Source organism: Pelovirga sp. C15f (assembly GCF_057178085.1).
In genome coordinates, this window is sequence record NZ_JBXUCV010000002.1 from 56,267 (window position 1) to 112,851 (window position 56,585).

At 54.6% G+C, this 56,585-nt stretch carries 56 protein-coding genes (2 of these 56 running past the window's edge); 35 read left to right on the forward strand and 21 right to left on the reverse strand.

Annotation, left to right across the window (positions count from 1 at the left end; translation table 11 throughout):
* From tatC to AC1931_RS05460, 8 genes are all read left to right on the forward strand, one after another.
* Positions 1–727, forward strand: the 3' portion of a protein-coding gene (tatC, locus tag AC1931_RS05425; protein ID WP_483876227.1) for a twin-arginine translocase subunit TatC. Its footprint begins 41 nt before the window's first position; only the last 727 of its 768 coding nucleotides appear in the window; its start codon lies beyond the left edge, outside the window; the stop codon is at positions 725–727.
* A gap of 118 nt (positions 728–845) precedes the next feature.
* Positions 846–2,324 carry a sensor histidine kinase gene (locus AC1931_RS05430; protein WP_483876228.1) on the forward strand — a complete coding sequence of 493 codons (1,479 nt, stop codon included), beginning with the start codon at positions 846–848 and terminating at the stop codon, positions 2,322–2,324.
* Entirely contained in the window at positions 2,321–3,688 is a 1,368-nt protein-coding gene (locus AC1931_RS05435) for a sigma-54-dependent transcriptional regulator (RefSeq protein WP_483876229.1), read from the forward strand. The genes AC1931_RS05430 and AC1931_RS05435 overlap by 4 nt, the downstream gene beginning before the upstream one ends.
* Before the next feature lie 212 nt (positions 3,689–3,900).
* Positions 3,901–4,323: a response regulator gene (locus AC1931_RS05440; RefSeq protein ID WP_483876230.1), complete on the forward strand. Its 423-nt coding sequence runs from the start codon at positions 3,901–3,903 to the stop codon at positions 4,321–4,323.
* Positions 4,310–5,767 carry a DegQ family serine endoprotease gene (locus AC1931_RS05445; protein WP_483876231.1) on the forward strand — a complete coding sequence of 486 codons (1,458 nt, stop codon included), beginning with the start codon at positions 4,310–4,312 and terminating at the stop codon, positions 5,765–5,767. Before AC1931_RS05440 ends, AC1931_RS05445 begins: the two co-directional genes overlap by 14 nt.
* 225 nt (positions 5,768–5,992) lie before the next feature.
* The gene (locus AC1931_RS05450) at positions 5,993–6,370 is read left to right on the forward strand and encodes a LapA family protein (RefSeq protein ID WP_483876232.1); all 378 of its coding nucleotides are present in this window, start codon (positions 5,993–5,995) and stop codon (positions 6,368–6,370) included.
* The gene (locus tag AC1931_RS05455; RefSeq protein ID WP_483876233.1) at positions 6,324–7,064 is read left to right on the forward strand and encodes an SDR family oxidoreductase; all 741 of its coding nucleotides are present in this window, start codon (positions 6,324–6,326) and stop codon (positions 7,062–7,064) included. The genes AC1931_RS05450 and AC1931_RS05455 overlap by 47 nt, the downstream gene beginning before the upstream one ends.
* A gap of 112 nt (positions 7,065–7,176) precedes the next feature.
* Positions 7,177–7,902: a hypothetical protein gene (locus tag AC1931_RS05460; protein ID WP_483876234.1), complete on the forward strand. Its 726-nt coding sequence runs from the start codon at positions 7,177–7,179 to the stop codon at positions 7,900–7,902.
* 13 nt (positions 7,903–7,915) lie between these two features.
* Here the strand turns inward: AC1931_RS05460 and AC1931_RS05465 are convergent, their stop codons facing one another.
* The 3 genes from AC1931_RS05465 to AC1931_RS05475 all read right to left on the reverse strand — a co-directional run bounded on the left by AC1931_RS05465 (position 7,916) and on the right by AC1931_RS05475 (position 12,482).
* The gene (locus tag AC1931_RS05465; RefSeq protein WP_483876235.1) at positions 7,916–9,202 is read right to left on the reverse strand and encodes a DUF945 family protein; all 1,287 of its coding nucleotides are present in this window, start codon (positions 9,200–9,202) and stop codon (positions 7,916–7,918) included.
* A 71-nt stretch (positions 9,203–9,273) separates the two neighbouring features.
* Entirely contained in the window at positions 9,274–11,796 is a 2,523-nt protein-coding gene (locus AC1931_RS05470; protein ID WP_483876236.1) for an ABC transporter permease, read from the reverse strand.
* A complete protein-coding gene (locus AC1931_RS05475) occupies positions 11,793–12,482 on the reverse strand; it encodes an ABC transporter ATP-binding protein (protein ID WP_483876237.1) in 690 nt (229 codons plus the stop codon). Before AC1931_RS05475 ends, AC1931_RS05470 begins: the two co-directional genes overlap by 4 nt.
* Here AC1931_RS05475 and AC1931_RS05480 point away from each other — a divergent pair.
* Positions 12,481–13,101 carry an arylesterase gene (locus AC1931_RS05480; protein WP_483876238.1) on the forward strand — a complete coding sequence of 207 codons (621 nt, stop codon included), beginning with the start codon at positions 12,481–12,483 and terminating at the stop codon, positions 13,099–13,101. The two genes, AC1931_RS05475 and AC1931_RS05480, sit on opposite strands and share 2 nt — an antisense overlap.
* 112 nt (positions 13,102–13,213) lie before the next feature.
* The gene (locus AC1931_RS05485) at positions 13,214–13,450 is read left to right on the forward strand and encodes a hypothetical protein (RefSeq protein WP_483876239.1); all 237 of its coding nucleotides are present in this window, start codon (positions 13,214–13,216) and stop codon (positions 13,448–13,450) included.
* Positions 13,451–13,598: 148 nt separating this feature from the next.
* Here AC1931_RS05485 and gcvPB read toward each other — a convergent pair whose 3' ends face one another.
* From gcvPB to gcvT, 4 genes are all read right to left on the reverse strand, one after another.
* Positions 13,599–15,056 carry an aminomethyl-transferring glycine dehydrogenase subunit GcvPB gene (gene gcvPB / locus AC1931_RS05490; protein ID WP_483876240.1) on the reverse strand — a complete coding sequence of 486 codons (1,458 nt, stop codon included), beginning with the start codon at positions 15,054–15,056 and terminating at the stop codon, positions 13,599–13,601.
* On the reverse strand, positions 15,053–16,399 hold the full coding sequence (gcvPA, locus tag AC1931_RS05495; RefSeq protein ID WP_483876241.1) for an aminomethyl-transferring glycine dehydrogenase subunit GcvPA: 1,347 nt from the start codon (positions 16,397–16,399) through the stop codon (positions 15,053–15,055). The genes gcvPB and gcvPA overlap by 4 nt, the downstream gene beginning before the upstream one ends.
* A gap of 58 nt (positions 16,400–16,457) precedes the next feature.
* Positions 16,458–16,841: a glycine cleavage system protein GcvH gene (gene gcvH, locus AC1931_RS05500; RefSeq protein ID WP_483876242.1), complete on the reverse strand. Its 384-nt coding sequence runs from the start codon at positions 16,839–16,841 to the stop codon at positions 16,458–16,460.
* A gap of 150 nt (positions 16,842–16,991) precedes the next feature.
* Positions 16,992–18,077, reverse strand: a complete 1,086-nt coding sequence (gene gcvT, locus AC1931_RS05505; RefSeq protein ID WP_483876243.1) for a glycine cleavage system aminomethyltransferase GcvT — start codon at positions 18,075–18,077, stop codon at positions 16,992–16,994.
* Positions 18,078–18,424: 347 nt separating this feature from the next.
* On the opposite strand from gcvT, the gene AC1931_RS05510 reads away from it, so the two are divergent.
* From AC1931_RS05510 to AC1931_RS05545, 8 genes are all read left to right on the forward strand, one after another.
* The gene (locus tag AC1931_RS05510; protein ID WP_483876244.1) at positions 18,425–19,612 is read left to right on the forward strand and encodes a pyridoxal-phosphate-dependent aminotransferase family protein; all 1,188 of its coding nucleotides are present in this window, start codon (positions 18,425–18,427) and stop codon (positions 19,610–19,612) included.
* Positions 19,613–19,838: 226 nt separating this feature from the next.
* The gene (gene def / locus AC1931_RS05515) at positions 19,839–20,363 is read left to right on the forward strand and encodes a peptide deformylase (protein WP_483876245.1); all 525 of its coding nucleotides are present in this window, start codon (positions 19,839–19,841) and stop codon (positions 20,361–20,363) included.
* The gene (gene fmt, locus AC1931_RS05520; RefSeq protein WP_483876246.1) at positions 20,353–21,327 is read left to right on the forward strand and encodes a methionyl-tRNA formyltransferase; all 975 of its coding nucleotides are present in this window, start codon (positions 20,353–20,355) and stop codon (positions 21,325–21,327) included. The genes def and fmt overlap by 11 nt, the downstream gene beginning before the upstream one ends.
* 8 nt (positions 21,328–21,335) lie before the next feature.
* The gene (gene rsmB / locus AC1931_RS05525) at positions 21,336–22,694 is read left to right on the forward strand and encodes a 16S rRNA (cytosine(967)-C(5))-methyltransferase RsmB (protein WP_483876247.1); all 1,359 of its coding nucleotides are present in this window, start codon (positions 21,336–21,338) and stop codon (positions 22,692–22,694) included.
* 18 nt (positions 22,695–22,712) lie between these two features.
* A complete protein-coding gene (gene rpe / locus AC1931_RS05530) occupies positions 22,713–23,378 on the forward strand; it encodes a ribulose-phosphate 3-epimerase (RefSeq protein ID WP_483876248.1) in 666 nt (221 codons plus the stop codon).
* A gap of 33 nt (positions 23,379–23,411) precedes the next feature.
* Positions 23,412–23,837 (forward strand): hypothetical protein, encoded by a 426-nt coding sequence (locus AC1931_RS05535; protein ID WP_483876249.1) that lies wholly within the window; start codon positions 23,412–23,414, stop codon positions 23,835–23,837.
* 231 nt (positions 23,838–24,068) lie between these two features.
* Positions 24,069–26,096 carry an FAD-dependent oxidoreductase gene (locus AC1931_RS05540; protein ID WP_483876250.1) on the forward strand — a complete coding sequence of 676 codons (2,028 nt, stop codon included), beginning with the start codon at positions 24,069–24,071 and terminating at the stop codon, positions 26,094–26,096.
* A gap of 49 nt (positions 26,097–26,145) precedes the next feature.
* Positions 26,146–28,728 carry a molybdopterin-dependent oxidoreductase gene (locus AC1931_RS05545; RefSeq protein ID WP_483876251.1) on the forward strand — a complete coding sequence of 861 codons (2,583 nt, stop codon included), beginning with the start codon at positions 26,146–26,148 and terminating at the stop codon, positions 28,726–28,728.
* A 71-nt stretch (positions 28,729–28,799) separates the two neighbouring features.
* Here AC1931_RS05545 and mltG read toward each other — a convergent pair whose 3' ends face one another.
* The 4 genes from mltG to AC1931_RS05565 form a co-directional block, all read right to left on the reverse strand.
* Complete coding sequence (mltG, locus tag AC1931_RS05550; protein WP_483876252.1) at positions 28,800–29,795, reverse strand: endolytic transglycosylase MltG; 996 nt, start codon at positions 29,793–29,795, stop codon at positions 28,800–28,802.
* Positions 29,796–29,805: 10 nt separating this feature from the next.
* Positions 29,806–30,390 (reverse strand): glycerol-3-phosphate 1-O-acyltransferase PlsY, encoded by a 585-nt coding sequence (plsY, locus tag AC1931_RS05555; RefSeq protein WP_483876253.1) that lies wholly within the window; start codon positions 30,388–30,390, stop codon positions 29,806–29,808.
* 31 nt (positions 30,391–30,421) lie between these two features.
* Positions 30,422–30,817, reverse strand: coding sequence for an iron-sulfur cluster assembly scaffold protein (locus tag AC1931_RS05560; RefSeq protein ID WP_483876254.1), 396 nt, complete (start codon positions 30,815–30,817; stop codon positions 30,422–30,424).
* Positions 30,818–31,075: 258 nt separating this feature from the next.
* Positions 31,076–31,285: a hypothetical protein gene (locus AC1931_RS05565; RefSeq protein ID WP_483876255.1), complete on the reverse strand. Its 210-nt coding sequence runs from the start codon at positions 31,283–31,285 to the stop codon at positions 31,076–31,078.
* Between the two features lie 246 nt (positions 31,286–31,531).
* On the opposite strand from AC1931_RS05565, the gene AC1931_RS05570 reads away from it, so the two are divergent.
* The 3 genes from AC1931_RS05570 (at position 31,532) to AC1931_RS05580 (ending at position 34,219) form a co-directional block, all read left to right on the forward strand.
* Positions 31,532–33,166: an ABC-F family ATP-binding cassette domain-containing protein gene (locus AC1931_RS05570; RefSeq protein WP_483876256.1), complete on the forward strand. Its 1,635-nt coding sequence runs from the start codon at positions 31,532–31,534 to the stop codon at positions 33,164–33,166.
* Positions 33,167–33,309: 143 nt separating this feature from the next.
* Positions 33,310–33,978 carry a spermidine synthase gene (locus AC1931_RS05575; RefSeq protein WP_483876257.1) on the forward strand — a complete coding sequence of 223 codons (669 nt, stop codon included), beginning with the start codon at positions 33,310–33,312 and terminating at the stop codon, positions 33,976–33,978.
* 4 nt (positions 33,979–33,982) lie between these two features.
* On the forward strand, positions 33,983–34,219 hold the full coding sequence (locus tag AC1931_RS05580; protein WP_483876258.1) for an RNA-binding S4 domain-containing protein: 237 nt from the start codon (positions 33,983–33,985) through the stop codon (positions 34,217–34,219).
* Here the strand turns inward: AC1931_RS05580 and msrB are convergent.
* Positions 34,185–34,757 carry a peptide-methionine (R)-S-oxide reductase MsrB gene (msrB, locus tag AC1931_RS05585; protein WP_483876259.1) on the reverse strand — a complete coding sequence of 191 codons (573 nt, stop codon included), beginning with the start codon at positions 34,755–34,757 and terminating at the stop codon, positions 34,185–34,187. The genes AC1931_RS05580 and msrB overlap by 35 nt on opposite strands.
* A gap of 176 nt (positions 34,758–34,933) precedes the next feature.
* Between msrB and AC1931_RS05590 the strand changes: the two genes are divergently transcribed.
* From AC1931_RS05590 to AC1931_RS05610, 5 genes are all read left to right on the forward strand, one after another.
* Complete coding sequence (locus tag AC1931_RS05590) at positions 34,934–35,722, forward strand: porin family protein (RefSeq protein WP_483876260.1); 789 nt, start codon at positions 34,934–34,936, stop codon at positions 35,720–35,722.
* A gap of 147 nt (positions 35,723–35,869) precedes the next feature.
* Entirely contained in the window at positions 35,870–36,226 is a 357-nt protein-coding gene (locus AC1931_RS05595; RefSeq protein WP_483876261.1) for a hypothetical protein, read from the forward strand.
* A 47-nt stretch (positions 36,227–36,273) separates the two neighbouring features.
* Positions 36,274–37,665: a dihydrolipoyl dehydrogenase family protein gene (locus tag AC1931_RS05600; RefSeq protein WP_483876262.1), complete on the forward strand. Its 1,392-nt coding sequence runs from the start codon at positions 36,274–36,276 to the stop codon at positions 37,663–37,665.
* 234 nt (positions 37,666–37,899) lie between these two features.
* Complete coding sequence (locus AC1931_RS05605) at positions 37,900–39,867, forward strand: sensor histidine kinase (RefSeq protein ID WP_483876263.1); 1,968 nt, start codon at positions 37,900–37,902, stop codon at positions 39,865–39,867.
* Positions 39,868–39,891: 24 nt separating this feature from the next.
* On the forward strand, positions 39,892–41,268 hold the full coding sequence (locus AC1931_RS05610; protein WP_483876264.1) for a sigma-54-dependent transcriptional regulator: 1,377 nt from the start codon (positions 39,892–39,894) through the stop codon (positions 41,266–41,268).
* Between the two features lie 8 nt (positions 41,269–41,276).
* On the opposite strand, the gene AC1931_RS05615 is transcribed toward AC1931_RS05610, so the two are convergent.
* From AC1931_RS05615 to AC1931_RS05625, 3 genes are all read right to left on the reverse strand, one after another.
* Positions 41,277–41,615, reverse strand: a complete 339-nt coding sequence (locus AC1931_RS05615; RefSeq protein ID WP_483876265.1) for a hypothetical protein — start codon at positions 41,613–41,615, stop codon at positions 41,277–41,279.
* Between the two features lie 105 nt (positions 41,616–41,720).
* Positions 41,721–42,323 (reverse strand): acetate uptake transporter, encoded by a 603-nt coding sequence (locus AC1931_RS05620; RefSeq protein WP_483876266.1) that lies wholly within the window; start codon positions 42,321–42,323, stop codon positions 41,721–41,723.
* A 72-nt stretch (positions 42,324–42,395) separates the two neighbouring features.
* A complete protein-coding gene (locus AC1931_RS05625; RefSeq protein WP_483876267.1) occupies positions 42,396–44,051 on the reverse strand; it encodes an L-lactate MFS transporter in 1,656 nt (551 codons plus the stop codon).
* Positions 44,052–44,463: 412 nt separating this feature from the next.
* On the opposite strand from AC1931_RS05625, the gene AC1931_RS05630 reads away from it, so the two are divergent.
* Genes AC1931_RS05630 through rsgA form a run of 5 tightly spaced genes read left to right on the forward strand, consistent with a single transcriptional unit; the run spans position 44,464 to position 48,188 of the window.
* Positions 44,464–45,030, forward strand: a complete 567-nt coding sequence (locus tag AC1931_RS05630; protein ID WP_483876268.1) for a cob(I)yrinic acid a,c-diamide adenosyltransferase — start codon at positions 44,464–44,466, stop codon at positions 45,028–45,030.
* On the forward strand, positions 45,027–45,539 hold the full coding sequence (locus AC1931_RS05635; protein ID WP_483876269.1) for a Pycsar system effector family protein: 513 nt from the start codon (positions 45,027–45,029) through the stop codon (positions 45,537–45,539). Before AC1931_RS05630 ends, AC1931_RS05635 begins: the two co-directional genes overlap by 4 nt.
* Positions 45,536–46,246, forward strand: coding sequence for a 16S rRNA (uracil(1498)-N(3))-methyltransferase (locus AC1931_RS05640; protein ID WP_483876270.1), 711 nt, complete (start codon positions 45,536–45,538; stop codon positions 46,244–46,246). Before AC1931_RS05635 ends, AC1931_RS05640 begins: the two co-directional genes overlap by 4 nt.
* 2 nt (positions 46,247–46,248) lie before the next feature.
* Positions 46,249–47,178, forward strand: a complete 930-nt coding sequence (locus AC1931_RS05645; RefSeq protein WP_483876271.1) for a DMT family transporter — start codon at positions 46,249–46,251, stop codon at positions 47,176–47,178.
* A complete protein-coding gene (gene rsgA / locus AC1931_RS05650) occupies positions 47,175–48,188 on the forward strand; it encodes a ribosome small subunit-dependent GTPase A (protein ID WP_483876272.1) in 1,014 nt (337 codons plus the stop codon). Before AC1931_RS05645 ends, rsgA begins: the two co-directional genes overlap by 4 nt.
* A 25-nt stretch (positions 48,189–48,213) precedes the next feature.
* On the opposite strand, the gene AC1931_RS05655 is transcribed toward rsgA, so the two are convergent.
* A complete protein-coding gene (locus AC1931_RS05655; RefSeq protein ID WP_483876273.1) occupies positions 48,214–48,519 on the reverse strand; it encodes an MTH1187 family thiamine-binding protein in 306 nt (101 codons plus the stop codon).
* Positions 48,520–48,741: 222 nt separating this feature from the next.
* On the opposite strand from AC1931_RS05655, the gene hflK reads away from it, so the two are divergent.
* The 3 genes from hflK to AC1931_RS05670 all read left to right on the forward strand — a co-directional run bounded on the left by hflK (position 48,742) and on the right by AC1931_RS05670 (position 51,712).
* A complete protein-coding gene (hflK, locus tag AC1931_RS05660) occupies positions 48,742–49,782 on the forward strand; it encodes an FtsH protease activity modulator HflK (protein ID WP_483876274.1) in 1,041 nt (346 codons plus the stop codon).
* A complete protein-coding gene (hflC, locus tag AC1931_RS05665; RefSeq protein WP_483876275.1) occupies positions 49,779–50,711 on the forward strand; it encodes a protease modulator HflC in 933 nt (310 codons plus the stop codon). Before hflK ends, hflC begins: the two co-directional genes overlap by 4 nt.
* 140 nt (positions 50,712–50,851) lie before the next feature.
* Positions 50,852–51,712: an RluA family pseudouridine synthase gene (locus AC1931_RS05670; RefSeq protein ID WP_483876276.1), complete on the forward strand. Its 861-nt coding sequence runs from the start codon at positions 50,852–50,854 to the stop codon at positions 51,710–51,712.
* On the opposite strand, the gene AC1931_RS05675 is transcribed toward AC1931_RS05670, so the two are convergent.
* From AC1931_RS05675 to trxB, 5 genes are all read right to left on the reverse strand, one after another.
* Positions 51,705–52,337 carry a carbonic anhydrase gene (locus AC1931_RS05675; protein WP_483876277.1) on the reverse strand — a complete coding sequence of 211 codons (633 nt, stop codon included), beginning with the start codon at positions 52,335–52,337 and terminating at the stop codon, positions 51,705–51,707. The two genes, AC1931_RS05670 and AC1931_RS05675, sit on opposite strands and share 8 nt — an antisense overlap.
* A gap of 167 nt (positions 52,338–52,504) precedes the next feature.
* Positions 52,505–53,038 carry a 5-(carboxyamino)imidazole ribonucleotide mutase gene (purE, locus tag AC1931_RS05680; RefSeq protein WP_483876278.1) on the reverse strand — a complete coding sequence of 178 codons (534 nt, stop codon included), beginning with the start codon at positions 53,036–53,038 and terminating at the stop codon, positions 52,505–52,507.
* Between the two features lie 301 nt (positions 53,039–53,339).
* Positions 53,340–53,723 carry a Na-translocating system protein MpsC family protein gene (locus AC1931_RS05685; protein ID WP_483876279.1) on the reverse strand — a complete coding sequence of 128 codons (384 nt, stop codon included), beginning with the start codon at positions 53,721–53,723 and terminating at the stop codon, positions 53,340–53,342.
* 77 nt (positions 53,724–53,800) lie between these two features.
* Entirely contained in the window at positions 53,801–55,330 is a 1,530-nt protein-coding gene (locus AC1931_RS05690; protein ID WP_483876280.1) for a YifB family Mg chelatase-like AAA ATPase, read from the reverse strand.
* 57 nt (positions 55,331–55,387) lie between these two features.
* Positions 55,388–56,326, reverse strand: a complete 939-nt coding sequence (trxB, locus tag AC1931_RS05695) for a thioredoxin-disulfide reductase (protein ID WP_483876281.1) — start codon at positions 56,324–56,326, stop codon at positions 55,388–55,390.
* Positions 56,327–56,487: 161 nt separating this feature from the next.
* On the opposite strand from trxB, the gene AC1931_RS05700 reads away from it, so the two are divergent.
* Positions 56,488–56,585 carry the 5' portion of a hypothetical protein gene (locus AC1931_RS05700; RefSeq protein ID WP_483876282.1) on the forward strand. It continues 238 nt past the right edge of the window, so only the first 98 of its 336 coding nucleotides appear in the window; it begins with the start codon at positions 56,488–56,490; the stop codon falls past the right edge of the window.

Sequence of the window (56,585 nt, forward strand, 5' to 3'; positions counted from 1 at the left end):
GCGAAAGCGCTTGATGTATGCGGCTATTTCCTGGCTGGTGGCGTTTCTTGGCTGTTACGCCTTTGGCGAGCGGATTTTTGAGGAAATTGCCCAGCCGGTTCGTGCTGCTCTGCCGGAAGGAAGCTCATTGGTTTTTATAAGTGCTACCGAGCCCTTTTTCACTATCCTCAAAGTATCCGCCCTGGCCGGGCTGGTGGTGGCGTTCCCGGTGATTATCTGGCAGGTGTGGATGTTTGTTGCGCCGGGACTCTATGGCCATGAAAAGCGCTTTGCCATTCCTTTTGTGGTGGCCAGTTCCTTGTGTTTCGGAACCGGTACCTATTTCGGCTTCACCCTGGTTTTTCCGACGGTGTTTTCCTTTCTGGTTAACTATGGTACCTCCGTCAGCGGGGTTGAGGCGATGCTCTCCATGGGGGCTTATCTGACCCTGGCAACGCGTCTGTTGATCGCCTTCGGGCTGGTTTTTGAGTTGCCTATTGTCATTTTCTTTCTCGCTCGGATGGGGGTTGTCGACCACGTCTGGCTGGCAAAAAATCGCAAATACGCACTCCTGGTGGCCTTTATTGTCGGCGCCACCCTGACCCCGCCTGATGTGATTTCCCAGGCCTCCATCGCTATCCCCTTCATTATTTTGTACGAAGTCGGGATTGTTATTGCCCGTCTGTTCGGCAAGAAAAAAGAGGCCGATGAAACCCTTGATGATGAGGTGGCTACTGAAGCGGACTAGATTGGTGGTTGCAAAGATCTTTTTTCCACCAAGACTTCAAGCAGATCGAGAAGAGCGGAAAATATTTTTCTTTTTGCCGTGCCATCGGCCCATGAACCTGTTACAGGGATAATCCGCGATGCGTCTGACCATCAAAATAACCCTCGCCATTCTTCTCGGTGTGGTGCTGATCTTTTCCGTTTACAGCTACCTTTCCATCCAGCGCGAACGGGAGCAGCTCAAGCGAAATTTGAGTCGCGAGGCTCGCCATATCGGTGAAAGCCTGCGTGTCATGGTGACAGAACTGTGGCAGCAGCATGGTGAGGAAGAAGCCCTGGGGTTTCTCTTGCGCGCCAATCAGGGCTACTCCGAAACCCTGGTTCGCTGGGTGTGGGTCAGTAACGATGTGCCTACGTCTTATCAACCCCGCGTCCCAGTTGCCCATCTTGACAGATTGCGTCTTGAGGAAACCGTCACCCTGATGGCGGCTTCGGATGAGGGGCATGATTTTTTGCTGACCTATCTGCCGGTACTACTCCCTGGTGAACGCATAGGAGCCATCGAATTAACGGAATCGATGGAAGAAATGCATGATTATGTTCAGGAGAGCTTGCGCCGCTCGGCTATCGTTGTCGGCGCCCTGGTGGTGTCGGGACTCTTATTGATGACCGTGCTGGGGAGCATCTGGGTCGGACGACCAATGCGCAAGCTGCGCGCCCAGGCTGAGCGGATTGGTACCGGAGACTTTTCCACCAGTGTCAACCTTTCCGGCAGTGATGAACTGGCCGAATTGTCAAATACGATTGAGCGCATGCGTGGCCAGCTGGCCCAGGCGCGCGATGCCGAGCAGGCGGCTCATGCGGCTAAATTTGAGGCGCTGGAAAAGTTGCGCCATACCGAGCGGCTGGCAACCCTCGGGCAACTGTCGGCGGGGATGGCGCACGAGTTGGGGACGCCCCTCAATGTGATTGCCGGCCGTGCCAAATTGATTACCCGGGAAGGAATGGCAGCCGAGGATATTACTCGTTCAGCGACGATCATTCACGAACAGGCGCAGCGCATGACCGGCATTATGCGACAGCTGTTGAGCTTTGCCCGGCGCGGCGAAGCCCGCAAACAGCGGGTTGATCTCAATCTGGTGATGTGTGCGGTGTTGCCGTTGCTGGAGCCGACCCTCAATAAGCAGCAGGTCGAACTCGGTGTCGAAGAAACTCCTTCGGAACTGCTGGTATGTGCTGACTCGGCGCAGTTACAACAGGTACTGCTAAACCTGATTCTCAACGGTATTCACGCCATGCCCGAAGGCGGCAAGATCAGCCTTTCCAGTTATCCGGCTTCTGCCGTCAGCGTTCCCGATGGAATCGAAAATCCTGATCAGTCCTGGGCCTGTCTGCAGGTAAGTGACCAGGGCAGCGGTATTGAGCCTGAGGTTCAAAAACAGATGTTTGATCCTTTCTTTACGACCAAGGAAGTTGGTGAAGGAACCGGGTTGGGACTGTCCATTGCCTACGGAATTGTTCAGGAACACGGGGGCTGGATCGCCGTCGACAGCGTTCCCGGCAAAGGCAGCACGTTCCGGGTCTATTTGCCGGTGGATTGCCGCGGGGAGCTGGTATGAGCAAGGCCGACCTGCCAGGGGGCATTCTGGTGATCGATGATGATCGTGCGCTGTGTGAGCTGCTGCATGAGGATCTGCAGCAGCGCGGACATCAGGTGTGGAAAGCCCTGAAAGCGGCACAGGCACGCACGTTGTTGGACCAGCACCAGATCGATATTGTTCTGACCGATCTGAATATGCCGGAAATTAATGGTATCGATTTTTGTGCCGAACTGCATCAGCGTCGTCCCGATCTGCCGGTCATCATCATGACTGCCTTTGGCAGTCTCGAAACAGCAATTGCCGCATTGCGGGCGGGGGCATACGATTTTGTCACCAAACCGGTGGATCTTGATCTGCTGAGTATTTCCCTCGACCGGGGTTTGCAGCATCGCCACCTGCAGGAGACCGTTCGCCGTTTGCAGGATCAGGTTCGCCGTCAGCAACCGGACGATGACCTCCTGGGGGAAAGCCCGCCGATGGTTAAGCTTAAACAACAGATCGCCCGCATTGCCGGACTGGATACGTCGGTGCTGCTGGCGGGAGAAAGCGGGACCGGCAAGGAACTGGTTGCGCGTTCGCTGCATCGCCAGAGTCAGCGCAGTAGCGGCCCCTTCGTCGCCCTTAACTGTGCTGCGCTGCCGGAGAATCTGCTTGAAAGCGAGCTCTTCGGGCATGTCCGGGGTGCCTTTACCGATGCCCGCGAAGCGCGCAAGGGGCTGTTTGTAGAGGCTTCCGGTGGCACTCTGCTGCTTGACGAAATTGCCGAATTGCCTTTATCGCTGCAGCCCAAGCTGTTGCGGGTACTTGAAGATCATCGTGTAAGGCCGCTGGGTGGGAGCAGTGAAATCGCCTGTGATGTCCGGGTTATTGCCGCCAGCCACCGTGATCTGGGCGAGGCGGTAGCCGCTGGGCTGTTTCGCAGTGACCTCTTTTACCGACTTAACGTGATCCAGCTGGAGTTGCCAGCTTTGCGTCAGCGTGGTGACGATATTCTGCTGCTGGCGATGAAATTCCTTCAGCAGCTCAGCCGGCGATTTGGAAAGTCAGTGGTTGGCCTGGCGCAACCGGCGGCAGCCTGCCTGCTGGCTTACTCCTGGCCCGGCAATGTGCGTGAACTGCGCAATACCATTGAGCGCGCAGTCGCCCTGACCCTCCATGACACCATTACCGTCGATGATCTGCCTGATGCCATCCGTCACCCTGGTGACAGTGCGCCGTTACCGGCCAACCTGCACGACGGGCAGACGATTATCCCGTTGGAAGAGATGGAGCAGCGCTATATTCAGCAGGTGCTTGAAAAGCTGGATGGCAACCGCACCCTGGCCGCACGTTTGCTTGGGGTTGACCGTAAAACCCTCTATCGCAAACTCAAGGAGACATGATTTTCATCCCCCCCATCTCCCAACAGCTCGGGGCAATTTGCCCCACTGAGTCATTATGCCCCACCTTGTTTCCGTTTAACTAGCTGAAAAAGCGATTATTGTCTTTGGCATGTCTTGTGCTTAAATCAGGGGATATCAGCATGCCGAGGTTACCGATACTGCTATCGGCAGCATCTGTTTAATCTGTTTTCGGAGATAATTGTTGAACGACAATGGAAGCTGTTTGTATTGACCTGACCCAGCGTGTCCTTATTGCCGAAGATGATAAGGAACTGCGTGAACTGCTTGCCCTGGTCCTGGAAAATGCCGGATTCCGGGTCTTTCAGTGTAGCAACGGTGAGCAGCTGCTGACCAGGCTGACAGAATCGCAATCGTTCGATTTGGTGATCAGTGATATCCGTATGCCTGGATTAAATGGCCTTGAGGTTCTGGCTCGGCGCAATCGGAATATGCCGCAGATCCCCTTTATCTGTATGACGGCTTTCGGTGATGAGCAAATCCATCGCCAGGCGCGACAACTTGGCGCCGCCGCAGTCATTGATAAGCCCTTCGATCTGGATGAGATGATGACATTGATCGCGCATGTTTGTCTCCGCAACGATCGCATTAAAGGAGTCGATCATGAGAGTAACTAGGTTTTTAGGGATTCTGGGGTTGCTGGTGCTGACACTGCTGGTTTCTTCCGTGTCGGCACAGGAAAGTGGACTGGAAAACCTGCGTGAAACCGGTAAGGCTTTTCGCAGTGTGGCCCGCGACATTTCACCAGCGGTTGTTTACATTCAGGTAGAGCAGGAAGTTCAGGTACGCACTCGCGATCCCTTGATGAACCCCTTTGAAGGCAGCCCCTTTGGTGAAGAATTTTTCCGCCGTTTCTTTGGTGAGCCGCCACGAGGCGAGGCACCGGATCGCCCCCAGCGCCGAACCACCGGCCAGGGCTCAGGCTTTCTGATCTCCGCCGATGGTTACATCATGACCAACAACCACGTGGTCGGAGAAGCCGATAAAATTACCGTCCAGTTTCAGGACGGACGTGAATTTGATGCTGAACTGGTCGGTGCCGACCCTCCCACCGATGTGGCGTTGATCCGCATCAATACCAAGGAAGACCTTCCCTACATCAAACTGGGAAATTCGGATCAGCTCGAAGTAGGTGACTGGGTGCTGGCTTTTGGCAACCCCTTTGGTCTTTCTCATACCATGACCGCCGGGATTGTCAGCGCCAAGGGGCGCAGTGGTATCGGCCTGACCGATTACGAAAATTTTATCCAGACCGATGCTGCTATCAATCCGGGCAACTCCGGCGGCCCGCTGGTTAACCTGGATGGTGAAGCGGTCGGAATGAACACAGCGATTTTTAGTCGCAGTGGCGGCTATATGGGGATTGGCTTTGCTATCCCCATCAACATGGCGACGAATATCTATTTACAATTAGCCGAACACGGCAAGGTCACCCGTGGCAGGATCGGTGTTTATATTCAGGATTTGACCAGAGAGCTGGCGGAGTCCTTTGATATCGATCAACGTCAGGGCATTCTGGTATCACAGGTGATGGAAGATTCAGCGGCAGAAAAAGGTGGCCTTGAGCAGGGGGACGTAATCCTCAAGCTCAATGGAACCACCGTTGAAAGTGTTGCTGCATTTCGCAATCAGGTAGCTTTGACCCGTCCCGGTACCACCATTGAACTGGAGGTTCTGCGCAAGGGCAACGTACGTAAACACAAGATCATCGTAGATGCCCTGGAAGTTGAAACAGCCGCAAGCGCTGACCCTCCAGCCGCTGAGGCCGGTACCGATGTTCTGCCCCAGATTGGTTTGCGTTTACAGAAGTTGACCAGGGAATTGGCCGAACAGTTCGGCTACGAGGAAAATCGCGGGGTATTGGTTGCTGCCGTTGAGCCCGGATCGGCTGCGGCCCGTGCCGGCATTGAGGCTGGTGCTTTGATTGAAGAGGTCAATCGGGTCGACGTCGATGATCCTCAAGAAGTGGTTTCGCTGGTTGAACAGAGTAAAAGGGATACGGTTCTGCTGCTGATTCGCCAAGGCAGTAGCAGTCGTTATATTGCATTGAGATATAGATAGGAACGCAGGTCAACCGGCGCTCTGCTCAGCTCCGGAAGGCCATCACATACTTTTATTGAACGTTACCTCCTACGTTCATTTCGGGGAATCAGCAGGGTTCCCCTTTTTTTTATCCAAAATCTGCGCTAAAAACAGTTAAACTGTTGCTTGTCGTCATGATGCAGCGACAAAAGAGTTTATCCACCGACCCTTGGCGTACGGTTCGCAAGTGACAGGAGCCAATCGATGAAATTCAAATTGTTTGTGTTTGTCGTTTTACTGGCCGTGGTGATGGCTTTTGTTTATCAGAACAGTATTCCGGTAACGGTACGTTTTTTCAATTGGGAATATGCACTGTCTTTTGCCTTGTTGCTGATGACGGTGCTTGCCGTCGGCGTGTTGCTGGGAATGGTGCTGGTATTGCGGCGCCAGTCTTACAATAAAAAGAAAAAGGCTGCCAAAGAAGCAACGCAGCAACAGGGGACGGCTTTGAAAGCGGACGCTGCCGGTGACAACGATGAAAATTCGCCGGGCGAACCACAGCAGCAGGAAACAATCATTGCAACAGGAGAAGATCATGAGTCAAACAATACTGATTACCGGAGCGACATCAGGATTCGGTAGCGCGTGTGCCCGTCTTTTTGCCCGTCACGGCTGGCAACTGATCCTTACCGGTCGCCGTACCGAGCGTTTACAGGCGTTGCACCAGGAACTGGGCGACGCAGTCAGTGCTTCTGTTACCCTTGATGTGCGTGACCGTGAGGCCGTCTTTCATCAGCTTGCCGATTTGCCGGTGGTGGATGTTTTGCTCAATAATGCCGGGCTGGCTCTGGGGCTGGAACCGGCGTGGGATGTGGATATCAACGACTGGGATACGATGATCGACACCAACATCAAGGGCCTGACCTACTGTACCAGGGTGTTATTGCCGGAGATGGTCAAGCGCAACCGCGGTCATGTTGTCAATATTGGTTCAACCGCCGGCAGTTGGCCCTATCCAGGGGGCAATGTTTACGGCGCTACCAAGGCTTTTGTCGAACAGTTCAGCCGTAATTTGCGGGCTGATCTGCATGGTACTGCGGTACGGGTTACCTATATTGCCCCCGGGATGGCGGAAAGCGAGTTTTCTGAAGTGCGATTCAAGGGAGATGCGGACAAGGCTGCCCAGGTGTATCGTGGCACTAAACCGCTGCGCCCCGAAGATATTGCCGAAACCGTGTACTGGGCAGTGAACCGGCCCCCCCATGTCAACATCAATGCGATTGAACTGATGCCGGTTCAGCAGAGCTGGAATGCCCTGGCGGTACATCGCGAATAGAAAAATGTCTAAAGGGTGGGCCGGAAGCTGTCGACAGGTGATTGGAATGGTGATTTTTTGGATTTTTCAGCAGGTTGTCATTACCATATAACCCAACGAAAGATGGAAGGCGATGGCCGACTTACGTGTCACTGACACTCAAGGCTACCTGCTCTACCGTGAAGTGGAGCCGGTGCAGCCCTACCCGCGTATCGATCCACAGCAACCTCACGATGAAAAGCCCCGTGGTCAGGATCAGCCGCGGGAAAAAAAGGGCGGGCAGCCGCGTCGGCGCTTTGTTGCCATGCGTCAGCTGATCGATCGATTGAAAGAGATTGGCCACCTTGAGCGGATCAACTATGCGGTTCTGGTAAAAGATCTGGGAACCATCGGCATTGCTTATGCCGACAAGGAACTGTTTGACCTGCTGCAGGCTCATCAGGTAACGATGGCGGGGCTTGATCACCTGGCGGCGCAGATTCGCTCCCTGATGTCGAACCCCGATGTCGGTTTTGGCCCGCCTCTCGATGCTGAACACAATTTTCTTCCCTATTTCAGCAGAGGTTTGGCGGTGGTGCAGCTGCGCTATCTTCGTCTTGAGCTGTTGCCGGGACAGGAAGGGCCGGTGTTGGTCGATGCCGTTGCCCGCGATGGATCCTTTCGTTGTGCCACCAGGTATTTACAGGTGGATTTTCAACCCCAAGTCAAGGCTCAGTACGATTCCGCCCTCGAAGTTGACATCCGTATTATGGTCGCCGCAGGCGAAATGGATGAGGAAAATCGTCGCGCCATCCTATTTGAACGGACCCCCGGAGTTTTTGCCCTCTATACCGACAAGCAGATCAGCCTGTCGATATGAGCGCATTTATTAATTAGAATAACCGGAACGGTTGGTCGTTGAGTTTGATCTCGCCTTTATTATATGCAACCCGCAAACGAAATCGCTCCCCTTCCAGGTGACTCAAAAACCCCAGCTGTACTAGCCCGCCGAAAATCATCTGTAATTCTTCCTCGTTTCTGGTGATATTTCCGGCCTTCCCCTGAATTTGTTCCGCCAGTTGGTTGAGGCGGGCGAGGATAACCACATCAAAGTCGAGTTGCAGTTCCGAATCGATCTGTTCAAGCCATTCGCCGGGAGCGGTATCCGCTGTTTCCGGTTTCAGGCTGGCGCGCCCGGCACCAGAAAGTTGCCCGCCCGTTGTCGCCAGGGAAAGGTTTTCCAGCACCAGGGTTGCGCCCGATTCTAGCAGGGCGTGGTAAACCGGCAGCATCACTTCATCGATCAAAGGATCATCAACGTTATTAGAGTAACTGATATGGTGACGCAACCTGTTTCTTGCCGTCATTAAGGACTCAATCAGCCGGGTATCGAGTTCGTTTAATCTGAGAGCCAGACGACCCTCCGCAAACGTGCTCTCACCCGCCTGCATGCTGGTAAATGATATGTCAGAAAGGGTTTCATAGCGCTGCTTGGGATCTAAGAGGTTTGCCCACTCAATATTCATCCCATTGATAACAAAGGGGCGACCATCAGCGGTTTCCAGCGCCAGACTGTTAATGCGGGTACGACTGTGGCCGAGGGGAAATTGATCGAGATTCTCCATTTCGGCAGAACTGTTTATTCCGGCAATGACAAGATGATTATGCTTATCCAAAACAATCCGGATCTGCTCGAGGCTGATATTCCAGGATCCTTGAGTGCCTGTGGCATTGATGTGCCCCTCGCCGGCAATACGATCGATGGTGACCGTCGTTCCGATATCGGTGTCAACCGTCAATTGTGGCAGCGACAACCTGCTGCGCGCTGCTCCGGTGGGACCGACATCGGTGACAATACGCAGTCCTTCAAGCAACGAAGAGGTACCTGATTCTGCCACCGGAGTGGTGATTATCGTAGCGCCCCAGGCATAGTGGCGGATCAGATGGTGAAAGTCGTAACGACCCAGATCGGCGATATCAACCGTGGTAATCGCTTCAGCGGTGAAAAATCCCCGTTCATAGCTCACCAGCTCACTAGTGGTACTGACAGGAGCATAGTGGTTGGAACGTTCCACCCACAGGGCAAAATATTCTTCCGCCTTGATGCTGCAATACCAGGTCAGGGTGAAGAGGGTCACAAGGGTGATGATCAGGGTCGGAGTCAGCAGTTTTTTCCACATGAATGAATCCTTGTCGGTACTGTTCAGTATTGGGATCGGGGCCCATTGTTCTTATGATGCGGTGCAGATATTCAGCGGCGCAGATAGCTGGAGGCCTTTTGCCCCAGGGCCTTCCAGGTACCGAGCAGCCCCAGTATCATGGTCATGGCAATTCCCGTCAACAGGGTAAAGAATACCGCAGCCCCCTGAAGCTGAAAGTCACTGTTCAGGGGCCCCTCGAGAACGGCAAAGGCCGCCAGGGTGCCGATGAACAGACTGACTCCGCCGGTAATTATGCCAAGCAGAAGAAATTCAGCTGCAAAAACGCGCAGAATATCCTGGCGGGTTGATCCGCACACCTTGTAGATGACGGCATCACGAATGCGTCGATGCTGATCAGCAGAGATGGCGCCAACCAGTACCAGCAGCCCGGTCAGCAGGGTCACCGCCGCCATTCCTTTGAAGACCCAGCCGATATGGTTGAGGGTGCGCGCGACATTGGCAAGGATTTCGCGCACGGATACTGCTGTGACGTTGGGAAAAGTTGTGGTGATCAAGCGGTAGAGTTCCTCTTCCTGGTCCGGCGGCAGATGGGCAGCTGCGAGAAAACTGTGGGGTGCCTGTTCCAGAGTGCCCGGAGCAAAGATCAGGGCAAAGTTGAGCTCCAGGGATGACCAGTCGACAACCCGTAGATTGGCGATTTCGGCGGTGATGGTGCGACCGAGGATACTGACGCTGATGGTATCGCCGATGCCGACGCCAAATCCTTCGGCGAGATCACTGGTGATGGAGAGCAGCGCCGGCCCCTGATAATCGTCGGGCCACCAGTCACCGGCGGCGATCTCAGTGCCGGCAGGCATGGCGGCGGCATAGCTGAAAAAGCGGTCGCCTCGAATCGCCCAGCGAACTGACGGATCAATGGCTCGCTCCGTCACGGGAATGCCGGCAATCGTGGTGATACGTCCACGCAGGGTCGGTGAGGCGTTAAAGGTGACGTCCTGGGAATAGTCGGCAAGCAATGCGCGAAAGGGCTCAATCTGCTGGGGTTGCAGATCAAAAAAGAAGAAGGTCGGTGCCTTTTCCGGCAGGGTAGCGGTGACCAGGCTGTTGAGGTTTCCCTGGATCTGGACGATCAGCACCAGCACGGTCAAGCCGATACCTAAAGAAAAGACGATACTACCGGCCGGTGAGCCGGGACTCTTCAGGCTGGTCAGGGCCAGGCGCAGCAACGGGTGTGAGGGTCGGGGCGCCATCCGGGTCAGCTTGATGACCAGCGCAGCAAGTAGATGGAACAGCACAAAACAGACAGCGGCACCGCAGACAAACCACAAGGCCAGGCGCCGGTCAGCACTGCTGAACAGGGCAACGGCGATAAGCATGATTGCGGTGATGACCATGGTCATCCGCACCCCGGCTCCAATGGTTTTTTTGCGGGTTTCGACGTAGCCGCGAAATAATAAGGCCGGTGGGATGCGACAGGCCGTCCCGATTTCTTTGAGAGAAAACAGCAGCGCCGTTAACAAACCGAAACTGGCGGCGACAAGCCAGACCTTGGGAAAAAAATCAACAGCCAGCGGGAATGGCAACAAACCGCCCAAGGCAGTACTGAGCACCCAGGGGATAGCGGCGCCACCGGCCAGCCCGACGAGGGTCGCAAGAGCGCCAAGAGAGAGAACCTGCAACAGGTAGGTGGTAAAAATCAGGTTCCGGGAAGCGCCCAGAGATTTCATGGTGGCAATGTGGTTGACCTTGCCACCGAGATAACCGCGCACCGCACCGGTAACCCCCAGGCCGCCCAACAGCAGGGCACAAAGGCCCAGCAGGGTAAGGTTGGTTTCCATCCGATCAAGAAAATCACTGATTCGCGGGGAGGCCTGCCGCCAGGTACGAATACGCCAACCGGCGTCGGGAAAGCGACGATCCAGTTCCTGTCTGAAGGTGTCGGCAAGTTCGCGGTCGGAAAGTTTCAGGCGATAGTTGTAATCGACCAGACTGCCTGGTTGCACCAATCCGGTTTGCATCAGGGCGGCCTGATCTATCATGACACGTGGTCCGAGGGTAAAAGCACCAAAACTCCGGTCCGGTTCGTTGATCAGGCGGGCGCGGATTTGAAATCGGGTTGATCCGAGCTGGATAAGGTCGCCGACGGCCAGGTCAAAGCGGTCGAGGAAAGCCGATTCAACCAGGGCGCCAGGCAGGTTATGGTGTTCGGCGAACGCCTCCGCAAGCGGTTGTGGAGGATCGAGGAGGAGCTGACCATAGAGGGGGTAGTGATCATCCACCGCTTTGAGTTCGACCAGTCTGCGCTGTCCGGATGCAACTGCCAGGGCCATGGTGCGCAGCTGAAGCGTACTGGATACCGTTGCGTTCTGTTGTAAAAAATCGATTTGGGCGCTCTCTGCAGGGCGATGGGCAAGGCGCAACTCCAGGTCGCCACCCAGCAAGGCACCGGCATCATCGAGGAGACCGGAGCGAGCTGCGGCACTGAAATTGCCGATCGCGGAAACAGCAAAGACTCCGAGAAACAGGCAGGTGACAAACACGCCGAAACCCCGCAGGCCGTTGCGCAGTTCCCGCCGCATTAACCGCAGAGATTGGGGCAGGAGGTTCATCATGATGCCTGCTCGGCAGGCGCTTCTAGTCTGCCATCGGCAATATGAATCGTGCGGCTGCAGCGCTCAGCAAGATTGGTATCGTGTGTAATCAATACCAGCGACGTCCCTTTTTCCTGTTGCAGTGAAAACAGCAGGTTCATCACCATCAGACCGGTATCCTGATCGAGATTCCCGGTCGGCTCATCAGCAAGAATAAGCGCCGGTTCGGTGACAAACGCGCGCGCCAGAGCGACACGCTGCTGTTCTCCGCCCGACAGTTCACCGGGAAAGTGGCCGCTGCGTTGTGCCAGTCCGGTGGCTTTCAGTGCCGCTGCCGCCCGTTCGAGGGCTGCATCGTCACCGGCAAACTCCAGTGGCAGGGCGACATTCTCAAGCGCCGTCATGGTCGGGATCAGGTGAAATGACTGAAAGACGATGCCGACATGGGCCCGACGAAAACGGGCCAGGGCATCTTCGTCCAGGCCATTAAGGGTTGTGCCGGCAACCCTGATGGAGCCGCTGGTTGCCGGCTCCAGGCCGGCCAGGGCCATCAACAGGGTGGTTTTTCCGGCGCCTGACGGACCGACAATGCTGATGGTTTCTCCCGCATCGACGCAAAGATCAATACCGCGCAGGATATTGACCGGGCCGGCGCCGCCGACTAGACTCAAGTGAAGATCATTAATTTCAATAATAGGATCAGGCATGAAAACTCCTGTTTGCTGGTTATTGGTGGTGCTGCTAACAGCACCTTTTAGTTTAGCTGCTGCTGGGACGGTCACCATTCTGGTGCTGGGCGACAGTCTCACGGCCGGATACGGGCTGGCCGAAGAGGAGGCTTTTCCAGCACAGCTGGAACGGTCTTTGGTGGCACAGGGTCACTCTGTCCGCGTCATCAACGCCGGAATTTCCGGGGATACCAGCGCCGGTGGCGCCGCACGGCTGGAATGGAGCCTGGCTGACAACCCCGATCTGGTGGTCCTCGCCCTGGGTGCCAACGATGCCCTGCGCGGTTTAAGTCCGGATCAGACCCGCGCCAACCTAGCTTCCATCATCACCCGCCTGCAAGAACGGCAGACCAGTGTATTATTGGCCGGGATGCTGGCACCGCGCAATATGGGCGAGGCCTATTATAACAGTTTTGATAAAATCTATCCGGAATTGGCGCAGGAATTCAGCGTTTCTCTCTATCCGTTTTTTCTGGAAGGGGTGGCCGGCAAGCCGGAACTTAATCTCGCTGATGGGATACATCCTAATGTGGAAGGGATACAGGTGATGGTCGAAGGGATCTTGCCGCTGGTGGTAAAAGAGCTCTCTTCGCTCTGATCCGGCCGGATTGAAGGTTTCAGTTGACAGAGGTCAATATGACTGTCAATTTTCAGGCGCTGATGATTGACCGCCATTATTTTTTTCATGACTATTGACCAGGAGAGTTCCCATGCACATTTTTACCGATGGATTTACCAGCGTATCCCTTTCTAACGGCAACCTGCGCGTCAAGCTGGCGCAGAATGGTCCCGATAATGAGCCGGTTGAAGTGGCAACCTTGATCGTTCCGGCGGCATCAGCTCCGAGCTTTGTCAACGGTCTGAACAACGCCCTGCAACAGCTCGAAGAGCAGATCAAGGCCAAGCAGGCAGGGGTGGTGGTTGACGGGTCGGCAAAGCCCAATTGATCGGAAGTACCCTTTTAGGTCCACGGAAAACACGAACAAAACCATAAAGATAAACAACTTCATGGTTTAACCGGTTTGGTGATGGATGTTTTTACTATAATAACAGCTTGCCTTCCGTGTCTTTTGGTGTTTTCCGTGGATAACTGCTTTAAGGCTGCCAACGTAGCCGCGGTTTGCGGGCCGCCGTTGCTTCGTCGAGGCGGCGACGACGGGCGCGGGTTGGAGCCTGTTTGAGTTTGTCCGGAGCCTGTTTGGCTTCGGTGGCGATGGCGAGCATGGCGTCACAGAAATCATCAATCATCTGTTTGCTTTCGGTCTCCGTCGGTTCGACCATCAGGGCCCCGGCGACCACCAGGGGGAAGTAGATGGTCGGCGGATGAAAACCGTAATCGATCAGGCGCTTGGCGACGTCGAGGGTACGGCAGCCACCCCCCAGGTTCTCCTCCGAAAATACCACCTCATGCAGCGAGCGTTCCTTGTAGGGCAGGGCGTAAACACCTTCCAGTCGGGCGCGGATGTAGTTGGCGTTGAGAACTGCCAGTTCCGTCGCTTTTTTCAGTCCGTCGCCGCCCATGGCAAGAATATAGCTGTAGGCGCGCACCAGGATACCGAAATGACCATAGAATGATTTTACCCGGCCAATCGACTGGGGACGCTCATAGTCGAAACAATAATTCTCATTTTTTTTGAGGATGACGGGCAGGGGTAAATAGGGAATCAATTTTTCATCAACACCGATGGGGCCGGCGCCGGGTCCGCCGCCACCATGGGGAGTGGAAAAGGTTTTGTGCAGGTTAAAGTGCATGACATCGATACCGAGATCTCCGGGACGGCTGATTCCCATCAGGGCATTCAAGTTGGCCCCGTCACAATAGACCAAACCCCCGCGCTCATGAACCAGATCACAAATGGCCCGGATATCCGCCTCGAACAGCCCCAGAGTGTTGGGGTTGGTGATCATCAGGGCGGCCACCGCGTCGGACATGACGGCGGCGACAGCGTCGCGGTTGAGGATGCCGGCGGATGTTACCGGCACGACCTCGTAACCGCAGAGCGCCGCCGTGGCGGGATTGGTGCCGTGGGCGGTATCGGGGATAATGACCTTGGTACGCTTGCTTCCTCGCGCGTCATGCCAGGCGCGGATCATCAGCATCCCGGTCAGTTCCCCCTGGGCTCCGGCTGCCGGCTGCAGGCAGATGGCGGGAAAACCGGAGACTTCAGCCAACGCCTTTTCGAGCCGGTACATGAGTTCCAGCGCCCCCTGATTCAGGGCCTCCGGCGTCTGGGGGTGGATTTCTGCGAAACCGGGCAACCGCGCCGCGACCTCGTTGATCTTGGGATTGTACTTCATGGTGCAACTGCCCAGGGGGTAAAAACCGCTGTCAACACCGTAGTTCCAGGTTGAAAGACGCGTATAGTGACGGATAACATCGACTTCCGACAACTCAGGGAAGCCGGCGATCTCATCACGCAGCAGTTCGGCGCCAGGCAACACCGGCGCGACATCAGCATCGGGAAGGCTGTAGCCAATGCGTCCCGGCTGCGACTGTTCGAACAACAGGGGCTCGTCGAGAACCAGACCACGGGAATCGGTTGATATCATCATTTTCCTCCTGCCAGGGCGGTTACCAGTTGTTCCATCTGTTGCTTGCTGTTCTGTTCAGTGACGCAGATCAATAGCCCGTTTTCGAAGTCGGGGTAATCGCGGCCAATGGCCACCCCGGCAAGAATCTTCTGTTGTTCCAGGCGTTTTTTGAGGTCGGCAACCGGCTCCGGGCAGGTGATGACGAACTCGTTGAACATCGGCGCGTTAAAAGGCAGGGAAAAACCATCAAGATGGGCGATCTGTTCACGCAGCCAATTGCTACGGGCGTAATTGATTTCAGCCAGCTTGCGTAGTCCCTGCTTGCCGTGGAGCGCCAGGTAGATGGAAACCATCAGGGCGCACATGCCCTGATTGGAGCAGATGTTTGAAGTGGCCTTTTCACGGCGGATATGTTGCTCACGGGTGGCCAGGGTCAGCACAAAACTACGCTTGCCGTCGAGATCAAGGGTCTCTCCTACCAGACGTCCGGGGAGCAGGCGCATATCCTTTTCGCCCACGGCAAAGAAACCGATGCCCGGGCCACCGTAGGACAGGGGGAGTCCGAAGCTCTGCCCCTCGCCGACAACAATATCGGCGCCCAGTTCGCCGGGGGATTTGTACAGAGCCAGGGCGAGGGGTTCGGCAACGGCGGTAATCAGTCGGGCATCAACGGCATGGACGCCGGCAGCCAGCTCGGAAAGCGGTTCCATGCAGCCGAAATAGTTAGGGTAGCCGACTACCAGGGCGGCGACGCGCTCATCAAGGAGCGGTGCGATCTGCGCCAGCGGCGTCACCCCGTTAACGGTTCCGACATCGATCAACTCGACGTCGAGATAGCGACAGTAGGTGGCAATGGTCTGCCGGTAGTGGGGATGCAAAGCTGAAGAGATCAGCACGCGACTGCGTTTTTTTGCCGCCCTGACCGCCAGCAGCACTGCTTCGGCACAGGCCGAGGCGCCGTCGTACATGGAGGCGTTAGCCATATCCATGCCGGTCAACTGGCAGATCATGGTCTGGAATTCAAAGATCCCCTGCAGGGTTCCCTGGCTGATTTCCGGCTGATAGGGAGTGTAGGCGGTATAGAATTCACTGCGGCTGATCAGGTGGTCGACCACTGCCGGAATGAAATGATTGTAAGCTCCGCCCCCCAAAAAGGAGTTCCAGTCGGCGACCTGGGCGTTTTTCGCCGCCAGTCGGCGTAATTCCTTTAATATATCGGTCTCCGCCAGCCCCGGCGGCAGCTCCATGGGGCCGGACAGCCGACAGGCGGCCGGGATGCCGGAAAAAAGGGCATCCGTATCGGCAACGCCGATCGTGGCCAGCATCTGTTTTATATCAGCATCGGTATGGGGCAAATAACGCATAACACTCCTTGTGGCCGGCACTGCGGGGATTTTGTGGCGGCTGACAGGATACGAGACATCACTCGTCAGCAACCAACTCCTGGTAGGCGGCGACATCCAGCAGGTCATCCAGCTCCTGCGGATCACTCAGGCGGATCTTGATCAGCCAGCCGTCTTCGTAGGGCGAGGTGTTGAGGGTTTCCGGGGCATCGGGTAATTCCTCATTGATTTCAACGACCTCACCACTTAGCGGGGAATAGACATCGGAGACGGCCTTGACCGACTCGACGACCCCAAAGGGTTTGCCGGCCTCGAGTTCGTCACCAACTTCCGGCAATTCGACGAAGACCACATCCCCTAGCTGGCTCTGGGCAAAGTCGCTGATGCCGATGGTGGCGATGTCCTCTTCAATGGCGACCCACTCATGCTCTTCGGTGTATTTCAATTCCTCGGGAAAATCCATTATCTCCTCCTTGGGTGAAATCAGTCCCTGACGGGATATCTGATTGTTGCTCTGGTCGACTTCCATTATATCCGTATGTTCTGTTTCAGGTAACTATTCAGCTTAATTCTTGTCACAGGATCACCGATCCGGCGCTGAACAGATGCTTATTTACACAAAAGGCAAGGAAACCTTTTCGGCATCCTTGGCGCTCCGGCGAATCTCAATCTGCCACGACTTTCCACTTGCCACAGCCTTGCGGTCGACCAGAGCAAGAGCGATTCCTTGCTTTAATGTCGGCGAACTGGTACCGCTGGTGACGTGTCCGACCGGGCGACCGTCACATACCACCGGATACCCCTGGCGCGGAACGCCGGGCACGGTCAGCTTAAGACCGATCAACTGACGCGGGATGCCGAGTTGGCGGGCCTTAAGCAGTGCCGACCGGCCGACAAAATCCCCTTTTTCGAGTTTGGTGATCCACCCCAGACGCGCTTCCAGGGGTAAAATATCTTCAGATATTTCATGGCCGTAAAGGGCATAGGCTTTTTCCAGCCGCAGGGTATCGCGGGCACCGAGTCCGCAGGGGAGCAGTCCGAGGGGGGTGCCGACTCGCAACAGTTCTTGCCAAAGTTTCTCGGTAGAATCTGCCGGGCAATAGAGCTCAAAGCCGTCTTCTCCGGTATAGCCGGTACGAGAAATCAGCAGGTCGATGCCGGCAACCGTTCCCGGCCTGAAGTAATAATAAGCCAACCCATCAAGGTTTACTGAGGTCAGTAAGGCGAGAATCGGCTGGGCAAGCGGCCCCTGCAGGGCCAGCAGTCCATAGTTGTCGCTGCAGTCGGAGAGGGTCAGGTCTGTGTAGTGGCCCGTAGCGGCCAGGGATTGCAGCCAGGCCAGATCTTTGTTGATGTTGGCAGCGTTGACACAGAGCATAAAGTGCTCCGAAGAGATGCGATAGAGGGTCAGATCATCGACCACCCCCCCATGTTCATAGCACAGGGCGTTGTACTGCACCTGGCCGTTGGTGAGTTTGGTCAGATCGTTGATGGTGACATCCTGAAGAAACTCCTGGGCGCTGCTCCCTCTGACGTCGATCTCCCCCATGTGCGACACATCAAACAGCCCCGCCGTCGATCTGACTGCCTGATGCTCGGCGATCACTCCGCTGTATTGAACCGGCATCTCCCAGCCACCAAAATCGACCATCCGTGCCTTTAGTTGGTGGTGCTGAGAATTCAGGGGGGTTTTTTTCATAATTGTCTCCTTTGATCACTTGAAAGTTCTCTTTTAGCAAAAGTAGCCCCACAAGTATATGGCAGAACCTGCGGTGCAGAAAATATGGAGATTTTTAACGCCATTGATAACCTTTGACTTGTAGCAAGCAACTGGATCAGTATAGGCTCCGGTTAATCCATTTGGACTTTTACTCTATGAATCCAAGGCTTTCAGTTGTGGCCTGATGGCTGAGCGGACGAGTGCGGCAAGCGGCTCCCGCGATGAGCGCATGCGGGTTAATCGATATCTGCCTGTGGCCGGCTGACGTAGTTTTTTTGGATTGATTTTAGCTGTTGGCTGTCAGCTTTTGTGAAAAAGGAGAGCATATGCATATCACAACCTTTTATCCCCCCCAGCGAACCCTCATGGGCCCCGGTCCCTCCGATGTCAGTCCGCGAGTTCTTGAGGCTTTGGCGCGGCCGACCATTGGTCATCTTGATCCTCGCTTTATTGATCTGATGGATGAGCTCAAAGAACTCATCCAGTATGTTTTCAAAACCGAAAATGCCTTGACCATGCCGGTTTCTGCTCCGGGTTCAGCGGGGATGGAATGCTGCTTCGTCAACCTGGTTGAGCCCGGTGACAAGGTGATCGTCTGTCAGAACGGGGTGTTTGGCGGCAGGATGAAAGAGAACGTCGTTCGTGCCGGCGGGACAGTTATCGCGGTTGACGACGAATGGGGAAAAGCGGTTGATGCCAACAAGCTTGAGGCGGCCCTCAAAGCCAACCCAGATGCCGGGATTGTTGCCTTCGTCCAGGCCGAAACCTCTACCGGAGTGCTTTCCGATGCGTCGACCCTGACCGCCCTGGCACGTCAACACGGCTGCCTGACCATCGTCGATACGGTGACGGCCCTGGGGGGTGTTCCGGTGCTGGTCGATGAATGGGGCATTGATGCGGTTTACTCCGGGTCGCAAAAGTGTCTTTCCTGCGTTCCCGGTCTTTCACCGGTGAGTTTCAGTGTCGCCGCGCAGGAAAAAATCACCCGCCGCAAGCAGCCGGTACAAAGCTGGTTCCTTGATCTCAGCCTGGTGATGGGTTACTGGGGACAAGGGACAAAACGCGCTTACCATCACACTGCACCGGTCAATGCCCTCTACAGTCTCCACGAGGCCCTGCTGATCCTGCGTGAAGAGGGAATTGAACATGCCTGGCAACGTCATCAGTATCACCACCAGGCACTGCGAGCCGGGTTTGAAGCCATGGGCCTGGACTTTCTGGTTGCAGAAAATGAACGATTGCCGCAATTGAACGCGGTAGCCCTTCCAGCCGGTGCGGATGATGCCGCCGTCAGGACCAGATTATTGCAGGAATATCAGCTGGAAATCGGTGCCGGTCTGGGTGTCCTGGCCGGTAAGGTCTGGCGGATCGGGCTGATGGGGCATGGCTGCAATCAGAAAAATGTTCTTTACTGTCTGGGGGCAATGGATGCAGTTCTCGGCTATATGGGAGCTGATATCAATCAAGGCGCCGGAATCAAAGCGGCGATGGACTACTATTCAACCCGTCCCTGAGTTTTTTATTGCAGGTCAGTCATTTCACACGGGCGGCAGGAAAAATTCTGCCGCCCGTGATCTTTTACAGGCGGCAATCACTAACACTTGTGTCTTGCTGCCATTGCTGTTGACCCCGCCGCCACATGTCTCTAGAATCAGAGGTTATGCAAGGGCCGTGGCAAGTTAAGCAACGCGGCATACGAATCAACAACTTCCGGCATCTGTGCCGGATGGAGGAACAACGATGGCAATTCGCGAGATACTTCATTATCCCGAACCCCTGCTGAAAAAAAAATCAGCGCCGGTCACGGTTTTTGATCAGCGGTTGGCACAGCTGGCACAGGACATGGTCGAAACCATGTACGACGCCCCCGGTGTTGGGCTGGCGGCGCCCCAGGTCGGGGAACTGCTGCGCCTGGTTGTGCTGGACTGCTCCGGCTCCGACGAGCCGGCCGATCTGATAGTAGCCGCCAATCCGGAAATTATCGCTGCCGCAGGGGAATCATATGAAGAAGAAGGGTGTCTGTCGGTTCCCGGTTTCTGTACTGCGGTTAAACGTCATCAGGAGGTGACCCTGCGTTACCAGGACCCGACCGGGCAGGTTCATGAGCGTCATGCTGATGGGCTGCTGGCGGTTGGGATTCAACACGAAATCGATCATCTGGACGGTATCCTTTTTGTCGACCGCTTGTCACCACTGAAGCGCTCGATTTTCAAGAAAAAATATCTGAAGATGCTCCAGGAGCGGGAAGTCGAGCATGAAGCCTGAGCAGATTCGTACCGTTTTCATGGGAACCCCGGAATTTGCCCTGCCGACGTTGCAGGGGCTGCTGGACGCCGGCGTCAATCTGATCGCGGTTTATACTCAGCCCGATCGCCCCAAAGGGCGAGGCCGGAAACTTGCGGCATCGCCGGTCAAGGAACTTGCCCTGGCGCATCAGTTGCCGATTTTTCAGCCCGAGCGTCTGCGCAAACCCGAGGCGGTGGAGGAATTGCGCCGGCTGGCCCCTGATCTGATTGTCGTCGTCGCTTATGGTCAGATTCTGCCCAGGTCGGTACTCGAAATTCCGCGTTTTAAGTGCATCAATGTGCACGCCTCGCTGTTGCCCAAATATCGAGGTGCCGCGCCGATCAATAAGGCGATTGTCGATGGTGAAAGTGAGACCGGGGTGACCACCATGCTGATGGATGTGGGGCTGGATACCGGTGCCATGCTGGTCAAACGCAGTACGCCCATTGGTCCTGATGAAACTGCCGGGGAGGTCCATGACCGCCTCGCCCTTCTCGGGCGTGAGGCGCTGGCAGAAACCCTGCAACTGATTTGTTCCGGTCAGTTGGTCCCGCAACAGCAGGACGATGCATTAAGTACCTACGCACCGATGATGAGCAAGGAAGATGGCCTCATCGACTGGCGCCGCAGTGCCCGCCAGATTCACAACCAGGTGCGCGGCCTCGATCCCTGGCCCGGTGCCTATAGCTATATGGGTGGTCAGCTCCTCAAAATTGCCGCTACCTGGGTAGATGAAGAGGCAGAAGGTTCGCCGGGCGAGATTTTAAGTGCTGATGGTGGTGGAGTTCGGGTTGCCTGCGGACAGGGCGCGCTGTTGATTGGTGAATTGCAGTTGCCGGGGAAAAAACGCCTGGCGGCGCGTGAGTTCCTCAGTGGCTGTCCGTTGCCGGTCGGTACCCGTCTGGAGTCACCGGCCCCTGCCGTTGATGACACTGAAGGATAACCCTCCCCTTGATACCTATCACTCAACAGGACGCCCGTCATCTGGCCTATACCGTATTGCTGCGCGTAGCCGATGGTGCCTACTCGGATCTTGCCCTTGATAGTGAGCTGAGGCGCTGTGCTCTTGACCAGCGCGACCGGCGTTTTGTCACCGAGCTGGTGTATGGCGTATTGCGTTTACGTGGACGCATCGATTTTGCCCTCGGTTGTTTCTGTAACCAGCCCTTGCCGCGCTTGCAGCTTGAAGCCCAGTGGTTGTTGCGGATCGGTGCGTATCAGTTGCTGGAGATGGACCGGGTGCCATCCCATGCGGCAGTAGATGCCACCGTTGAGCTGGCGCGCAAGCTTGGACTGGCCGGTCTCACCGGCATCATCAATGGCGTGCTGCGCGCCCTTGATCGTGGCCGCGACGACATCCCCTGGCCTCAGCCACAACAAATTCGTCCCTACCTGGAGCGGGTCTGCAGCCTGCCGACCTGGCTGGCAAAAGAGGTGATGCGGCTCTTGCCCAATGAGCAGGCGCGCGCCCTCGGTGAAACCCTGGCCCAACCACCGCGCCAGAGCGTCCGCGTCAATACCCTCAAAACCGACCGCGACCGTTTTCTCGACCTGCTCGGCGCTGCCGGTCACGAGGCGAGTCCCTGCCCCTTTGCGCCGGAAGGGGTGGTGCTGGAGCGCCGCGGTGAACAGCGACTGCCGGGGGACAACGAGGGGCTCTATCAGGTTCAGGATGAAGCCAGTATGCTGATAGCCCACCTGCTCGCTGTCCGCCCCGGTCAGCGCATTCTCGATGTCTGTGCCGCGCCCGGTGGCAAAACCACCCATCTGGCAGCACTGACGGGGAATCAGGCGGAGATTGTCGCCATCGATAAATCGCCGCAGCGGGTCGAACTGATTGAGCAGGGGGCGCAGCGCCTAGGGTGCAGTCATATCAGTACTCACGCCTGGGACATGACCGCCCCGGCTGATTTTCTCATGCCGGAAAGCTTTGATCGCGTGCTTCTCGATGCTCCCTGCAGTGGTATTGGCGTGCTGCGCCGCAACCCGGAAGGGCGCTGGAACAAGACGGCTGCCGATTTGCGCCAACTGGCTGCGTTGCAGCAGCGCCTGCTCGCCCGGACTGCCAGGTTGGTACGACCCGGTGGTCTGTTGCTGTATTCGGTCTGCAGTTTCAGCCAGACAGAGTCCGATGGTGTGATCGATCAGTTTCTCGCTGAACACCCGACCTTCATCCTCGACCCGTTGACTGAACAGTCGCCGCCGCACTGGGCTTCCCTGTTCACTCCGGCCGGAACAATGCGCACCTACCCCCATCGTCATGGGGGGATGGATGCTTTTTTTGCCGCGCGTTTGCGCCGTATAGAGTAATATAACAAGGATGGTGCCATGATGAAAATTGCCCCCTCGATCCTGTCTGCCGACTTTTCCCGCCTTGGTGATGAAATCCGTGCTATTGACCAGGCGGGTGCCGATTATGTTCACATCGATGTTATGGATGGTCATTTTGTCCCCAATATCACCATCGGTCCGCTGGTGGTCGACGCGGTACGGCGGGTTACCGACCTGCCCCTTGATGTCCATCTGATGATTGAGCATCCGGATCGCTATGTCGGTGACTTTGCCGGGGCCGGCGCCGACCTGATCGTGGTGCACGTCGAAGCGACGACCCATCTGCACCGCACCATCCAATTGATCCGCTCACTGGGCAAAAAAGCGGGGGTCTCACTCAATCCTGCGACTTCCCTGACAACCATCGATATGATTCTGCCGGATCTTGATCTGGTGCTGCTGATGACGGTTAATCCAGGCTTTGGCGGTCAGTCGTTTATAGAGAGCTGTCTGCCGAAGATTGAGCAACTGCGCCAACGCATCGATCAGCTGGGCAAGCCGATTGAGCTTGAGGTTGATGGCGGTGTCAAGATCGATAACATCGAACGTATTGCTGCCGCCGGCGCGGATGTTTTCGTCGCCGGCAGCGCGGTTTTTGGTGCCAGTGACTACGCCGCAACGATTCAGCAGTTACGTTCCAACGCCTGCGCCGCACGGGGCTGATCTAATCTGTTGAAATATCAATGGGAGTCCCTCATGCGCCAGTTGTTGCTGTTGATATTCACTCTTGCTTGTCTCTTGTTGTCCGGTTGTGCGGTCCTGACCGGCGGCGAGACGGCCAACCTGCCGCAGACCGCTGAGCGTTTCACTGAAGCCATGCGCTGGAAGGACTGGTACGGGGCCGCCATGTATGTCGCGGCACAGCAGCGCCCGGCGTTTCTCGAGCAGTTCAAGGAAGATCCTGATCTGTTCGTGGTGGACAACCAGGTCCGGAATATCCATCCCGGGTCGATCGATGGTGATGCCGAGGTCGTCTATCAGCTGGAATATTATCGCCTCCCTTCAAGCCGGGTTGAGCGCTGGACCTGGGTACAACAGTGGCAGAAGCAGCCGGGTCGTTTTGCTGCTGAAGCGGTGTGGTTGATCAGCAACCCGCCACCACTGTTGCCGTGGAACCGGTAGGCCTTCATCGTCAATTCCAACAATCTGTTTTTGTTTGTCTTTGTGCTGGTTTCCCTGCCTTTTTCCGGGAAAATTGGCTTGATTTAAAACCCTGGTTTGTGTTATCTACCTGCATACTGTATACGATCCAGTGCGTTAAAAATTGCCAGAAATTCTGGCTTTTCTCCCTATTTACGGGGTTCTCGGCTTTCCTTCTTTGCGGAAGGTCGAAGCAGGTCAAAGGAGGCCGGTTTGTCGAAAGTTGCATTTTCCAGCTGGGGGAGACAGGTTGTTGATAATCGCCAGGGCGGCGATGCCGAAGTACCGGTCGCCAAAAAGAAACTTCCGGTAACCTTTGATGGCCAGAAAGAAATTGCCGCCTTTATGGGCTGGGACGGCTTGATTCTCAATGACCCTGGCGTTGATGTTGTCGCCATGGCGGCAGAATATGCCCGCCGGGTGCAGGAAGATTTCTGCTGTGCCAAGTGCTCACCCGGTAAAAAAGGGACCCGCGTGATGCAGGACACCATGGCGCGGATTGTTTCAGGCAAAGGGCAGGAAAGTGATCTGGAAACCATCGAGCAGATTGCCGAACTGTTGCAGAACTGCAAATGTACCCTGTGCCCCAGCTCAGCCGTTCCCATTGTTGATACGGTCAAGCATTTCCGCGAAGATTATCTCGCTTACATCAATGGCACCCCGCGTACAGCAGCGGCGGTTGATTACAAAGTCAAACTGACGGCACCCTGTCAGGACAAGTGTCCGGCTCACATCGACATCCCTGCCTATATTGAAGCGATCAAGGATCGCCAGTTCGGCGAAGCCCTCGAGGTGATTCGTGAGAGCATGCCCCTGCCGGCAGTCTGTGGGCGCGTCTGTCCCCACCCTTGCGAAACCGCTTGTCGTCGAGCCAATGTCGATAACCCGGTCAATATCATGGTGCTCAAGCGCACGGCATCTGATTATGAATGGCAACACAACCAGCAGCCATCGATGCAGCCTAAACCACGTAAAAGTAAAAAGATTGCTATTGTCGGTGCCGGTCCGGCCGGTCTTGCTGCTGCCTATTATCTGGCCATGGAAGGTTATCCCTGCACCATCTACGAATCCCTGCCCGAAGGTTTTGGTGGCGGCATGATTGCCGTCGGGATCCCGGCTTACCGGATGCCGCGCCACATCCTCCAGCGCGATATCGATATTATCTGCTCTATGGGTGTGCAGATCATCTACGATACCCATGTCGGCCGCGACATCAGCCTGATGGAACTTAAAGAAAAGTTCGACGCGGTGTTACTGGCTCCCGGCGCCCACAAATCAAAACCGATGGGTGTTGAAGGGGAAAAAGAAGGCTATCAGGGCTTTCTGGCCGGCGGTATTGAATTTCTGCGTGAAGCTTATATGGGCAAACCGACGGGCATGGGGAAGAAGGTCTGTGTTGTCGGTGGCGGCAACACTGCGATTGACTGCGTCCGGGTGGCCCTGCGCGAGGGTGCGGATGATGCCATTCTTCTTTACCGCCGGACGCGTAAAGAAATGCCCGCCGATTCATGGGAGATTGATGGCGCCGAGGAAGAAGGGGTGCAGTTTGAGTTTCTGATCCTGCCGAAAAAGATCGTTGTTGATGATCAGCGCAAGGTCATCGGGGTTGAATGTGTACGCATGGAGCTGGGAGAGCCGGATGACTCCGGACGCCGGCGCCCGCAGCCGATTGAAGGCAGCGAGTTTGTTGTTGAATGCGACACCCTGATCCCGGCTATTGGCCAGGATCCTGAGCTTTCATTTATCACCGATGACACCGGTATCGGCATCACCAAGTGGAACACCGTGGTGACCAAGTATGTTCCTCTGAAAAATGCTGAAGGTCGTGATTTGAACGATCCCATGGGCAACCCCCTGTCACGGATTCTGCTCACCGATATGGACGGTGTCTTCGCGTCCGGCGATGCGGAAATCGGGCCTTTAACCGTTGTCGCCTGTGTGGGCAATGCTCATCGTGCAGCCAAGGTGATAGAACGCTGGCTCGAGGAAGGGGAAGCCTATCTGACGGATGAGGATTTTCACGAGGATATCCTGTCAAACCTGGGTGTTTACGATAAAAACGAAAAAGTTTCCTGGCTTGATGCTGTTGATCGTTTTCATCAGGTTGAAATTCATGGAGCCGAGCGGGCAGCCAAAGGGAACTACAACGAGGTTGAACTTGGCTACACGGACACCGTGGCGGTACAGGAAGCAGAACGCTGCCTGCGCTGTTACCGGGTCTCAATGATTGCAATTCAATAAAAAACACACAATGGCTGGGTGCGGCGGTGTCTGTAATGACGCGCCGTAAATGAAGTCCGCCAGTATTCGAGGTGAACACAATATGGTCAACCTGACGATAGACGGCAAGGCGACAAGCGTCCCCAAAGGCTCAACTATTCTTGAGGCTGCGCGCCAACTGAACATTCATATTCCAACCCTGTGCTGGCTGAAAAAAATTTCAACCACGGGTGCTTGCCGTATCTGTGCGGTAGAAATTGCCGGAGTCGATCGTCCCATGACCGCCTGTAATACCCCGGTCAAGGAAGGGATTGTCGTCACTACCAGGTCAGAAGCTCTGACGAAAACTCGTAAGCAGATCATGGAACTGATCCTCCTTAACCATCCCCTCGACTGTCCGGTCTGTGATGCCGGCGGTGAGTGTGATCTGCAGGACACCTGCTTTGAGCTGGGAGTCAATCGTCAGCATTTTGAGTCGGAGGATGTCAATCCGCCGACCATCGACCGTTGGCCGCTGATTCAGCAGGTTCCCTCGCGCTGTATCATGTGTGAAAAGTGCGTCAAGGTCTGCCATGAGGTGATCGGTGCTGACGCCCTGTTTGTCAACGACAAGGGTGACCGTGCCTATATCGACAAGCGCGTCGAAAACTGTATTTATTGCGGTAACTGTGTGTCGGTCTGCCCGACCGGGACGATGATCTCCAAACCGTTCAAGTTCAAAGCGCGGCCGTGGGAGCTGCGCAAAACAAAATCGATCTGCACCCTGTGTCCGAGCCAGTGTCAGATCGATATCCATGTCAAAAACAATGAAATTTACCGGATTACCTCCGATGATGACACCACCAGCAATCAGGGGACTCTGTGTATCGGTGGTTTTTTTGGTTACGGCTACGTCAACAGCGGTAAACGCCTGACCACGCCGCGGATTGGCGATCAGGAGGTCTCCTGGGATCGTGCTCTGGACTACCTGGTCAGAGAAATCACACGAATCAAAAAAGAGCATGGCGCCGCAGCGCTTGCCGGACTTTCTTCGCCACGCCTGAGTAATGAAGAAAACTACCTGTTCCAGAAAATGTTCCGAGCCGCTATCGGCAGCAACAATATTGACTCAGAAGCCCGTTTTGGTGCATTGCGGTCATTGCGCTCCCTTAACAAAGGGATCGGCCTGCATGGTGCCAGTAATCGCCTGGAGGTGATTGGACGGGCCGACGCGGTGCTGGTCTTCGGTGCTGACCCGAGCGCAGAGGCCCCGGCTGTTGACTGGCAGATTCAGAATGCCGTACGTCGCGGCGATGGCAAGCTGATCATTGCCAATATGCGCAAGATCCACCTGACCCCATTTGCCAACAGCCAATTGACCTATCGACCTGGTAGTGACATCGAACTGGCGCAGGGGTTGGCAAAACTGCTGTTTGAGGGAGGGCTGGTCGATATCGATAGCCTCAAGCTGACAGTCGAAAATTTCGATGAACTTAAAGCCGATCTGGCCAAGGTCGATCTGGCGCAGATCGTCAGCACAACCGGAATCAGCCCGGAGGAACTACAAGAAGCAGCGAGGTTGATCGGTAACGCTACCAATGTGGCAGTGGTGTTCGGCGGGGATATTCACCGGTCCGTCGATGGAGCCGCGAAGGCGGCAGCGATCAGTAACCTGGCAATTATTTGCGGTGCTCTGCGGCATGAGGGTGGGCTCTTTCCCATCGATGAGAAAGGCAATACCCAGGGGCTATTGGATATGGGGGTTTATCCCGAATCCCTGCCCGGTTATCAATCATACAGTAAAAAGAAAGAAACTTTTGAAAAGGCCTGGGGCTGTAAACTGCCGGACGGCGGGTTCGATGCCGATGGAATCCTCAAGGAGATCGAGGCAGGCAACATCCGTTTTCTCTATCTCGCTGCCGTGAACCCCTTGTCTTTCCCTAATGCGACGCGCTGGTTGAAAGCCCTGCAGCAGGTGGAGGTACTGGTCGTACAGGATATTTTCCCCTCGCAGGTCAGCGGCCTGGCCAAAGTCGTTCTGCCGGGTGCATCCTTTGCAGAAAAGGATGGCAGCTTCACCTCTCTTGATCACTCGGTTCGTCCTGTCCACCAGGCTCTGCATCCGCTGGGACAAAGTCGCGCCGATGCTGTAATTTTTGCTGACCTGATCGGCCGTCTGACGAATTCCAGCACCCTGTATAACCAGCATGCGGTGATTCAGGAGGTTCAGTCCCTGACCGATCTTTATCAGGACATCTGTTTTGCCAGCAAAGACTGGCATTCAAGTCTGAAACAAGCCTGGCAGGTAGCTGACAAAAGCCTGGTCTATCAGCTAGTCAACTCCAGGGACGAAGGTAAGGGTTTGCAGTTGCTGATCAGTTCTTCCATGGCTCATTTTGGTACCACATCGACCTTCGCTCCGGCGATCTGTGAAGTGGAACCGGAAGCTATGCTGAATATCAGCGCGGAAGATGCCGGCGAAATGGCTGTTCGTGATGGCGAAAAGCTCAAGGTAACAGGTGCTGGCGGCGCCTCGACTATCGCCCGGGTACGGATTTCCCCGGCTGTCCCTGCAGGGTTGATTTACGCCGGTGCTAACTTCAGCACAGCAGGAATCACTGCCTTGCTGGCCGATGGTGATAATCGCACGCCAGTTAAGGTTGAACGGGCCTGATCGACGTTCAATAGTCAAGCACAAAAAAACCCGGTTCTGCCGGGTTTTTTTGTGGAGAAAATAGTCGTTTTTCAGCGGCGGTTACGCAGATACTTCTGAACCGCGTTGTTGTGCTCGCGCAGGGTGCGGGAAAAGTGATGGCTGCCGTCACCACGGGAGACAAAATAATAGTAGTCCGATTCTTCGGGAAAGACTGCAGCAAAAAGGGCGGCACGCCCCGGGCTGGCAATCGGTCCCGGCGGCAAACCGTAGATTATGTAGGTGTTGTAGGGCGTCGGGGTGTTCAGCTGCCGGCGGGTAATCGAGCCGGAATAATCATCAGCGCCATAGATGACCGTCGGGTCGGTCTGCAACCGCATGTTGATGGCCAGACGGTTATGAAATACGGATGAGATCAGCGGCATCTCTTCGACCACACCGGTTTCCTTTTCAATGAGGGAAGCCAGGGTCACGTGTTCGTGCAGAGATAGCCCGAGGCGGCGAGCCGCCTCATGTTTTTCCGGGCTTAGGGCGCGCTGGAACTGTTCAACCATCATGCGCAGCAGGGCAGCCTCGTTGGTGCCCGGAACAAAACGATAGGTTTCAGGAAACAGGTAGCCTTCCAGACTGTCGGCGGTAATGCCGAGGCCGGCAATAAACTCCGGATCACGCGCCAGTTGCCATAACTTTTCAACCTCGCCGTACCCCGCTTCGCCAATCCGCTCAATAATCTGCTGCAAGGTATAGCCTTCAGGAATCGTCAGACTGACCTTGTCAACATCACCACGAACAAGGCGCTCAAGGATCTCACCGGGAGTTGCCGGCGCAGAAAAAGTATAGTGCCCTGCTTGAATCTGGTGCTCCTGTTCGTGCCATTTGGCAAGTATTCGCAGCAGCAGGGACTGACTGATAACCCCTTGTTCGTCAAGATTACGCGCCACTCGCTGCAGGCTGCTCCCCGGTGCGACATCAAGAGATACCGCTGCCGGTGGGATAACCGGGGTGGTCAGTAACCACCAACCGCAAACCACCACCCCGCCGGCACTGATTATAAGTAAAACAAAAAGGACTAGAAAAAAACGGCGCATGGAATGATGACTAAAAGCTGAAGCGGTTTTCAGTGCCGTTAAGCAGGCGCTTGATGTTGTCTTTGTGGCGCCAGATAACGATTGCCGCGATCACCAGGGTTACAATAAAGATCGGCCATGAACCGGTGGTCAGAAAAACGGCCGGAACGATAGCCGTAGCGGCGGCGATGGATGCCAGGGAAATATAGCGCCAGCGCCACAAAAACAGAACAAAGACGACCAGCACCGTCAGGACTGCCAGTGGTGAGAGCACCAGAAAAATCCCCAGGGCGGTGGCAACGCCTTTTCCTCCTTTAAAGCCCAGGTAGACCGGAAAGCAATGTCCGATAAAGGCAGCCAGAGCCACCAGCGCCAGAGAGGTTCCAGAAAAGTCAAATACCTGCTGGGCAAGTACGACTGGAATGACACCTTTAAGGCAATCGCCAATCAGCGTGACAATTCCCATTTTGCGCCCGGCGACACGGTAAACATTGGTTGCGCCAATATTGCCACTGCCGACTTTGCGGATGTCTTCTTTACCGAACCGGCGCGTCAGCAGCAGCCCGGTCGGGATGGCGCCGAACAGATAGGCGCAGAGGGCCAGAACAACCAGCATATATTCATTCTCCATGAGGTGGACAACAGCGTCAGTTAGCGGGATCAGGATGTTTGGCGGCGATGGCCTTGCGATATTCGCGGATCGCCCCATGCAGGGCACCGGCCGCCATATTGGAGCAGTGCATTTTTTCCGGTGGCAGCCCGTCAAGGGCATCGGCAATCGTCTGGTCGGTGATGTTGTAAAGGACCTCGTCGAGGGGCAACCCCATCACCATCTCACTGGCGACGGATGCCGTGGCGATGGCCGCACCGCAGCCATAAATCTTGTACTTGATATCAGTGATGTGGTCATTTTCGATTTTAAGCGACAATAGCAGGGAGTCGCCACAGGAAGGTTCACCGACCTGGACCAGCACCGTTGGTTCGGCAATGATGCCGATGTTGCGCGGATTGTTGAAATGCTCCATGACTTTTTCGGTATACACAAGTAAACCCGTTAGCTTAGAAGTTAAAACGTATCTGTTTAGCCCTGTCCTTGCCGCAAGAACAGGGCCGATGAGCTCCTGAGAGAATAAAGCTCCGCTGCTAAAAGCGGATTCTAGCCCTGATAGTGCGAGCGCTGCAAGCCAAAGTAAAAATTACATATGGCTGGCCTATTCTTTTAGTTTAGGCACTGCCTTCAGGATTTTATAGATGCGATTATGCCAGGGAAATACCCACCAGGGTACCGTGTCCCTGCCCATCTATGCGGCGGTGCGGAACAGCCCGATGGCCAGATATAAAAAGCCGATAATTACACCAAACATGAAGGCCAGAAAGGCAAAGCGCGCCAATAGCTTGAGTCCGAATTCCCTGGTTGTCGGGGGCTTGTTGTTATCCAGAACAAAGGACCAGGTCAGGGCAAGAGCCGTTGCGGCCAAGATTCCGTACATGTAAACCTGCAGTATGTCCATCAGTGGCATCCTTGTCGTTGCTGAATCAATAAGGGTCGCACATAACCGGCACAAGGGCCTTCAATATAGCATTAACGGACCGGGGCAGACAAAGGATTCATGTGCCATGCCCGGGGCACTATTAAAGGGCCTATGATTTGCTCTAGCCCGCACTCGCAATCCATGCTATAGCTTGGCAGCGCGAAGGCCACAGGGTTTGACTCGGTGGTCTTTTTCTATTGGATAGGTAAAGAGAAAGAAACAACGATGATTACTGCTACAAATATCTGCCTGGCCTATGGCAAGCGGGTTATTTTCAATAATGTCAATATCAAGTTTACCCCCGGCAACTGTTATGGATTGATTGGTGCCAACGGAGCCGGCAAATCCACCTTTCTTAAAATTCTTGCCGGACTTTCCGAGCCTGACAAGGGCGAAGTCACCATCAACAAAGGATTGCGTCTGGCGGTATTACGTCAGGACCAGTTTGCCTTTGACGAAGAAACGGTTTTCAACACGGTCATCATGGGGCACAAAAAACTCTTTGATGTGATGATCGAGCGTGAGGCGATCTACAGCAAAGGGGACTTCAGCGATGCCGACGGTGTCCGATCCGGTGAACTGGAAGCAGAATTTGCTGAATTAAACGGCTACGATGCGGAATCAGAGGCGGCCGTACTGCTTAACGGTCTTGGCATTAACGAATCCCTGCGCCAGAAAAAAATGAAGGAACTGGAGGGCGGTGACAAGGTCCGCGTTCTGCTGGCCCAGGCCCTGTTCGGCAACCCTGACATTCTGCTGCTGGATGAGCCGACCAACCATCTGGATCTGAAATCGATAGGGTGGCTGGAGGAGTTTCTCGGCCGCTTCCAGAATACGGTCATTGTCGTTTCCCACGACCGGCACTTTCTCAACCAGGCCTGTACCCATATCGCTGATATCGATTTCGGCACCATCCGTACCTATGTCGGCAATTATGATTTCTGGTACGAAGCAAGTCAGATGGTTCTGAAACAGAAACAGGATGCCAACAAAAAGGCGAGTGAGAAGGCTAATGAACTCAAAGAATTTATTGCGCGCTTCAGTTCCAACGCCTCTAAGGCCAAACAGGCAACCTCACGTAAAAAGCTCCTCGACAAACTGGAGATTGATGATTTGCCAGCCTCATCGCGTAAATATCCCTTCATCATTTTCAAGCCGGAGCGCCCCTGCGGCAACATCATTCTCGAAGTCACCGACCTGAGCAAAACCATCGACGGAGTCAAGGTGCTCGATCGCTTGAATCTGATTGTCAATAAGGGAGACAAGATAGCTTTTGTGGGGGGCAACAGCCTGGCCAAGACGACCCTGTTCCAGATTCTTGCCGGTGAGTTGGAACCTGACAGCGGCAGTTACCGCTGGGGTGTGACCATCACCCATACGTATTTTCCTAAGGAAAACAGCCGTTATTTTGCCAAAGAGATGAGTTTGATTGACTGGTTGGGGCAGTTTGCTCCAACCGAAGGGGAAAGTTTTGCCCGCGGCTATCTTGGCCGCATGCTCTTTTCCGGCGATGAAGCTACCAAGGCAACGACGGTCTTAAGCGGTGGAGAAAAAGTCCGCTGTATGCTGGCGCGGATGATGCTGACCAATGCCAACGCCCTGCTCTTCGATGAGCCGACCAACCACCTGGATCTGGAATCAATCACCGCCCTGAATAACAGCCTGATCAGCTTTCCTGAGGTAATCCTATTTACTTCCCATGACCACAAATTTGTCGCAACAACCGCCAACCGCATTGTTGAACTGACCCCGAACGGGGTCATCGACCGGGTCATGAGTTTTGACGAATATCTTGACAACCCGGACATCACCGCCCTGCGAATCCAGCTCTGTCAGGGTATTGCTGACTTGAAGTTATAGGCAGCTCCTTGCCGCCGGGTCGGGGGGCCTGTGACAAGGGTGACTATCGCCATGGACGGCGACAGTCAAGCGGCCACGGACGGCGCAAAGCGTCCCTTGTCACAGGATCCCCGATCTGGCGCTAAACATCAAAGGAAACCCGCGTGGCCCTGCCCTGGAAAACCCTTGATCAATGTTTGACCGAAAGCGGTGAAACCCTCGAACTGCGTCAGCGCGGTACCGGGGATTTTCTCATTACTATCGGCACCCAGATCCTGATGAACAGTAAAGCCCAGCGCTCCGAAATTGCCCTGGGCGAGCTCGGTTGTCAGGAGCTGCAGCAGCCGGCCCCGAAGGTTCTGGTCGGGGGGCTGGGGATGGGCATCACCCTGCGCGCCGTGCTCGATCAGCTCCCTGCCACGGCAGCAGTGGTTGTTGCTGAACTGAACCCTATAGTTCACACCTGGTGTCTCGGCCCGCTGGCTGAATTAACCGCTGCCGCCGCAGCTGATCCGCGAGTTGAGGTTGTAATCACCGATGTCGCCGAGTTGATTAGCCAGTCTCCGGCGGCTTCTTTTGACGCCGTCATTCTTGATCTCTACCGTGGCCCCCATCCCCGCACCGACCCTCGTAACGATCCCCTCTACGGTAGTCGCGCGATTGAACGCACCCGCAACGCCTTAACGCCGACAGGAACCCTGGCCGTCTGGGGAGAAAATCCTGATACCGCCTTCGAATATCGCCTTGCCGCAGCCGGTTTTTCTGTTCGTGTTGAACGTCCCGGCAAAGGCGGCTACCGTCATGCGGTCTGGGTGGCACGCAACAAAGGATAAAAGAGTGGAGCTATTTGATCTGAACGGACGCCCCTTCGTTGAACTCTGCGACCTGCTCAAACTGACGGGAAGTTGTTCCAGTGGTGGTAGCGCCAAGCTGGCAATCGCCACCGGAGAGGTCAAGGTTGATGGTCAGGTTGAGCTGCGTAAACGCTGTAAAATCCGCCCCGGCCAGATCATCGATCACGGCACAGAGCGGATAAAGATTACAGGGGGTGAAAGGTCAGGGACGCGGAATTGATACAATGACGCTTACCCGTTGGCGGTGGCCCGTCATCAAACACATGTCCCAGATGCGATTCGCAGCGACTGCAGATCAGCTCGTTGCGGGTCATGAACAGGCGCCGGTCAACGCGGGTGGCAACATTCTCCGATGCTACGGCCTGATAATAGCTGGGCCAGCCGCTACCTGAATCAAATTTGTGATCGGAATGGTAAAGATCATTGCCGCAGCCGGCGCAGCGATAGACGCCACGCTCCTTGTTGTCGAGCAGAGCGCCGGTAAAAGCCCGCTCCGTTCCTTCTGCACGCAGGACATCATACTGCTGCGGCGTCAATAGCTGACGCCACTCCGTCTCACTGCGGACAATTTTTTCCACGTCAATATAGGCATCTTTCTCTACAGAAAAAACGCTGACGGTTGACTTGTCGTTAGCCATGGTACTATCCTTCCCCGATTGTTTAGAAAATCCCTGTGCCGCCAGCCACAACATCCCCACTTGTGATGCCAGCAACGTCAGTAGCTGTCGCCTGGTAACAGAAACTTTGAAAGTCTTCATTTTTCAAGTCCTTATATGATGGTTGGGCTTTGCAGTTACATTATCATGCGCTGACCTGCTGAAATGCAAGGGGCCGGATAAAAGTGACCCTTGCAAATTTAATATTAAAAAGCATGACCCATGTCGTTGGGTTGTGTTAACTTTTGCCAAACCCCATACCGGCAAGGAGAATGGTCATGCCATCCAAATGTAAAGTGACACCCTTGTTGACTATCGTCCTGTTGTTTTTATTCACCCTGAGCGCAACCGCCTTTGCTGATGAGCTGCTGTCGATCAAGGCTGGTTATCAGCTCCTGAGCCCTGAAGGTTCCATTGCCGGAACTGTCAACGGTGTCGGCCAGCAGATCGATGTGCGTCGCGACCTTGATCTCGACGACAGTGGCGGAATCACCGGCGAGGTAGCCTTGCAGATAGGTAATTCCCGTCTCGCATTTAACTATCTGCCGATCAGTTTTTCCGGTACCGGCACCCTCAAGGTCGATGGGACATTCAAAGGTCAAAGCTTTTCCGTTAATGATCGAGTAAAAAGCGAACTGGATATCGCCCTTTACGATGTCGGCTACACCTACTTTTTTCTCAACCTTGATGATCTGCCGACCCGCCTGCAGCTTGGTCTGGAGCTGGCGGTAAAGGTTGCCGACGCTGAAGTCATGTTGAGGAACCTGGGCACAACGGGGAGTTTGGTTTTTGAAGAAAAAGAATCCGCGCTGGTTCCCATTCCCACGGTCGGTGTGCGTGGACGCGTTGCCCTGGCCGATTTTATCGGTCTGACTGGTCGGGTAGGCTATATGGAATACGATAATAACCGGTTTCTGGATGCCGAGGCCCAGGTGGAGTTCTCGCCATTACCAATGGTTGGAATCTACGCCGGTTATCGCTATTTTGACCTGAAGGTTGATGAGAGTGACCTGTATGTGGAAACAGAGTTTTCCGGGCCGTTTGGCGGGTTGTTGGTACGCTTCTGACCCAGTCTGAGCAATTATGTTCAATCTTAATGCGGCCACTTCAATGTATTTTGGGGTGGCCGTTTTGCATCTGCCTGCCATTATCCGTTATGCTGTAGCTGTTATCCTTTCACCGGATAACCGAGCGCATTAAAAAGGATCTGACTGATGGCAGCAAAAGTGATTCCGATTAAAAAATCACAAAGCAGGATTGCCAACATCATTGATGAGGCACTGGCAAAGCACCCGCCGGACCAGAGTCCGGAAGTGATTGAGTGTTTGAAGACAGAGCTTGAAAAAATTATTGAGACATACTTTACTGAGGATATTCCTGAGGTGTCTCTGAAACTGCCGTCAGACCTGACCCAACAGCAGTTCACCGAAATCAAAAAGGGTTTAGGACAGCTGTTTGATTGCTATAATCAACAAATGCTCGAGCGCTCGAGCCTGGTTTTTCGCGACCTGTATCAGGCCAAATTGGAAATCTGCCGATTGAGACATCAGAGTCAGTCCACGGACAACTAAAGCCGGCCGAATTTATTTACCCTTGCCTTGTTAATGGAAAGACAAAGATGCCCACTTCTTTTGATCTGATTGTTCTTGGTGCCGGTACGACGGCCTTTGCCGGCGCTCGTATCGCTGCGGCTGCAGGTAAAAAGGTTTTGATGATTGAGCAATCCCACCTGGGTGGCACCTGTGTCAATTGGGGGTGCATCCCCAGTAAAACCTTGATTCACAAGGCCGAGATGTACCATGGCGCGCGCAAAGGGGAAAGCTGGGGATTGAATCTGCAGGCCGGCTATCCCAATTGTGGTACCTTGATGCCGTTGAAGCAGAAGGCCGTGGAGACGGTTCGCCAGACCCATTATCAGCGTGAAGTCGATCAGACCGAAAATATTACGGTGATCAGGGCGCGCGGGCACTTCATCTCCTCCCGCGAAATTGAAGCCGGTGGTAATATCTATACGGCTCCGCACGTGTTGATCGCCACCGGCGGTGAGCCGCGGGTTGTGCCGATTCCCGGTCTTGATAACGTCAACTTTCTTACCAGCTACAACGCCTTGCATCTCCCCTGTTTTCCCGTTTCGATAGTTATTCTTGGCGGCGGCGTCATTGCCCTGGAGATGGGACAGATGTTTGCCCGCTTCGGTACCCGGGTCACCATTTTAGAGCGCGGGCCGCGATTGCTGGCTGAGTTCGATCTGCGCCTGACCGAACTTTTCCGCATGATGCTTGAGCAGGAAGGAGTCGAGATCCTCTGCAACGTTGAAGCCCAACGGGTGGAAAAGCACGGCGACAATACCTGCGTGTTTGCCTTGATCAACGGGGCCGAGGTCGGTTTCAGTGCCGAAAGGCTGATGCTGGCCATCGGTACCTCACCGGTGACTAAAGACCTTGGGCTGGAAGACATTGGTGTGGAAACCGACGCCGGAGGATTCATCAAGGTCGATCGCCAACTGCGTACCAACGTATCTGGTATCTGGGCTGCCGGTGATGTGACCGGTGCGCCGCTGATTGCTCCTGCCGGTGCGCGGGAAGCCCAGATTGCGGTTAAGAACATGCTTGATCCGAGCGGCAATCATTCCATCGATCACCGTTTTTCACCGATGGCGGTCTTTGTCGATCCTGAGTTTGCCACCGTCGGTCTCACCAAAACCCAGGCCGAAGCGCAAGGCTATCGTGTTTTGACCACCTACGTTGATCTCGAACGGGTGCCCAAGGCGCATGTCATGGGTGAGATGCTGGGTGGTGTGCTGCTTACTGCCGAACAGGGGACGGGTAAGATTCTCGGCGTGCAGATGCTCTGCCCACGTGCAGCGGACATCATCCACGAGGCGACCCTGGCGATTCGTTTTGGCCTGTCGGTGGTCGATTTAAGTACCACTGTTCACGTTTATCCGAGCATCAGTGATGGCCTGCGTCAGGCGGCACGGGATAATGCCCAGATGCAGGGACTGATCTGACTTGGCCTACGCCACAAACAGGATTTTACTTTCTGGTTGTTCCTTTTAATCGCGTTTTGTTATGCCGAGGTTCGCTCTTCCGCATAAGAGCCAAGGAGATCACCAGATACGATGAGTGCCCTCCTTTGATTTATTAAATCGGGTGTTTCAGCGACCTGATCCTTCCTCCGTTTGCCAACTCATGTTATAAAGTCACAGATTTTGTTCGGAAATCCTGATTGATGATGAGGCGCCATGATCCGCATATTTTCCCGTTTTCTCAACAGCATGAAAATTCGCTGGAAAATGCTGGTGATTATCCTGCCCCTGATTATCGTGCCGATTTTTCTGCTTGGTGCAATTATCGGTTATGTCGCGACGCAACAGGCTTATGAAGGACTGACGGAAGTCAGTCGTGCCGATCTTGATCACATGGCCAGCTTTACCCTCGATCTGCTGGAAAATCATCATCGCCAGTTTGAGGTGTATCGTGATGACAAGAAAAAAATTGTCGAGCAGGAGATGAGAAGTCTGGTGGAGCTGGCCTTCGGCGTTATCAATGAGCAGCAGCGCCGGCAGCGCAGCGGTCAGATCGATCTTGAGTCGGCACAGCAGGCGGTGGGTAACAGTTTCAAGGAAGTAAGTATCGGCACCAGTGGTTACCTGTTTGCCATGACCGGCAACGGAATCTTGACCGTACATCCGGCGCGCGAGGGGGAAGATATCAGCGCTGCACAGGATGAAAACGGCAGGTTTTTTATCCGCGAAATGAAACAGCGTGCCCTGGCGAGCAAGCCGGGAGAAGTCCTTTTCACCATCTATCCCTGGTATAACGAGTTGCTTGGCGACCGGCGCCCGCGCCGCAAGATTGTCGCCTTTCGCTATTGTCACACCTGGGACTGGATTGTTGCGGCCGGGGGCTATCTTGATGAAACCTATGATGATCCGACCTTTGAGCAGAACGCCATGAACCTGCTGGGCGAACAGATCAAAAGTAAAAAAGTCGGTCAGACCGGATACATCTATACAATGACCGGAGATGGTACCCTGACCATTCATCCTGACGCTGAAGGTGAAAACCTGCTGCACGCAACCGACCTTGACGGGCGGGCCTTTATTGCCGAGATGACACAGCAGCGCGAGGGCTGGATCCGTTACCCGTGGCGTGGCGCGCAGGACAAAAAAAACCGGATGAAAATCGTCCGTTATCGCTACTTTGAGCCCTGGGACTGGATTGTCGCTGTCGGCAGTTATGAGGATGAATTCTACCGGACGGCGAACGATCTCAAATGGCGCATTGCCCTGCACGTGCTGTTGCTGCCGTTGATTATCGGTCTGGTGACGACCGCCCTGCTTGCCCTGGCGGCGAAGGTTCTGACCGATCCGATCCAGCGCATGATCAGTGTCATCCGCAAGGTACGCCAAGGTCGGCTCGATGAGCAGATGCCGGTGGAAAGTCAGGATGAATTGGGGGAGCTGGCCGTCGCTTTTAATCGCATGACGCGGATGTTGCGCAAAAACAAGGAGATGGAGGCAGCGCTGGCGCAGCAGGGAAAAATGGCTTCCCTCGGGGTGCTCTCATCCGGGGTGGCACATGAAATCAATAACCCTCTGGGGGTGATTCTTGGCTATGCCGGGTATCTGGAGAAGAAAATACCGGAAGATGACCCCAATTACAGCTTTATTCATGAGATCAAGAGGGAGAGCAAGCGCTGCAAAAAAATTGTTCAGGATCTGCTCAGCTATTCCCGCACACCCAAGCCGGCACTGGAGCCCACCGATATCAACCGGTTGCTGCGCCAGATTATTGATTTTGCGGGCAACCACATTGATATGAATCATGTTCAGATCGTTCAGAATTTTACCGACGATCTGCCGCTGATCGCGGCTGATGGCGACCAGCTGCGTCAGGTTGCCATCAACCTGCTGCTCAATGCCGGAGCGGCTTCGCAGCCGGGCAAGCAGATCAGCGTGACGACTGGTATCGAGGATGACCGGTATATCCGGATAGAGTTTGCCGACCAGGGGGAAGGGATCAGTGAAGAAAATCTGGACAAGATTTTCGAGCCTTTTTTTACCACCAAGGCACGTGGTACCGGTTTAGGTCTGGCAATTACCAAGCAGATCATTGATATGCACCAGGGCCAGGTCGCCATCGATTCGGAGATCGGTAAGGGTACCCGGGTGATTATCCGTCTGCCACTGGTGCGTGAGGAATATTGATATGATACGTCAGGGGAATTGAGGATGTCGGCAAAACAGATCATGGTTATTGATAATGAGGAGGGACTGTGCCGCATGATGGCGGCGGTGTTGATGGACGACGGCCATGCCGTGCGTACCTTCACCGACCCCCTTGAGGCGGTCGAGGTGTTTCGTTCCGGGGTGTGGGATCTGGTCATCAGCGATATCAAGATGCCGGGGATCGACGGACTGGAAGTGCTGCAGCGGATCAAGGCCAGGGAAGCTGACATCCCGGTGATCATGATCACCGCTTTTGCCACCGTCGATATGTCGATTCAAGCGTTGCGCAAAGGGGCTTACGATATGCTGACCAAGCCTTTTGAGCCGGATGAGCTGCTGTTTCGGGTGCGCAACGCGCTAAAGCATAACCAGCTGCTCAGCGAAAATGAGCAGCTGCGTCAGGAGCTGGCCGGCAAGTTCAATTTTGACAAGATCATCGGTACCTCGATGATTCTTCAGCAGTTGCTGGAAAAAGTGAAAAAAGTCGCGGTTCGTGACACATCCGCTCTGATTACCGGCGAATCGGGCACCGGCAAGGAGCTGATTGCGCAGGCGATTCACTATAATTCCCCGCGCAAAGAAAAGCCTTTTATTGCGATTAATTGCGGCGCGATTCCCGACTCGGTGATGGAAAGCGAACTGTTCGGTCACAAAAAAGGGGCTTTTACCGGTGCTGATACCGACAAGGAGGGGCTGTTAAAGGCAGCCGATGGCGGTACCCTGTTCCTCGACGAAATCGGCAACCTGCCTCTTAATGTTCAGAAAACCCTGCTGCGTTTTCTCCAGGAGCAGGAATTCCGGCGTATTGGTGATACCACCCCGACGCGGGTAGATGTCAGGCTCATCTCCGCGACCAATTCCAATCTCGAAAAGGAGGTGGAACAGGGAACTTTCCGTGAAGACCTGTTCTATCGCCTCAACGTGATCAATCTGCATCTTCCCCCTTTGCGTCAGCGTCAGCCCGATATTTTGCTCCTGGCCGGCTACTTTATTCGTGAACAGAATCGCAAGTTTGCTACCCATATCAGCGGCTTGTCGCCGGCGGCTCAGCAGGCCGCCACCAGTTACAGCTGGCCGGGAAATATCCGTCAGTTGAAAAATGTTATTGAGGCCTGCATCACTATTGAAACCGAGGAGCAAATCAGCCTGACGACCCTGGCCCAGTTTATCGATATTGAAGAGGTGCCCGCCGGCGGGGACGATTACAACAATGCCCTGGCGCGTTTTGAAATTGACTATCTGCGCCAGCTGCTCAGCGCTTCCGGAGGAAATATTGAAGAGGCGGCCACCAAGGCGGGGATGAATATGGCGACGATTTATCGGAAGATGAAAAAGTATGGACTGCGCAAGGAAGATTTGCTCGGTGACAGGGGCAGGTAGAGCAGGGCTCAGCCGAATCCAAACATCTCAAAAAAGGAAACTCCCACCGGTTTCATAATCCACAGGCCCAGGGCACACATGATCAGTATGACCATCACCCAGTTGAGAATCTGGGTGCGCAGGGCCCAGTTCGGTTCGGGGCGGGGCTTGCCGTTTTTGTCTTTGCGTTCTTCCCTGACCCGGCTGCGCGCGATGCCGCGCAACAAGCGTCCGGATGACAGAAAAATGACCGCTGAAACAACAAACTGGGGCATCACATCGGTACTGACAACACCTGATGCCACCAGGACAGCGTAATAAGCCAGGGCAACCAGCCCCAGTAATGTCATTTGTTGTGCAGGACTCATGCTACCCCGTTATTCCCGCAGGTGCTTTTTTGCGTATGCGAAAAAAACTCAACAGCTGGACTTATCTTGAAAAAATATCCTAAAACAGCGTTTGAGGCAAGCATGTTACTTGCCTTCCTCTTCCCATTGTTCGTTCCATTGACCCAGGGGAATAACGTCCTGCCCCCTGCTTTCATTGATCGTCTGGGCAACAGCGATATACAGGGCGGTCAGTGAGGCAATAAAACCGCACAGGCAGCCAAGCAGCAGAAACACCTGGTCATCCCTCAGGTGATTCATCGACAAGGCCAGCAGGGAGCACATGATGGCACCGTACAGGGTTTGCACTGCAATACTGCGGCGAAAACTGCCAAGGAATAAAATGGCTGCAAACAAGGCCCACAGGCTTAAATAAGAAAACATGGTAATAGCATTGGGATGCCGTCCAAGACCCAATTCAGGGAAAATTTCGTAGCTGATCAACGACAACCAGAAAAATCCGAAGGGCAGTAATGTTGCTGCTGCTCGTGGATGCCCCTGCTGATGACTGCGGAGGCCGTAGGTCAGTTGAATCACCCCGCCACACACGAGGATGATACCGCTCAGCAGAACAGGTGGACTGTAAGAGCCGAGCAGGCTGAACAGATAGAACAGCAGTGAAACCGCCAGTGCCAGAAGAGCCGGCGCGGGGAGTTCGTGCTGGATGGGCCCGGGTGATGGTGCAGCCATGTCGTCTCCTGTAAAAGGGAAGACAGCCCTCACCATAGAGGGCTGTCTTTTAGCACCATGAAGGGTTGACGGTTAGTCGCGTACTTTTTCCAGAACCAGATCTTCTTCTTCGACAAAGATCGGTGCCGTTGCCGGTACGGCTGCTTTTTGTGGACGCAGGGACATGGCCATCATCGCTCCGACGAGCAACAAAACGCCGGCGACCATGAATGAACTTTCCATGCCCCCGTATTTGGCGTTGAGCAGTGCCGAAATTTTTACCAGCACAAAGGCACCGATTCCCCAGGATGAAAAGAGAATACCATAGTTCATCCCGTAGTTTTTGGCGCCCCAGAAATCCTTGGCAAAAGAGGGGAACAACGACAGGTTGGAACCGTAGTTAAAGCCGATAAAGGTCGCCAGAAGGGTCACCAGCAGGGCGCCGGAACCAGCACCGGAAACAACCGGAATGGCAGCAAACATCAAAGCCGCCTGAAAAACCAGCATCAGGGTCAGGGTCGAGGCACGACCGATCTTGTCTGACAGAATCCCGGCAACAATACGTCCGGCAGCATTGCCAACGGCCATGACAGCAACGGCGATAAAGGCCATTTCGCCCATGCTCTGTTTAGCGATACCGGCGATGCTGCCGATAACCATCAGTCCGGCACCGGCACCGATGAAGAAAGTCAGCCACAGGGTGTAAAAACGACCTTCCTTGAGCATCTGCGTCGGGCTGACATCGGCCGTGGGTGCGGTGGGGGTGGTTTTGACGTTGGCTGCTGCATCTTTCGTAACCGCCGCAAAACCGGCCGGGGGGTTGCTGAGGAGCAGCGACATGCCACATACAATAACGATAAAGGCAACGCCGAGAATCATCATGGTGCTATGCAGGCCGTACTGACCCAGCAGGTATTTAGACACGGGAGCCAGATAGACCGGGGCAATCCCAAAGCCGGAGACAACGATACCGGCAATCAGCCCGGTTTTGGCTGGAGAAAACCACTTCAGCGCCGGGGGTGTAGCAGCTGAATAACCGAAGCCGATGCCAAGGCCGGCCAGCATACCGAAGCCGAGCACCCAGCCCCAGTAACTCGATGTCAGGGAGCAGACGATAAAACCGGCTCCCACCAGCAGTCCTCCCAGAACGGCGGTCAGGCGTGGACCGACCTTGTCCTGCATTTTGCCCCCAAGAATCATCGATAAAGCAAAAGCCAGACAAGCGGTGGCGTAGGGATCGCCGGAGCCGGCAAACAATTTGCTGATTTCACCCTTGAGCATGCTGTAAGCATAGAGAATGCCGAGGGCCAGGTTGATGCCGAGCCCGGCAAAGACGACTTGCTTGCCACGGTTTTTGATGATTTCTGGTTTCATTACTTCTCTCTCCTCTGATGTTATGACATGGGAATGCTGAATGGACATCACACGATTCAGGCGATGGAATAAGGGCCATTTGTTATCGAATTTTATGGCAAGAGGTGTCCGCGCTTTTTCAGCGCTTTCACTATCTGCCGATTGTGCATAGGTATAGATTGAATGGACTTCTTCATTTTGCCGGGGAATCGCCTCGTGAGAGCCCACCTGTTCCAGGACATCCGGATAGCGTTCGGTCAGGCTCGGAAATTTGTCACATTCCCGGTACCTGCTCGAGCAGTAATGAGACATGGCAACAACGTCGTAAGGGGAAATATAGTCTTCACCGACGTCGCAGAATTTTTGGTCTTGATCAAAGTAGGGGCAGATTGCCATGGCAGTTCTCCTCGGGTGCGATTGAATGGTCCTTTTTAAGGCAACCTGCGTGCCAATCTGTGAAAAACAATAATCCTATTTATATCAAGTAGTTAAGAAGAAAAAGTCGGTTGTGAAAAAATACCCTGAAGGCGGGTTTTTCGCAGTTTTGCAATTTTTGGTCGGGCTATATAAGATGTCTTTTGGTCTTGGACAATAAAGAGGTTTTATTTTTAACTGCCTGAAAAAAAAGGATAATTTAAATATAATAAATTGATTGAGTCGACGATCAGAACAGCGGTTTGCAATCGTGAGATGGGTTGAGGTGTTTTTTGCAATATTGCGAATCTGTGGGGCTGGTCACCGGGCCGATATTTACGTACACTGAAACAGCGAAGATGCTTTCAGATGCCAACATCCAGAGAGGTTGATTATGCCAACACTAGACCAGATCATGACCCGCGGCGGCGACAAAGGGCATACCAGCCTGGTTGATGGAACCCGCGTTTCCAAGGCCTCACAGCGGGTAAAAACCTACGGTACCGTCGATGAACTCAATTCAGTACTGGGGCTGGTGCGCTGCGAAGAGCTGCCGGCAGGAATCAAGGACAAGCTGCTGCGAGTCCAGAATGAATTGTTCAACCTAGGTGGTGAGCTGGCAACCCCGGCCGATAGTGAACAGGCCATGCGGATTCCCAATGTTCATCAGGGGCAGATCGATTGCCTCGAGAGCTGGCTTGAAGAGGATAGGGCAAAATTGACCCCGGCGCGCAATTTTGTGTTGCCAGGAGGTAGCCGTGCTGCTGCCCTGTTACATCTGGCGCGCACCGTGACCCGACGCTGCGAGCGCGAGCTGGTCTGCCTGGCAGAAATGGAAAAGATCAACCCGTTGTGCCTGGGGTTTCTCAATCGCTTTTCGGATCTGTGTTTTGTCTGGGCGCGCCTGAGCAACGATGGCGGCAACGCTGATATCTTCTGGCAACCAGGGGAACATCGATGACCGAAACGCCTTACGAGGAACCTTTGCTGCCGCGCCTGCTGGCTGCGAATACGCTGCGAGCAAATCTGGACAAACACATGATCCTGAATCAGATGGCTGACTCCAAGGCGGCGATGATCATGACTGCGTCATCGATCATCATTACCATCACTTTGACTCAGTACGAGAAGCTGGAACTGGTCACTATTTTGCTGCTGGCGGGTTCCGGTCTGCTGGCGGTGGTTTTTTCCATTCTTGCGATTATTCCGCCATTTCATGTGACCGATCGCACCAATCTGTTTTACTTCCGCTCCTATAGCGAACTGAGCGAGGAGGAGTTCAGGCAACAATTTAAGTCCGTTATTGCCGACCGCGACAAGCTCTATGATGCCTATCTTCACGAAATCTATTATCTCGGAAAACATCGTTTGACCCGCAAGTACGGCCTGATCCGCAACGGCCTATGGACCCTGCTTGGCGGGTTGCTCGGTGCCACCGTGTCGGCGCTGCTGCTGCCTCTGATTCCATGAATCTGATTTTGCTTGATGCTCCTGATTTTATCAGTGATGATCTGGTCTGCTTGACAGGGCGGCGCTTTGAACATGTCGCCGGGATTCTGCAGAAAAATGAAGGGGCGACGATCCGGGTCGGTCGTGTGGGTGGCCGTCTTGGCCAAGGCACCATCATCAATCGTACCGGCGAACAGCTGACCTTGCGTGTACAGCTTGATCAGCCGCCACCACCGGCGCTGGCGCTGACTCTGATTCTGGCGCTGCCCCGTCCGAAGATGTTGCGGCGGATACTGCAAACCATCAGCGCCCTGGGAGTAAAGCACCTGTATCTGATCAACAGTTATCGGGTCGACAAAAGTTACTGGAATTCGCCATTATTAACCCCGGCGCAACGCGATGAGCACCTGCGTCTCGGGCTGGAACAGGCGCGCGACACGATTTTGCCGCAGATTCAGTTGCGGCCTCGCTTCAAGCCGTTTGTGGAAGATGAGTTGCCGGATCTGTGTCGCGGTCTTAACGCCTACGTTGCCCACCCCGGCGCCATGCAAGCGTGTCCGCAGGCGAGCAGCGCACCAGCGCTGCTGGTCGTTGGTCCCGAAGGAGGGTTTATTCCCTACGAAGTCGATAAGCTGCAAGCGTGCGGTACTCTGCCTATTACCCTTGGGCCGCGTATCCTGCGGGTGGAAACCGCCCTGCCGGTGTTGTTGGCGCGGCTGGCCAAGTAATCATGAAACAACTCGTACCCAACCGTCACAGCCATTATCTCACCTGCCTGCTGCTGATTTTTCCGCCGCTCTTCTGGGCCGGTAATTCGGTACTGGCCAGAGGGGTGATTGAGCTGATCCCCCCGGTGAGCCTGGCTTTCTGGCGCTGGACCCTGGCGTTGCTTATTCTGCTGCCCTTTACGCTGCGCCACCTGCGCCGTGATCGGGCGCAGATTCAGGCAAGCTGGAAAATCATCCTGCTGATCAGCCTGTTGGGGATTGCCGCGTTCAACACCATCCTCTACACTGCTGCCCATACCACCACCGCAATCAACATCGCCCTGACGCAATCGGTGATGCCGGCGGTCATTGTTCTGATCAGTTTTGTGCTGTACGGTGAGCGGATCAACCGCTATCAGGTGTCAGCTGTCATCCTGTGCATTGCCGGTGCGGCCTACATCCTCATGCAGGGAGACTGGCAGCGCCTTATGAAGCTGGAGTTCGTTCCCGGTGATCTGCTCATGCTGATCGCCATCTGCTGCTACGCCCTGTACTCGGTGCTGCTGAAGAAGCGCCCGGCGATACATCCATTAAGCTTTCTGACCGCCTCCTTTGCCGTTGGTGTGGTGCTGCTGTTTCCCCTTTATGTCTGGGAGTTTGCCCGGACTGCGCCCCTGGATATTACCGCCAAGGTTGTCGCCAGTTTGCTTTATGTGGCAATTTTTCCATCGATTCTTGCCTACCTGTGCTGGAATCGGGGGGTTCAGGAAATCGGGGCCAACCGCACCGGTCTCTTTATCAATCTGATCCCCCTGTTCACGTCTTTGCTGGCCATCCTGATCCTGAATGAACGCTTTAAAAGTTTTCATCTGATGGGGATTCTGCTGATTGCCGGCGGGTTGCTGCTTTTTAACTTTTCCAGTCACTGGCGATCACGCGGAAAAACAACATGAGCAATGTCAATCTATCAGCATGGGGCTGGTCAGCCTATTTTGAACGGGAGTTTGCCCACTGGAAAGGGGAGTCGAGGCTTCCGGCGCGGATTATCCGGGGTGAAAAAAATTATTATCGGGTGATCTCGCCGGCGGGCGAACTCACGGTCCGTTTTTCAGGTAAAATTCGTCACACGTCCAGTGGCAGACCGGATCTGCCCGTTGTCGGCGACTGGGTCGTGGTCGAACCGCAATCACAGCAACGGGGAACCATTATTGCCTTGCTTGGACGCAAAAGCTCCTTCTCCCGCAACCTCCCCGGTCAGCGTAAGGGCAAAGAGCAGCGTTCGGAAGAACAGGTCATCGCTGCCAACGTCGACCTGGTTCTGATTGTCAGTGGTCTGGATCAGGATTTCAACCTGCGGCGGATTGAACGTTATCTCACACTGGTCAGCAGTAGCGGCGCCGACGCGGTGGTTCTGCTCAACAAAACCGATCTGCACCCCGATCCACAAGCCTGTCTGCATGAGGTTCAGGCGATTGCCGGGACGACACCGGTACTATTGTGTATGGCCCATGATGAAGTTCAGCTTGAATCCCTGCAGGAGTATCTCCAGCCCGCACAAACCGTCGCCCTGCTGGGCTCATCGGGGGTAGGGAAGTCGACCATCGCCAACGGGCTGCTCGGCCACCAGCGCCAGAAGGTTGGCGCGGTCAGCAGTTCCGACGGCAAGGGTCGTCATACCACCTCCCATCGTGAACTGTTTCTCCTTCCGAACGGCAGCATCCTGATGGACAACCCCGGCATGCGCGAACTGCATCTGTGGGGGGAAAGTTCTGATCTGACTGAATCCTTTGCCGAGATTGACGCCCTGGCCCGGCATTGTCGCTTTCGCGATTGCAGTCACACCTGTGAGCCGGGCTGCGCGGTTCAGCAGGCGGCGGCGGCCGGAACCCTCGACAGCGATCGTCTGGCCAGTTATCACAAGCTCAAAGATGAACTAAACGCCCTGAATCGCAGCAGAAAGTAAAACGGCCAGGCGAAGGCTTGCTTTTTCAGGTGGCAGATCTCTTTTCTTCAACGCTGCGGATCTTATCCTGCATCGTCTGCTCCCGGTCGATGCGGGTTCCCAGCTTGATGGTGGTGCTGATGCGTGGGGCCCCGGCGCCGTGAATCTCTTCATGGCAGCGCTTGATCGCTGCGAAGACCTGATCGTAATCGCCCTCGATATTGGTGCCATAGGCGTGCAGGTTGATTGTTAATCCGGCGTCTTCGAGGATTTTCTGACAGCGCGCGACATAGCTGGAAACGGAAACCCCTACACCCAGGGGAACGACACAGAGATCGACAATTACCTTCATGATATTAGGCTCCTTTGCTTGGTCGGGTTGGTGCTCTGACCCTGACAGTATAGCTTTAGCCTAAAATGCTGACCAGCACCAAAAAGGGGCAAAAAGCAAACTTAAGGTTCCGAAAATCCCCCATCAGAAACAAAAATCTGCTATATTCACCTGTTCATGGCAGACATAAGTCATAGAAAAGTCATTGTTCATCAACCCTGACACAGATAAAAAGAGGTAGCAATGCAGAATTGGGGACAAGGTCCTTCCGGGGAAGACCTGGAGAAAAAGGTCATCGACATGACCAACCGCTTTAAAGAAAAAATGCAACTTGACCCGAAAAAGAGTATGCGGCCGATTCTCTTGATGGTGGCCGTGCTGGTGATCATTGTTGGCGTCTACAGCAGCATGTACGAAGTCAACACCGAAGAAACCGGAGTGGTTCTGCGGTTCGGCAAGTTTGCAAGCTTCTCCGAACCGGGATTGCATTTCAAGGTACCTTTCGGGATTGATCAGGTTTATCTGGTGCCGACCGGGCGGGTGCTCAAGGAAGAATTTGGTTTCCGGTCTGCCGAATCGGGCGTCCGTCCCGCTCTTTCCGCACGGGGAATGGAGGAGGAATCCTTGACTTTGACTGGAGATTTGAACGTCAGTGATATCCAGTGGATTGTCCAATACCAGATTCGTGACCCCTATAAGTATGTTTTCACAATCCACGATCCAGTCGGTACGATCCGCGATGTTTCCGAAGCCATGGTGCGACGGGCGGTGGGCAATGCCAATGTGACGGAGGTTCTCACCACCGAACGGGTGTCCCTGGCACTGGAAGTTGAGGAGTCGCTGCAGGAAACCCTCGATTACTACGATATTGGTGTGCGTATCGTGACTGTCCGTTTTCAGGATGTGACCCCGCCCGATCCGGTTAAGGGGGCCTTCAACGAGGTCAACGAAGCCGAGCAACAAAAAGAGAGTCTGATCCTGGAAGCGCGTGCCCAGTTTAATAAGGAAGTTCCTCGTGCCCGCGGGGAAGCCCAGAGAGCACTGCAGGAGGCCGAAGGTTATGCCGTTGAGCGGGTTAATCGCGCGCGCGGTGAAACCAACCGTTTTCTGGCTCTGCTCACCGAATACAAACGCGCCCCTGAGGTGACCCGCCAGCGGATTTTCATCGAAACCATGGAGCAGGTTCTGCCGCAGCTCGATGAAACCTACATCATGGATGACATTAATGGTGGTGCGCTACCCCTGCTGCCCCTGCGCAAAATCACAGAAGGAGCCGCACGATGAAAAACGGATTATTAGTAGTTGTCATTCTGGCCGCCATTCTCATCGGCCAGGACGCTTTTTATACGGTAAATGAAGCTGAACAGGTGGTCATTACCCAGTTCGGTGATCCGGTACGTACCGTCACCGATGCCGGATTGAACTTTAAAATGCCATTTGTCCAGAACGTCAACCGCTTTGAAAAACGCATCCTCAAGTGGGACGGTGACCCTAATCAGATTCCGACCAAGGACATGCGTTTTATCTGGGTCAATACCACTGCCCGCTGGCGGATTACCGACCCGCTGGTGTTTTATCGAACGGTTTTCAATATTCAGGGGGGGTTAAGCCGCCTCGACAACATCCTCGATTCAGTAGTGCGCGATGCGGTCTCCAGTCACCTGCTGGCGGAGCTGGTGCGTGGCAGTGATTACCAGGCCGATGCGGATGAGGCCTTCGAGGTCGACGGCGAAGCAATCGGGGCGGATGAAATGATCGGCCGCGAAACCATCATCCGCGATGTTCTTGCCCGCGCCAGTTCCAGTACCCCGGCTTATGGAATTGAACTGGTCGACATCCAGATCAAACGTATCAACTACGTTGAACAGGTCCGTGAGCGTGTTTATGAACGGATGATCAATGAGCGTAAACAGGTGGCGGCGCGCTATCGTTCGGAAGGTGAAGGGGAAAAAGCCAATATTCTTGGTGAGATGGATCTGGAGCTGCAGCAAATCCGCTCCGAAGCTCATCGTAAGGTTCTGGAAGTACGCGGTAACGCCGACGCCGCGGCCGCTTCCATTTACGCCGAAGCCTATAATCAGGATAAAGAGCTCTATGCCTTTTTACGGACCATGGAATCCTATCAGAAAACCCTGACCAAAAACGGTAAACTGGTGATTTCAGCCGATTCCGATTATTATAAATATCTGCGTACGCGCGATGCCGGTTTTTAGCCTGTAGGGTTAATCATAATGCCTGACCCGCCGCCGTATCAGTTTTTGCTGGTCGGCGGCGTTTTTTTATTCAAGTCTCGACAGTCTGCAATTGCATAAAAAAAGATCCGCCGCCTATTCATCAGAGTAAGAAAAATCCTATGCCCGAAATGATTGTCACCACCACCGAAGCCGGATTGTCGCTTGATAGCTTTCTTCAGCAGCGGCTTGCAGCAGCTCCTGGAGCTTATCTGCGCAAGTTGATAAAAGACGGAAAAATTCGCCGCAGTAACGACATGGATGCCGCACTGACAGTGGGGGAACGTATTCTGCTGCCGGACAGCGACCGTCTTCTCGCTCTGCTGGCGCAGAGTGAGAAGCTGGCCCTTACCATTTTGTGTGAGACAGAACAGCTACTGATCCTTGACAAGCCGTCCGGATTGGCGACCCATGCCGGACAGGGACACGAGGTGGATAACCTCACCGCCCGGGTGGCCGATTTACTCAAACGCCGCAGGGAGCATTTTATGGCGGCCCCGATTCAACGCCTTGATCGTGAAACGTCCGGGGTCGTGCTGTTCGGCAAGGGGAAGAAAAGCTGTTCGGTGCTGGGCAAAATGATGATGAATGCACCGGTCGGTAAAACCTATCTGGCGCTGGTTAAAGGCAAAATCATCACTGGCGGCATGCTGAACGATGAGATACCGGCCAAGGGGAAGCTCAAAACTGCAGTTACCAGCTACCAGGTGCTGGCGGCCAATGACACTGCCTCTTTGCTGCAGATTGAACTTCAGACCGGGCGCCAGCACCAGATCCGCCGCCAGTTTCGGCAGATTGGACATCCACTTTTTGGCGACCGGCGTTTTGGCGGTCCTTGCCCCGACAGCCTGCCTCGGCTGTTTCTTCATTGTCAGCAGATAGCGTTCATCGATCCTTTTACTGATGTCCCCGTGCTGATCACATCATCGTTACCGCAGGATCTGACAAGTTTTCTGGAAGTCTCGGGGCTTGCCCTTAGCTGATCAGCTCAAAATTGTTGCTGTCGGCAGAATATCCGGACAGTGTGCCCGCTTGCAGATCAAAATACCAGCCGTGCAGAGCCAGGCTGCGCTTTTCGACACGCTCTCTGAGCCACGGGAAGGTCATCAGGTTTTCGAGGGAGACCAATATAGCGGCCCTTTCGCACGCCCCAATCTGCATTTCCAATGGTTTCTCAGGCAGTTCTGCCAGGACCTTGTCTTTTGCATTCTGGGCAATGCCGACCCAGTTGCCGATAAATGAGTGGTTACCGCAACCGCAGACGCCCTCCATTAACCCCTTGATGCCGCCACACTGAGAGTGCCCCATGATGATAATGTTATCGACCTCAAGATGGCAGACGGCAAATTCAAGGGCGGCACTGACACCGTGATGCCCCGCGTCCGGTTCGCAGGGAGGAACCAGGTTGGCAACGTTGCGGACAACAAACAGGTCGCCCGGATGACTGTCGGTGAGAAAGAGGGGATCGACGCGTGAATCGCTACAGGCGATCACCATCGTACACGGGGATTGCCCTTTTTTCAGCCGATCAAAAAGACCGGCATCCGGTCCCAACCAATCCTTCTGAAAACGCTTGAATCCGGATATGAACTTGTTAACGTCCCGCATGGATATTCTCCTTTTTTAATCAAAAGCAGGACCTGATGTCCTGTAGCTTGCTGAGCTAACCTGAAGGAATACAGGCGTCAGAATTCAGAATTTGTTGGCGCCAGGACGATGCCCTGAATTTTTTCTGGATTCCGGATGTCAATCCTCGCAATTTGTGACGGCGTTTATCAGGTCGACTTCAAGGCCGCCAGTGCCTCGTCTGCCGTCTGATCATAACGCTGTCGTTCCTGCTCGGCCAACTTTTCCAGGGCGGCATCAATAGCAGGATATTTCAGCGCCAGAATGCGTGCAGCCAGGATCGCTGCGTTACGGGAACCATCAACCGCAACGGTCGCTACCGGTACCCCGGGTGGCATTTGAACGGTAGAAAGAAGACTGTCCCAACCGGAGAGGGGGCCGTTACCAAGGGGCAGCCCGATGACGGGAAGGCGGGTATGCCCGGCAATCACCCCGGCCAGGTGGGCTGCGACTCCCGCACAGCCGATCAGGACCTGCACTCCTTCTTTGTGGGCACGGTCAAGATAGGCGAAGACCTTGTCGGGGGTGCGGTGTGCTGAAGCGACCACAATTTCGCTGCGGATGCCGAGCTCATCCAGAGTGTCACGGACCTTTACCACTTTCGGCAGGTCGTTGGGACTGCCGGTCAGGATACCGACCAGGATGGTGTCATGAGGTGTTGTGTTTGAGCTGATCGCTGTCATTTGCTGTTTCTCCTGTCGCTGTTGGTCTGACGGCCGTTACCTGCCGCTCAGGTGTATTGACGAAATAAAAAAAGGGCTGTCAATGCCGATAAAGCAACAACAGCCCCGTTGAGATTAAACCCCGCGTAAAAGTGGTCTTTAATCTGACTTAGAGTTTTCTATGTTTTTTCAGCACGAGAAGCGCTCACTTTGTGATTTCAACTAAAGTGATGTGCATACAGCTTGTCTATACGACCTTCTGCATCCCCTGTTGATTGACAAAACAAAATAGTGGGTGAAGGTTGAAAGGTCAAGGATATTTTCAGCCCTGCGGGTTACCTGGTAAATCCGGTACTTCTGCCAGAGAAAAAACAATCAGTCGCTCACCGGTTACGGTGCTCAGATCGGTGTGCAGACTGATAACCGGAACGCCGACAACATCTTTGACAATCGCATCCAGCATCGGTCGCCCTTTTTCCAGCAGGGCGTGACGCATCCGTTTAATCAACTCTCGCCCGTTGCTGGCATCGTTCGACTCGGCGAGCTGGCGCTCTGCTCTGGTTAAAACCCCTTTTAACCTGATAATAATCAGGTCATCAATAATGTAGGTTTTGGTCTCCAACGGTCCGCGCCCCATGTATTCTTTTTCGAAGCGAATGATGGCATCGCTGATCTCCCCTTCGAGCTGTCCTTTGGTTTTTATCATCTTCTTGGTACCCTTTTTTAAACCCATAAAGTCGATTCTCAATAACCAGGGCACGTAGATCAGGACCCTGGCCGGCGTTATCCTGTCTTACGATCCAATCCCCGATATTGAATTGCCTCGCTGAGATGAATCCGGTCGATCTGATCGCATCCGGCCAGATCGGCAATGGTTCGTGCCAGTTTGAGAATGCGGGTGTAGCTGCGGGCGGAGAGACCAAGCTTGTCGGTCACCTGTTCCAGCAGGGCATCGCCGTGTTCATCGAGTTTGCAGAAGCGGCGGATATGACGCGCCTGCATCTGGCTGTTGGCGTGGAGGCCGAAAGGGGCAAGACGTCTGCGCTGGTGATCACGGGCGTGGTTGACCCGCTCGCGGATGGCGCTGGAAGCTTCGCCGGCTTGAATGTCAGTGAGGTCTTTGTGGGTGACGCGGGGGACGTCGACGTGCAGGTCGATGCGGTCAAGCAGGGGGCCGGAGAGTTTGCTGCGGTAGCGCTGCAGCAGCGGCGTGGTGCAGGTGCAATCGTGCACCGTGTCTCCTGAAAAACCGCAAGGACAGGGGTTCATGGCAGCAACCAGCATAAAGTCGGCCGGATAGGTTAAACTCAAGGCCGCACGACTGATGCAGACCTGGCCGTCTTCCAGTGGTTGTCGCAGCATCTCGAGGACGTTCTTTTTGAACTCGGGAAATTCGTCCAAAAACAGGATACCCCGATGGGCCAGGGAGACCTCACCGGGACGCGGGTAGGTGCCGCCGCCAATCAGTCCGGCATCGGAAATGGTGTGATGAGGGGATCTGAAGGGTCGTCGGCGCACCAAGGCATTGTTGCGAGACAGCAGGCCGGCGACGGAATGAATTTTGGTGGTTTCCAGGGCCTCCTCAAATGAGAAGTCCGGGAGGATGGTCGGCAGGCGGCGGGCCAGCATGGTCTTGCCACTGCCCGGCGGGCCGCTCATCAGGATGTTATGTGCCCCTGCAGCTGCCACCTCGAGCGCGCGTTTTACATGTTCCTGGCCGCGGACTTCGGAAAAATCTTCTCCGTCGGCAGATTGAATATGGGCCGATGCGTCCGGTGAGACGGCAAACCGAACAGCTTCTTTTTCGCCGTTGATCAGACCCACAGCTTCTGCCAGATCGCGCACCGGATAGATGGCAGGCCCGGCAACGACGGCACCTTCTTCGGCATTATCTGTTGGCAAGATCAGCGCCAGATCGCCCCAGTCACGGGCGACGACGGCAATCGGAAGAACCCCGCGCACCGGCTTGACCTGCCCGTCGAGGGACAGTTCACCTAAAAGGAGAAATTTTTCCAGGCGTTCGGCATTGACAACCCCGGTAGCGGCCAGCAAGCCGATGGCGATAGGAAGATCAAAGGCGGCACCATCCTTGCGGATGTCGGCAGGGGCGAGATTGATAGTGATACGCCTGGCAGGGAACTCATAACCGGAATTCTTGATGGCTGACTTGACCCGGTCCTTGCTTTCCTTGACCGCGCCCTCAGGCAGGCCGACCGTAGCGAATTGCGGCAATCCCTGGGCGATATCGACCTCGACAGTGACCGGATAGGCGTTGATGCCGATCAGGGCACCGGATGTGACTTTAGCGAGCATGTTCCCCCTCCTGCTCTGACAGCTCCTGAATGCAAATCATGGAAACTGTCACATGGCTCAGCTGGAATGTTTGAGTTCATCGATGTATTTTTCCGCCATGATGGCGGCAACGGCACCGTCACCAACGGCGGTGGATACCTGCTTCAGGACCGTGGTACGGCAATCGCCGGCGGCATAGATGCCCGGGATATTGGTGATGGTATCTTCGCCGCAGCGAATATATCCGTCCTCATCCATGGCCAGCATCCCCTTAACAAAGCCGGTGGTCGGGGTGACGCCGATGGCAACAAACATCCCATTGATGTCAATCTGACGGTTGTCGCCGCTTTTCATGTCGCGCAAGATCGCGCCTGTCAGGCCACTGTTGTCGGAGACAAAATCTTCGACGACGGAATTCCATACCATCTCAATCTTATCGTTGGCAAAAATGCGATCCTGGAGAATTTTGGTGGCGCGTAGTTGGTCGCGGCGATGTATCATGTAGACTTTGCTGGCGAAACGGGTCAAAAACAGGACTTCTTCAGCAGCGGTATCACCGCCACCGATCACAGCGATAGGCTGGTTTCGAAAAAAAGCGCCGTCACAGGTGGCACAATAGGAAACTCCTTTACCGACCAGGGCGGCTTCGCCATCGATTCCCAGCTTGCGTGGAATAACCCCGGTCGTGATGATGACCGCCTTGCAGGTCATTTCCTTGCCATCGACCAGCAGGGTTTTAAAGTCACCCTTGTCGATGATCTTTTCGACAGTGCCGTAGGCGGTTTCCAGACCAAATTCAACGCAGTGTTCCTGAAAGCGCATCATCAGTTCCGGTCCCTCAATGCCGCCGGGATAGCCGGGCCAGTTTTCAACCAGGGTGGTGGTCATCATCTGGCCACCAAGGATCATTTTTTCAATCATCAGAGATTTCAGGCAAGCGCGTGATGCGTACAGACCGGCAGTCATTCCTGCCGGCCCGCCGCCAATAATAATAACATCATAATCGGTGGTGCTCATAATAATCTTTGACTCCTTCAGGCGATTCATTCATGTAATACCAGGGCGAATTCTCGCATAATTATGGTGAAAATGGAATAGCTTGCAGCCAGACAATTCCGTTGCGTATGATGTGATCTGCTCGGCGATGTTGAGTTTTTCTTATGGCGGGAGGCAACAGTTTGAAATTTTTCCGTTTTATTTTGTGGGTGATGTTGACCCTGGGACTGGTTGTGGTAGTCGATCAACTGATGATAAAGCGCCGCTTTGCCACTCCCGT

What these genes read in the sequence shown, in the direction of transcription:
- AC1931_RS05430 (WP_483876228.1), top strand. Translation starts at nt 846, where the DNA reads ATGCGTCTGACCATCAAAATAACCCTCGCCATTCTTCTCGGTGTGGTG.
- AC1931_RS05435 (WP_483876229.1), top strand. Translation starts at nt 2,321, where the DNA reads ATGAGCAAGGCCGACCTGCCAGGGGGCATTCTGGTGATCGATGATGAT.
- AC1931_RS05440 (WP_483876230.1), top strand. Translation starts at nt 3,901, where the DNA reads ATGGAAGCTGTTTGTATTGACCTGACCCAGCGTGTCCTTATTGCCGAA.
- AC1931_RS05445 (WP_483876231.1), top strand. Translation starts at nt 4,310, where the DNA reads ATGAGAGTAACTAGGTTTTTAGGGATTCTGGGGTTGCTGGTGCTGACA.
- AC1931_RS05450 (WP_483876232.1), top strand. Translation starts at nt 5,993, where the DNA reads ATGAAATTCAAATTGTTTGTGTTTGTCGTTTTACTGGCCGTGGTGATG.
- AC1931_RS05455 (WP_483876233.1), top strand. Translation starts at nt 6,324, where the DNA reads ATGAGTCAAACAATACTGATTACCGGAGCGACATCAGGATTCGGTAGC.
- AC1931_RS05460 (WP_483876234.1), top strand. Translation starts at nt 7,177, where the DNA reads ATGGCCGACTTACGTGTCACTGACACTCAAGGCTACCTGCTCTACCGT.
- AC1931_RS05465 (WP_483876235.1), bottom strand. Translation starts at nt 9,202, where the DNA reads ATGTGGAAAAAACTGCTGACTCCGACCCTGATCATCACCCTTGTGACC.
- AC1931_RS05470 (WP_483876236.1), bottom strand. Translation starts at nt 11,796, where the DNA reads ATGATGAACCTCCTGCCCCAATCTCTGCGGTTAATGCGGCGGGAACTG.
- AC1931_RS05480 (WP_483876238.1), top strand. Translation starts at nt 12,481, where the DNA reads ATGAAAACTCCTGTTTGCTGGTTATTGGTGGTGCTGCTAACAGCACCT.
- AC1931_RS05475 (WP_483876237.1), bottom strand. Translation starts at nt 12,482, where the DNA reads ATGCCTGATCCTATTATTGAAATTAATGATCTTCACTTGAGTCTAGTC.
- AC1931_RS05485 (WP_483876239.1), top strand. Translation starts at nt 13,214, where the DNA reads ATGCACATTTTTACCGATGGATTTACCAGCGTATCCCTTTCTAACGGC.
- gcvPB (WP_483876240.1), bottom strand. Translation starts at nt 15,056, where the DNA reads ATGATGATATCAACCGATTCCCGTGGTCTGGTTCTCGACGAGCCCCTG.
- gcvPA (WP_483876241.1), bottom strand. Translation starts at nt 16,399, where the DNA reads ATGCGTTATTTGCCCCATACCGATGCTGATATAAAACAGATGCTGGCC.
- gcvH (WP_483876242.1), bottom strand. Translation starts at nt 16,841, where the DNA reads ATGGATTTTCCCGAGGAATTGAAATACACCGAAGAGCATGAGTGGGTC.
- gcvT (WP_483876243.1), bottom strand. Translation starts at nt 18,077, where the DNA reads ATGAAAAAAACCCCCCTGAATTCTCAGCACCACCAACTAAAGGCACGG.
- AC1931_RS05510 (WP_483876244.1), top strand. Translation starts at nt 18,425, where the DNA reads ATGCATATCACAACCTTTTATCCCCCCCAGCGAACCCTCATGGGCCCC.
- def (WP_483876245.1), top strand. Translation starts at nt 19,839, where the DNA reads ATGGCAATTCGCGAGATACTTCATTATCCCGAACCCCTGCTGAAAAAA.
- fmt (WP_483876246.1), top strand. Translation starts at nt 20,353, where the DNA reads ATGAAGCCTGAGCAGATTCGTACCGTTTTCATGGGAACCCCGGAATTT.
- rpe (WP_483876248.1), top strand. Translation starts at nt 22,713, where the DNA reads ATGATGAAAATTGCCCCCTCGATCCTGTCTGCCGACTTTTCCCGCCTT.
- AC1931_RS05535 (WP_483876249.1), top strand. Translation starts at nt 23,412, where the DNA reads ATGCGCCAGTTGTTGCTGTTGATATTCACTCTTGCTTGTCTCTTGTTG.
- AC1931_RS05545 (WP_483876251.1), top strand. Translation starts at nt 26,146, where the DNA reads ATGAAGTCCGCCAGTATTCGAGGTGAACACAATATGGTCAACCTGACG.
- mltG (WP_483876252.1), bottom strand. Translation starts at nt 29,795, where the DNA reads ATGCGCCGTTTTTTTCTAGTCCTTTTTGTTTTACTTATAATCAGTGCC.
- plsY (WP_483876253.1), bottom strand. Translation starts at nt 30,390, where the DNA reads ATGCTGGTTGTTCTGGCCCTCTGCGCCTATCTGTTCGGCGCCATCCCG.
- AC1931_RS05565 (WP_483876255.1), bottom strand. Translation starts at nt 31,285, where the DNA reads ATGGACATACTGCAGGTTTACATGTACGGAATCTTGGCCGCAACGGCT.
- AC1931_RS05570 (WP_483876256.1), top strand. Translation starts at nt 31,532, where the DNA reads ATGATTACTGCTACAAATATCTGCCTGGCCTATGGCAAGCGGGTTATT.
- msrB (WP_483876259.1), bottom strand. Translation starts at nt 34,757, where the DNA reads ATGAAGACTTTCAAAGTTTCTGTTACCAGGCGACAGCTACTGACGTTG.
- AC1931_RS05590 (WP_483876260.1), top strand. Translation starts at nt 34,934, where the DNA reads ATGCCATCCAAATGTAAAGTGACACCCTTGTTGACTATCGTCCTGTTG.
- AC1931_RS05595 (WP_483876261.1), top strand. Translation starts at nt 35,870, where the DNA reads ATGGCAGCAAAAGTGATTCCGATTAAAAAATCACAAAGCAGGATTGCC.
- AC1931_RS05600 (WP_483876262.1), top strand. Translation starts at nt 36,274, where the DNA reads ATGCCCACTTCTTTTGATCTGATTGTTCTTGGTGCCGGTACGACGGCC.
- AC1931_RS05605 (WP_483876263.1), top strand. Translation starts at nt 37,900, where the DNA reads ATGATCCGCATATTTTCCCGTTTTCTCAACAGCATGAAAATTCGCTGG.
- AC1931_RS05610 (WP_483876264.1), top strand. Translation starts at nt 39,892, where the DNA reads ATGTCGGCAAAACAGATCATGGTTATTGATAATGAGGAGGGACTGTGC.
- AC1931_RS05615 (WP_483876265.1), bottom strand. Translation starts at nt 41,615, where the DNA reads ATGAGTCCTGCACAACAAATGACATTACTGGGGCTGGTTGCCCTGGCT.
- AC1931_RS05620 (WP_483876266.1), bottom strand. Translation starts at nt 42,323, where the DNA reads ATGGCTGCACCATCACCCGGGCCCATCCAGCACGAACTCCCCGCGCCG.
- AC1931_RS05625 (WP_483876267.1), bottom strand. Translation starts at nt 44,051, where the DNA reads ATGGCAATCTGCCCCTACTTTGATCAAGACCAAAAATTCTGCGACGTC.
- AC1931_RS05630 (WP_483876268.1), top strand. Translation starts at nt 44,464, where the DNA reads ATGCCAACACTAGACCAGATCATGACCCGCGGCGGCGACAAAGGGCAT.
- AC1931_RS05635 (WP_483876269.1), top strand. Translation starts at nt 45,027, where the DNA reads ATGACCGAAACGCCTTACGAGGAACCTTTGCTGCCGCGCCTGCTGGCT.
- AC1931_RS05640 (WP_483876270.1), top strand. Translation starts at nt 45,536, where the DNA reads ATGAATCTGATTTTGCTTGATGCTCCTGATTTTATCAGTGATGATCTG.
- AC1931_RS05645 (WP_483876271.1), top strand. Translation starts at nt 46,249, where the DNA reads ATGAAACAACTCGTACCCAACCGTCACAGCCATTATCTCACCTGCCTG.
- rsgA (WP_483876272.1), top strand. Translation starts at nt 47,175, where the DNA reads ATGAGCAATGTCAATCTATCAGCATGGGGCTGGTCAGCCTATTTTGAA.
- AC1931_RS05655 (WP_483876273.1), bottom strand. Translation starts at nt 48,519, where the DNA reads ATGAAGGTAATTGTCGATCTCTGTGTCGTTCCCCTGGGTGTAGGGGTT.
- hflK (WP_483876274.1), top strand. Translation starts at nt 48,742, where the DNA reads ATGCAGAATTGGGGACAAGGTCCTTCCGGGGAAGACCTGGAGAAAAAG.
- hflC (WP_483876275.1), top strand. Translation starts at nt 49,779, where the DNA reads ATGAAAAACGGATTATTAGTAGTTGTCATTCTGGCCGCCATTCTCATC.
- AC1931_RS05670 (WP_483876276.1), top strand. Translation starts at nt 50,852, where the DNA reads ATGCCCGAAATGATTGTCACCACCACCGAAGCCGGATTGTCGCTTGAT.
- AC1931_RS05675 (WP_483876277.1), bottom strand. Translation starts at nt 52,337, where the DNA reads ATGCGGGACGTTAACAAGTTCATATCCGGATTCAAGCGTTTTCAGAAG.
- purE (WP_483876278.1), bottom strand. Translation starts at nt 53,038, where the DNA reads ATGACAGCGATCAGCTCAAACACAACACCTCATGACACCATCCTGGTC.
- AC1931_RS05685 (WP_483876279.1), bottom strand. Translation starts at nt 53,723, where the DNA reads ATGATAAAAACCAAAGGACAGCTCGAAGGGGAGATCAGCGATGCCATC.
- AC1931_RS05690 (WP_483876280.1), bottom strand. Translation starts at nt 55,330, where the DNA reads ATGCTCGCTAAAGTCACATCCGGTGCCCTGATCGGCATCAACGCCTAT.
- trxB (WP_483876281.1), bottom strand. Translation starts at nt 56,326, where the DNA reads ATGAGCACCACCGATTATGATGTTATTATTATTGGCGGCGGGCCGGCA.